Source organism: Gordonia jacobaea (assembly GCF_001186365.1).
GTDB classification, from domain to species: Bacteria; Actinomycetota; Actinomycetes; order Mycobacteriales; family Mycobacteriaceae; genus Gordonia; species Gordonia jacobaea.
In genome coordinates this window covers 227,723-285,393 of record NZ_LDTZ01000014.1, presented here as the reverse complement: position 1 = coordinate 285,393, position 57,671 = coordinate 227,723, and the positions used below count along the sequence as shown (strand labels likewise).

Genomic DNA, 57,671 nt, shown 5'->3' with positions numbered 1-57,671 from the left:
GCGGCACGGCACAGTGATCCGACTCGACGGCGCGGGCGCCAAGCGACACAGCCGAGTGTGGTCGACCTCAGTGAACTACCGCCCGCGCATCGGAGTTAGAATCTAACCGTGGTCATCTTCTTCGAAATCTTGCTGGTCCTCGCGGCCGTCCTGATCACCTGGTTTGCGCTGTACGTGCTCTACCGACTGGTCACAGACGAATCGTGACCTCCCCGGAGGACGCACAGCCCGACGACGCCGTCGCCGCCCGTAGATCAGGCGACGAGGCGATCAGCCAGGCCGATTCGCGCGCTGCCGAGTCAGGCAGCCGCGAACGCAACGTACCCGCGTGGGACGATCTGCCGCTGAAGGCCGATACCGCCAACCTGCGGCTCGGTGCGGACCTCCACCAGGGACTTCTCGCGCTACTACCGCTCGTGGGAGTGTGGCGTGGCGAGGGCGAGGGACACGATCCCGTCACCCACACCGACTACCACTTCGCACAGCAGATCGTCGTCAGTCATGACGGGCAGAACTTCCTGAACTGGGAGTCGCGCTCCTGGGTCATCGACGAGGACGCCAACTTCCTGCGTCCCGACCAGCGTGAGACCGGCTATTGGCGGATCACCGAGGACGACTCCATCGAACTTCTCCTCGCCCATGCCGAGGGATGGGTCGAGCTGTTCTACGGTCGGCCGCTGAATCAGACGTCGTGGAATCTCACCACCGACGCCGTCGTGCGCTCGGAGACCAGCGCCCCCGCCGGCAACGCCAAGCGCCTCTACGGCATCGTTCCCGACGGCGACCTCGCCTACGTCGAAGAGCGCGTCGACTCCGACGGCGACCTCACGCCGCGCCTGTCCGCGAAGCTGCGTCGTTTCGTCGGATAGTCAGCGCACCCCGCGAGCTGTGCCGCGGCTGCCAGCTGATCGTCGAATTGGCTGCCTGATCACCCACGCAGTTGCGGCGGCGGGCCGTCGAAGAAGAACTGGAGCGCGAGCGGGCCGTCGTCGATGATCTCTCCCACCAGCACCGGGCGCCCGCCTCGACGCTCACCCTGCAGGATGTGGAACTCGGTGTCGGGCAGGATGCGCGACGTGCCGCGCGGCAAATAGGTGAATAGCGCATCGGCGGTCCCGCAGACGCCGGGGGCGGAGAGGATCGCCAGGTCGGCGAGGCCGTCATTGTGCAAGACAAGGTGGCCAGATGCGGCACCTGCGATACCGAGTCGGCTGTAGCCGAGGTTCTCCACCGTCCCGATGATCCAATTGGTCGGCCCGTCGTTGGTCCACTCCGGATCCTCGGTGGTGAGATAGCGGCTGCGCACCGCGGCAGTGCGATTCGACGACTCGTGCATGCGCGCGTGGAGAGATCTGACCGCGCTGGTTGTTCTCATCATCGGCCTCCTGGCTGTCACGAATCACGGGTAACGGGTGTGCTACTGACACGAAGTTCACTCCCCGGACTCGGCGGCCGCATGCGTAATGCACTACTCGTTGTCGGAATTGCCCGACAGGCCGAGGCTGCCGCACTACCTCAGGCCGCGAAAGAACCCAGACACGGAACAGCCCGAGACATGGAACGACCCCCGCATCACCCGTCATGCACGGGCACATCGGCCGGACGGCCGGATGCGGGGGTCGGGTGACCATCTGGTATTCGCCAACGGGCGAAACTGCTTAAGTCACAGGCGGTCCGCCGTTAGCGGATGGCCACCTCACGTGTCCGTATGTCATACAACTTCAGACCACCTCCTTTCTCGTGTACGACCGAAAGTACGCCCGCAACAACATGCCCGCAACGCATTTTTCGCTGCGTATGCCGAGGTCGGATCTGCGTTCAGAATTCTTGTCAGACCTCGAATGTATGTTTGGTTCATGTCCTTGGAAACCACTCTCGACGCCGGCGCGGGCGCGCCCGGCGCGTCGTCGGATCCCGAGCGCTTTGGCGCGCCGACGATGCCGCCGATCGTCGAGCAGATGTGCGAGGACGAAGAACTGTCGAAGACCGACCTGGTCGAGATCATCGCGCATTGCGCGTCCGTTCGCGCCAGCGCCGATTATCGAATGCTGCAGGCTATCAGCCTGATTCACGAAGAGCACGAGGAAGACTACGGCTCAGAGATCGGCGAAGCGCACCCCGGCCCCGCTGATTCCCCGGAGGATCTGCACGCGCTGGCGACGCTGGCCAGATCCGGCGGTAATCCGCGCGCCCGGTTCGGCCCGGACGGACTCGAGCGCACCATCGCCGACGTCGGCGCGGTCCTCTCGGTCTCGCCCGCCAAGGCGCGTGAGCTGATTACCGCGGGGCATGCCGTCCGCTATCGCCTACCGCTCACCGGCTCGGTACTGGCGTGCGGACGTCTCGACTTGTCCCAATTCCTCATCGTCCTTTCGCGCACCGCCCTTTGCGGACCCGACACCATCGCCGACGTCGACGCCCGAATCGCCTCGGCACTGCTGGCGCGCAACAAAATGTCGACGACTCGCCTCAAGGCACTCGTCGACAGCGTCGTCGCACAACTCGACCCTCCCGCGGTCAAACGGCAGCGCGAGCTCGTCGAACACGACCGCGACGTGCAGGTACGGCCCGACCGGCACCAGCCGGGACAGTCCCGTATCAGCGGGACGCTTCCCATCGAGTCCGGTGTCATGATCGACGCTCGGCTCAACGCGATGGCCCGTGCTGTTCACGACGCCGACCCGCGCACTCACGCACAACGTCGAGCCGACGCCCTGACCGCCTTCGCGCACGGCGAGAGCCACCTCACGTGTAGGTGCGAGGCCTGCGCGCTGTCTGACGACCTCTCGGAGGCGGTAAGCGAACCAACCGACGACCTGCCCGACCAAGCCGCCGCACCGGCACAGATGATTCCGCCGTCGCCGAGGGCGATCATCCACGTCGTCGTCAACGAGTCGACCATCAATGGCGACGACGACAAGCCGGGATTCATCGACGGACATGGCGTCGTCGATGCGGAGACGATTCGAAAACTACTCACGGCTGCCGGGATCGACTTCCTCGACCCCGCGACGATCAACGAGCGTGCCGCCTCATCGGCACTGCGGTACACGCCGAGCAAGAAGCTCGACGCGCTGATCCGCTCGGGTGAGCTGTGCTGCACATTCCCCGGGTGCAGCAACCCGGTGTGGCGCGCCGACGTCGACCACGGCGAGGCTTTCAACCGCAGCAATCCGCAGGCTGGAGGCGCCACCGTAGCGGCAAACCTCAAGCCGCTGTGCAGGTTTCACCACAGGATCAAGACCTTCGGCAACTGGCGCGACCTGCAGACCGTGATGGGGACAACTCTGTTCGTCTCCCCCACCGGGCACACCTTCGTCGGCAATGCGTTCACCGGCTTCAACCTCTTCCGAGGCCTGCGCAGGCTGAAACCACCCGATCACCCGGCCAATCGACGAATCAACGCCGCACACGACGCCAAACGTCGTCGACTCGAACGTGCCGAAAAGCGCTGGAACGACGAGAACCCGCCGCCCTACTGAGCAATCGCCTACCGAGAATTGCCAACCTACTGGGAGCCGACCGGTTCCCATTCGATCCGCACGAAGTCAGCAGACTCCGCGCGCGGCGGCTGATGCGTCACGACCACCACAGTGCGATCGGGTCCGAACATGCCCCCCACCGGCGTCAGCAGTCGGGCGAGCAACTGCTCGGCGTCTGCGGCGTCGAGGTGTTCGGTCGGCTCGTCGAGCAGCACCACCGGTGCCCGGTGCAGCAGTGCGCGGGCAAGCAATAGTCGACGACGCTGCCCACCGCTGATCGCCTCCGCCCCACCGGTCAGTACCGTGTCGAGGCCATCGGGTAGACCGGCCACCCACTCACCGAGTCCGACGGCGCCCAGCGCCGCGCGCATCTCGTCGTCGGTCACGTCGCCGCGCGCCACGCGCAGGTTCTCACCGAGCGTCGTCGAGAAGATGTGAGCCTCCTCGGCGAAATAGCATGCGGCCGAGCGCAATGCGACAGGAGTACCGTCCTGATCGGTGGCACTCACCGAACCGGCACGCGGCTCGAGCAGACCGGCGATGGTCAGCAGGAGCGTCGACTTCCCGATGCCGCTCGGCCCGACAACGGCAAGTCGCGATCCCGGCGGCAGCACCTGGGAGATGCCCTGTTCAGGGCCGAGCGTCGGCGGTGTGGCGTCGGACGTGGCGGGCCACCCCCACCTCAGCTGATCGAGCTGCATCGTCACCGGCCCAACGTGTACCGGCACGTCGATGTCGTCGGCAGCGTCCCCCGTAACGTCCACGTGAGCACGGTCGACGTCGGCACCTTCAGCGCGGGCACCGTCGACCAGCGCCATCACACGCGCCGCGCTCTGGCGGCTGCGCTCCAGTTGGATGCCCGCCTCGGTCAGCGGTGCCGTCGATTCGAATGCGGAGAGCGGCAACAGAATCAGCACGCCGAGGATCATCGGGGTCAGTCCGTGGCCGCTCGCGACGTCGGCGAGGGAACCGGACGTCGACGACGCCAGGTGGATACCGATCAGGCAGCCAGCCAGCAGCGACACCCCCAGCGCAAGCGGTGTGGCCGCTGCTGCGAGTGATTGCACCCGGACACCACGATCGGCAGCAGCGATGGCATCCTCGTCCGCGGCACGGGCGTCGGCCAACACCGCGTCACGACGCCGCCCGACGATGAGTTCCGGCGCATGCCAGAGTGCGGTGGACGCGGTGTCGGCAGCCCGTGTAGTTGCGGCGGCACTGTCGGCGATGGCCCGCGCCGACCCACGCGCTGCGAGCCACGGCGCCACGACTCCGCTGACGATGAGCGCCACCGCCAACACGACTGCGGCCCAACCGGATACGAACGCCATGATGATGATCGCCGCGAGCGACGTGGTGAATCCGACGCCGATCGGGATCAGCCCACGGATCAGGGCGTTACCCAATTCGTCGATGTCGTCGCCGGTCCGGGTGAGCAGATCACCACGCCGCAACGTGACCGAGTACGCGGGCGAGCCGGTGGCCAGCGCGAGGTAGAGACGTTCCCGCGCCGTCGCCATGCCGCCGAGCGCCAGATCGTGTGTCGCCAGCCGTTCCAGGTAGCGGAACAGACCACGCGAAATACCCAGTGCGCGTACCGCGGTGATCGCGACCGACAGAAACAACACAGGCGGCATCTGCCAGGCACGCGTGATCAGCCACGCAGACAGTGCGGCCAAGCCCAACGCCGACAGCGCACCGGCGACTCCGAGCAGAAGCGACCGCGCAACCGGCTTCCACTTCAGATCCAGGAAACCCAGCGCACGGACAAGCGGATCGCTGCGCCACCCGGTCCTGTTGTCAGCCAACGCCGATCACCTCCGGAAACTCGACGATGCTGTCGGCATAGGCACGAGCAACCGGACGATGCGCGACGACGACCACGGTGTCGCCCGCCCACGCGCGACGAGCGAGCGCACCGAGCACCGATGCCTCCGACGCCGCGTCGAGGTGTGCTGTCGGTTCGTCGAGCAACAGCAGCGGCGCCGGCGACGCCAAAGCACGTGTCAACGCCAGTCGTTGACGCTGGCCGGCCGACAGACCGACACCACCAGCCCCGAGTTCGGTGTCGAGCCCGTTCGGCAAGGAGTCCACGACGACGTCGAATCCTGTTGCCGCGGCAGCCGTCTCGAATGATTCGGGCGGCACCTGCCCGAACAGCGCGAGATTCTCGGCGACCGTGCCGGGCACGATGACCGGCTGCTGGGGCAGCCAGATGACCTGCTCGTGGTACGCGGTCGGTTCGAGTTCTGCGACCGGGATCGAACCGACAAGCACCGATCCGTCGTCGGGTGCGATCAGGCCCAGCATCGTCGCGACGGCCGTCGACTTACCCGCACCGTTAGGACCGGTGAACAACGTGAACTGTCCGGGTTCCACGGTGGTGGTCAGACCGTAGGGCGCCCAGCCATCACGCCCGTGGACGCCGACGTCGAGAAGCCGGATCGGTTCTCCCGCAACAGTGCACGTGCGCGTCCGGCGAGAGGTCGACGGTGCCGTGACATCGCCGGAATCGATCAGCTCGAGCACCTCGTCCGCCGCGGCGACCCCGTCGGCCGAGTTGTGGAACTGCGCACCCACTTGGCGTAGGGGCAGATACGCCTCGGGCGCGAGGATGAGCGCGAAGACACCGGCGTAGAGGCTCATATCGCCGAACACCAGCCGCAATCCGATGCCAACCGCGACCAGAGCGACACACAGCGTCGCCAAGAACTCGAGAACACCACCGGAGAGAAACGCCACCCGCAGCCCGGACATGGTGCTGCGCTTGTGTTCTCGCCCCAACTCGGCAACCCGCGCCGCGGGCGCCTGCGCACGATTGAGCGCACGCAACGTGGGCAGACCCGCGATCAGGTCGAGCACTTGCGAATTCAACGTGCTCATCGTCTTGAGCTTGCGCTCGGTTCGATCCCGCGTCATCAGTCCGATGAGGATCATGAACAACGGAATGAGCGGCAACGTGATGATGATGATCAACGCCGACGGCCAATCGGCAAGTGCGATCACGACCACGACGGTCGGGGTCACCAGCACGGTCACAATCAATGCCGGGACGTAGCCCGACAGGTACGGCCCCAGGGCGTCGAGTCCGCGCAGCAAGACCGTCGTCGCATGCTCCCTGCGCCGCACCAACTCTCGCGTCGGGGTGCGGTCGGGATCGGTCAACACACGCAGTGCACGCGCGCGCAGCTCGGCAATGGTCGACGCCGACGCGCGGTGCGCATACCGGTCATGCGCGTACGACATGATCACGCGAACCGCCAACGCGCAGGCCAGGATCCACAGATGCGTCGATTGCGCCGAGATCGACCTGCGCGCCGGATCGACGATGATCTCCGACAGGATCGACGCCGTCATCGCCGCGGCGACGAGCATCGCGACGGTGGTGATCGACGCCGAGATCGCGGTCACCGCAACGTAGCGGCGGGTCGTCGGCGAATATTTGAGCAGGCGAGGATCGAGAGGCGGACCCCCACGACGCTGTGCGCCCGAGGCCGCTGGGCCACCCCGGCTGTCTGCCGGGGCGCCCACCGGGCTTACTCCCACGCCTTCAGCGACGACAACCCGATCGACTCTGGGATCTGGTCAACCGACAGCCGCTTGCGGAACACCCAGTACGTCCAGGCCTGGTACGCGATCACGATCGGGGTGACGACCACCGCGGCGATCGTCATCACCGTGAGGGTGTAGTCGCTCGACGCCGTGTTCTCGACGGTCAGGTTGAACGCCGAATCGGTCGTCGACGGCAGCACATTCGGGAACAGGCACGCGAAGAGCGAGGCAACCGTACCGGCGATGGCAATCGCGTTGGCGGTGAACGCGATTCCCTCTCTCTCGGCCTGCGTGGCGATCACCATGACAACCGCTGCGACGGCCGCGATCAACACCGGGATCCACGTCCAGCCGTTGCCGTAGGCGAACTGAGTCCACAGCAGGAAGACTGCCGCGACGACCAGCGTCGGAATGGCGAGCACCTTGGCGTACTTCTTCGAATCCTCTTCCAGCACACCACCGGTCTTGAGGCTGAGGAAGATCGCACCGTGGGTGAGGAACACCAGCAGCGTCGTGAGTCCACCCAAGAGACCGTAGGGGTTGAGAAGGTTGAAGAACCCGCCCGTGTACTGATGCGCCTCGTCGATCGGCAGACCACGAACGACATTGGCGAATGCGACGCCCCACAGAATGGCGGGAATCCACGAGCCGAGTCCGATACCGATGTCGCACCACTGCCGCCACTTGGGATTGTTAATCTTGCCGCGCCATTCGATCGAGACGACACGGGCGATCAGGCCGACCAGGATGAGGAACAGCGGCAGGTACAGCGCCGAGAACATGGTCGCGTACCACCCGCCGAACGCGGCGAACAGCGCGCCGCCCGCCGTCAGCAGCCAGACCTCGTTGCCGTCCCACACCGGCCCGATCGTGTTGAGCAGAACGCGACGTCGTTTGTCGTTGTCGGCTGCGTCGTCGTCAGCAGATACCTTGCTGTCGCCGCCGGTATGACTGCGTCCCAGGAACGGCATGAGCATGCCGACACCGAAGTCGAAGCCTTCGAGGACGAAGTATCCGACGAACAGAATGGCGACGATGATGAACCAGAGGTTTCCGAGCATCTCTCCCACTCCTCAGTACGCGAACGACAGTTGCTTGGGACCATCGGCATCGTGGTCGGTGACATCGTTGTCGAGCACCGGCGGGACGTCGTCGTGTGGACCGGGGCCCTCGATGATGTAGCGGCGCTGCAACAGGAACCAGACGACGCCGAGTGCGCCATAGAGGAGCGTGAAGCCGATCAGCGTCACCCAGACGATCGGGGCCGTGTGATTGGAGACGCCGTTCTGCACCAGCATGTGTATTCGCGTCGGGTCGAGGTTGTCCTGCCAGTTCGGCGCCACCACCCACGGCTGGCGTCCCATCTCGGTGAAGATCCAACCGGATGCGTTGGCCAGGAACGGAGTTGGGATCATCCACAGCGCAATCAAACCGAATTTGCGTGAGCTGATCACCTTCTTCTTCCGTGTCAACCACAGTCCGCCGAACGCGACGATGACCGATCCGAGAGCCCACGTGATCATCGCGCGGAATCCCCAGTAGGTGACGAACAGGTTCGGGGCGAAGTTCTGATTCGGTGGGACGCCGGGAGTGCCCGCCAGCTTCTCGGTGTACTCCCGCTGCAACTCGTTGACACCCTGGAGGGTCTGGTTGAAGCGATGAGTAGCCATGAACGACAACATGCCGGGGATCTCGATCACGTGGTCGATGTTGTCGCAGTTGTTCTGCCTACCGATGGAGAGCACGGAGAAGCCCGCATTCGTCTGTGTCTCACACAGTGATTCGGCGGCGGCCATCTTCATCGGCTGCTGTTTGAACATGATCTGCGCCTGGTAGTCGCCGGTGATGATCAGCAGTACTCCCGAGACGATCGCCACCCAGCACGCGAACCGGGTGACCGGGCGCCAGAGACGTCGTGCATCTCGTTCCAGATCCTCTGGCGTGGCGTCGATCTGGCTGGGCGACGTGGTCTTGGGCATGTCGGAGGTGTCGCCGGTCTTGATGGCCTCGCGCAACTTCTTGGCGCGCCACATGTTTCGAGCCATCCACCACGCGCCGATGGCCGCGACGAAGGTTGCCGCGGTCAACCACGCACCCACGATCACGTGTGGGAACGCGGCAAGAGTCGTGCTGTTGGTGATCACAGCCCAGAAGTTGTTCATGGCGGGGCGATTCCGCTCGTCGCTCCACTCGACGCCGACAGGATGCTGCATGAACGAGTTCGCGGCGATGATGAAGTACGCCGACGCGGTCACACCGATCGTGACCAACCAGATCGTCGCGAGGTGAATGGCCCGCGGCAAACGACTCCAGCCGAAGATCCACAATCCGAGGAACGTCGATTCGAGGAAGAAGGCGATCAGCCCCTCGAGTGCCAGCGGCGCACCGAAGACGTCGGCGACGTACCTGCTGTATTCACTCCAGTTCATTCCGAACTGAAACTCCTGCACGATGCCGGTTGCGACACCGAGGGCGAAATTGATCAGGAAGAGCTTCCCGAAGAATTTCGTGGCCCTCAGCCACTGCTCATTCCCGGTCTTGTACCAGACCGTTTGCATGATCGCGATCATCGGCGCAAGACCGATGGTCAGCGGAACAAGAATGAAGTGATAGACAGTCGTGATTCCGAACTGCCATCGTGACAAATCCAGAGCGTTCATCGCGTCTCGAATCTCATAGCCGCGCCCCCGGGCTGGGAGACGCGTCCTGGTACGAAAACACGAGCTTGCTACGACACCACGTAGTAGCTCGTTGTCGACGACGCTACGCTGGGCCGATCCTGGGGACAAGCAGCCAAAGGTCCCGTCGTCAGGATGAAGTTATGAGCCGTGTCTCACAGTGTCGCCGGCGTCTCGACGAGTACATCAACAAGGCAAAGCCGCCGACCTGCCTATTCTGAGTCATCGCAGATGGCACGGTCCACCAAATCGGCGAACTGCTCAGTATTCGACGCCACGGGCGTTACGTATCTATTAAGTGCGGTCACCCGAGCCGCCAACGTGACGCTACTCACGAGCCAAAACGAATCCGCAGCAATCAGGTCCGCGGTCCGCAGAATTCGCGTCTCGGTGCGCCAGCCCTCCTTCTCGGCCAATGCGAACGTGGCCCTCGCCGTGGTCCCGGGAAGAATGCCGACTTCGGTGGGAGGCGTGACCAACGTCTTGTCATAGACGGCGACGACCGTCGAACGCGGACCCTCGAGAACCGCACCCTCCGCGCTCAGGTAGATGACGTCGTCGAATCCCTGTGCCGTCGCGTGGCGCAGTGCCGCCATATTGGTCGCATAACTCAGCGTCTTCGCTCCGAGGAGCTGCCAGGGCGAGCTCGCAGCTGCATCGATCGAATAGCCACGGTCGAGCGTCACAACCGAGACACCGTCGCGTCGGACCGCCGTCACCCGATCGGCGACAGGTCCCACCGTCAGATACGCCGTGGGCGGACCGTCCGCGCCCGCACTCTCCCGGCCTCGCGAATAGACCAGGCGCGCAAGGCCCTCGGCACCCTGTGGCGCATCGGCGGTCCACTGCTTGGCCGCGACGTCGATCAGCTCACGCCACGCGTCGACGTCGGGCTCGGGGAGGTCGAGCATCGCCGCACTGCGCGTGAGGCGCTCGAGGTGCAGTCCGACGCACCGCGCGCGGCCCCCGCGCACGAGCAGCGTCTCGAAGATGCCGTCGCCACGCACCGCGGCGAGGTCGTCGGCGTGCAGGAACGGTTCGTCAGGCTCGTGGCGCTCACCGTCGAGGGTCATCAGGATCGAGTGCGACATAGTCCACGAGGCTAGTGCGTTCGCTGCGTAGAATCAGTGAGGTGGCGCCCTCCCCGATCTTGACCAGGTATTCCACCAAGGGCGCGGTCGCTGACCCGCACTCTCCCGCAGACGATTCGTCGACGACGCTCGCGTGGCATTACGGCGATCCCCTCGGCGAACAGCGAGCCGCCGTGCGCGGTGCCGTCATCATCGACCGCTCCGATCGTGCGGTGATCGAGGTCCCCGGCTCCGATCGCCTCGCCTGGCTGCACAACATCAGCAGCCAGCATGTGAGCCATCTCGCCGATCGACTCAGCGCCGAGTCGCTGTCCCTCGACATCAACGGGCGCATCGAAGACCACTTCGTCGTCACCGACGTCGACGAGGTCACCTGGATCGACACCGAGGGCGATCGCGGAACTCCGCTTCTCGACTTCTTCACCAAGATGATCTTCTGGTCCGACGTCGCACCCGCGGCCCGACCCGACATGAAGGTGCTGACCCTCATCGGCCCCGACGTGCTGCGCGGACCGATCGCCGAAGTCCTCGACATCGACCCCGACGCCGCGCCGTACACCGCGGGCGACCTCCCCGAAGCCCACCACGAAGAAGAGCCGCTCGGTTTCTGGCGCATCATGCCGCCGCTGTCGGAGGGGCCGCACGCATCAGGCGTACTGCCCGTCGTCGACCTCGTCGTCCCCGAGTCACAGATCGTGAGCTGGTGGGACACCGTGATCGAAGCCGGCGCACGTGCCGCCGGGAGCTGGGCATTCGACGCGCTGCGCGTCGCAGGCATGCACCCCCGCCTCGGGATCGACACCGACGAACGAACGATCCCCCACGAGCTGAACTGGATCGGCGGCCCGGAAGAGTTCGGCGCCGTCCATCTCGACAAGGGTTGCTATCGAGGCCAGGAGACCGTGGCACGCGTCCACAATCTCGGCAAGCCACCTCGACGACTCGTCCTGCTACACCTCGACGGCAGCGCCGACGACAAGCCCGAGCCGGGCGCCACCGTGACCGCGGGCGGCCGCACCGTCGGACGCCTCGGAACCGTCATCGACCATTTCGAACTCGGACCGATCGCCCTGGCCCTGGTCAAGAGTGGAATCGGCCCCGACGTCGAGCTCGAGGTCGGGGATGGACTGCCCGCCCGCATCGATCCCGACTCGATCAAGGTCGACGACCGGGTGCAGGCCGGACGGGCCGCGATCGACAAGCTGCGCGGCCGATGAGCGCATCGGCGAACGATCAGCCGCAGGAACTGCTCGGACATGTCCTGGCGGTCTGCGTCGCCGATCGCGACGTCGATCTGGGACGTGTCGGAGTGAGCGCGATCGACAAACGCCCCCAGCAGGGCAGGGTGGCCGTCGGCGACGAAGGCCTCATCACCGATCACGTCTGCGACAAGAAACACCACGGCGGACTCGATCAGGCCGTCTACGCGTACGACCACGCGGAGGCACACGAGTGGGCGACGACCCTCGGGCGTGAACTTCCTTACGGCTGGTTCGGCGAGAACCTCCGGGTCACCGGCCTCCCCGTGACCGACGCCCTGGTCGGCGAACAGTGGGCCGTCGGCGACGACGGGCTGCTCCTCGAAACCACGATTCCCCGTATCCCGTGCCGCACCTTCGCCGCGTGGGCTGACGAACCCCAGTGGATCAAGCGGTTCCTCGACCGCACAGACGTCGGCACCTACCTGCGGGTTCTCCACCCGGGCACGGTCGGCGCCGGCGACGACATCCGCGTCGTCTTCCGCCCCGACCACGGTGTGCGGGTGCGTCATCTGATCACCGGGACCGACGGCGATTCACTGCGTGCGTTGCTGGCCGACGACGACCTCGCACCCAAGGTTCGCCGCGAAGCCACCAAGAAGCTGGCTCGCGCATAGGCAGGGCAATCCACAGAATCCGTTTGGGCGCGCTAGACTGGTCAGCACGACAGATTCACTACCTAGAGAACGGGGCCGCCACTAGTTTGGCCGCCCCGTCATTGTGCGAGGGGGTCCCATATGGGCCGCGGCCGGGCGAAAGCAAAGCAGACGAAGGTTGCTCGTCAGCTCAAGTACTCCACTCCCCACACCGACTTCGACAGCTTGCAACGCGAGCTGTCGGGGTCGGACGATTCGGCGGACCGTCCGAATCCTGTGGACGAGTGGGCCGAAGAGGAGGAGTGGAAGCGCGCCTGACGCGTCCCTTCTCCTGCGGTAACCCGCACGACCTTTTATTCACGTCGGTGATGCGCTCGGCAGTCCCGTGCGCATCACCGACGATGCTTACTCCCAGGCTCTAGAAGCGGGGATGCTCTCCGACGACCGTCACCTTGGGGACGTCGTGGTTCTTCGGTTCCGGTGAACGCTTGATCGAGCCGAGCACCCAGTTGTCGACGTGGCGGGCGGTCAGCACTGCCAGCGCACGGTCGGTGTCCTCGGGCGCCACGATGGCGACCATCCCGACACCCATGTTGAATGTACGTTCCATCTCGGCCTGCTCGACGCGGCCACGCTGCGCGATGAGCGCGAAAATCGGTGCGGGCGTCCAGGTTCCACGTTCGAGCTCGGCGACCAGGCCGTCGGGGATGACGCGTGAGAGGTTCTCGGCGAGTCCTCCGCCGGTGATGTGCGCGAAGATCCGCACGTCGGTCTCCGCAGCCAGTGCGAGGCAGTCGCGCGCGTAGATGCGGGTCGGTTCGAGGAGCTCCTCGCCCAGCGTGCGCCCGAACTCCTCCACGTGGCCACTGAGATCCATATGGCCCCATTCGAGCAGCACCTTGCGCGCGAGTGAGTATCCGTTGGAGTGCAGCCCCGACGCCCCCATCGCGATCACGACGTCGCCCGCGCGGACACGTTCGGGCGACAGCAGTTCGTCGGCCTCGACGATCCCGACAGCGGTTGCCGAGAGGTCGTAATGATCGGGAAGCATCAGTCCCGGGTGCTCGGCCGTCTCGCCGCCGAGCAGCGCACACCCGGCGGCCACACAGCCGTCGGCGATGCCCGCGACGATTTCTGCGACGACCTCCGGGATCACCTTGCCGATGGCGATGTAGTCCTGCAGGAACAGCGGCTCTGCACCGCACACGACGAGGTCGTCGACGCACATGGCGACGAGGTCTTGTCCGACGGTGTCGTGCTTTCCGACCGCCTGCGCGACAGCGAGTTTGGTACCCACACCGTCGCTCGATGCAGCGAGGACCGGCTCACGGTAGTTGCCCTTGAGTGCGAACAAACCGGCAAACCCGCCCAGTCCGCCCATCACCTCGGGTCGCGTGGCGCGCTTTGCGTGCGGAGCAAACAGCTCGACGGCGCGCTCACCTGCGTCGATGTCGACACCAGCAGCCGCGTACGACGCTCCGGCATCCGTCGGCGTCGAGTCGCCCGTACTCGGTTCGTTGGCTACCGAATCCTTCTCGGACATGTAGGCGCGCACCCCTGTTCGCAATCGCTGATGGTCGGATCACACGCTACCGGAGAGCGCGCAAGCAGTCGCCACAGGCAGCAGTTCACACAGAGGGGCTCACGGGGTGAGGTTCACCGCAGCGCGGTCGCAGGAGGATGAGTTCAGGGCCGCAGGACAGCGCTGGCGTTGTCGTTCGGCACTGTCAGCGGATCGACGCGGCCGTCACCTGCGGCGCTGGCGAGCATCTGCTCGAGGACAGCCTTGCCCATCGAGGTCTCCTTGGGGAGTTCGATGGGATAGTTGCCGTCGAAGCAGGCCGCGCACAGCGACGACGCCGGCTGGTCGGTCGCGGCGATCATCTCGTCGATGCTGATGTAGCCGAGCGAATCGGCACCGATTGCCTGGCGCACGCCCTCGACCATGTGCTCCTCGGACTCCATGCCGTTGGCGATCAACTCCGCGGGCGACGCGAAGTCGATGCCGTAGAAGCAGGGCCACCGCACCGGACTCGACGCGATGCGTACGTGGATCTCGGCCGCGCCCGCTTCGCGCAGCATCCGGATCAGCGCGCGCTGGGTGTTGCCGCGGACGATCGAATCGTCGACTACGACGAGCCGCTTGCCCCGGATCACTTCCTTGAGCGGGTTGAGCTTGAGGCGGATACCGAGTTGGCGAATGGTCTGCGATGGCTGGATGAACGTGCGCCCGACGTAGGCGTTCTTCATCAGTCCCTGGCCGTAGGGGATGCCCGATTCCTGGGCGTAGCCGACCGCCGCGGGCGTACCCGACTCCGGCACCGGGATCACCAGGTCGCCGTCGGCAGGGAACTCCCTGGCCAGTCGCCGACCGATCTCCACGCGGGTCGAATGCACCGACCGTCCGTGGATCACGCTGTCCGGACGGGCGAGGTAGACGTACTCGAAGACGCATCCGCGGGGCGTCGGCTCTGCGAAGCGGGTGCTGCGCACACCGTCGGCGTCGATGGCCAGCAGTTCGCCGGGTTCGATGTCGCGGACGAACGACGCGCCGACGATGTCGAGCGCCGCGGTCTCGGATGCGACGACCCATCCCCTGTCGAGTCGGCCGAGCGACAGCGGTCGCACACCGTGTGGATCGCGAGCCGCGTACAGGGTGTGCTCGTCCATGAAGGTCAGGCAGAACGCACCGCGCAGCGTCGGCAGGAGTTCCATCGCGGCCTGTTCGATGCTGCTGTCGGCCGCGCCGTGCGCCAGCAACGCGCCGACGATGTCGGAATCCGACGTCGCGGCTCCGCTGGCGATTCCCAGCTCACGGGCGCGACTTGCCAGATCAGCCGTGTTGACGAGGTTTCCGTTGTGCCCCAGGGCAACTCCGGTGCCTGCGTCTGTGGTGCGGAAGATCGGCTGCGAGTTCTCCCAGGTGGTCGAGCCGGTCGTCGAATAGCGGCAGTGGCCGATGGCGACGTGACCGACCATGGCGCCGAGCGTCTGCTCGTCGAAGACCTGACTGACCAGACCGAGATCCTTGAAGACAAGGACCTGCGAACCGTCGCCGACCGCGATGCCCGCGGCTTCCTGGCCGCGGTGCTGCAGTGCGTACAGGCCGTAGTAGCTGAGTTTGGCGACGTCTTCGCCTGGTGCCCAGACACCAAAAACGCCGCACTCCTCGCGCGGCTCGTTCTCGGGTTCGTCCATTGCGTCCCGTGCGGGACAGGCATGCTGGGTAGGAGCCAGCAGGTTGGCGCTTGTGATCGAAAGATCCGGCATACGACGGGCTCCCTGGGCTGAACGTGGCGGCACGGGCTTCGCGTGACGAAGGTAACCACCGGCAAGTTTACGTGCCGGTAGCTCCTGATTTCCAATTGTGCAGCGGCGTGGCACCTGCGGTTATTCCACGTGTGAGCCAGCGCACGCGCACATCTACACCCGAACGAGCGGCATCCACGTGGCCACCTCGTCGGCCCTGCTACCCGACGAGGCGACCGCGCCGCGCGCGACGAGGTCGCCGAAATCGGCATCCCCGACGGCCAGCAGCAGCCACGACCTCGGATCGGTCTCGACAACGTTGGGCGGTGTCCCTCGCGTGTGGCGCGGCCCCTCGATGCACTGCACCGCCACGAACGGAGGCACCCGCACCTCGACGGAGTTTCCCGGCGCGATGTCTTCGAGGGTGCGCGCGGTCAGCCGCACGGCAGCTGCGAGTTCGGCTCGGCCGGGTGCGGGCAGGGTGTCGTCGCGCAACCAGGGCGCGACAGCGAGGACCGCCGCGCGGGCGGCCGCGGGGTCGATCGGTTTTCGCGCAGGCACCCCGCAATGATGCACCCGCCGCGTCGACGCCGATCCCGGTGCCCTCGGACAGTGTTGACCCGAATGGCCGGTGCGCGAGCACCCGGTTCGGGCACCATTGACCGCATGGGAACCGATGTGCCCGATCAGAAGTTCACCGGAGCCGACCGGGTCCGTTTCCGACGCCAGGTCTCGCGCGGTACCGAGGCGATCGCGCGCATGCTCTCCGAAGGACTGTTCACCGATCACGGCGCACCCCCCGAACCCCTGCTGGGCATGGAGGTCGAGCTCAACCTCGTCGACGCCGAGATGAATCCGGCGATGGCAAACGCCGCGGTCCTCGACGCCATCGCCGACCCCGACTACCAAACCGAACTCGGCCAGTTCAACATCGAGATCAACGTCTCGCCCCGCCCCTTCACCACTGACGACACCATCTCTCTCGAGCAGGCTCTGCGTACCTCGCTCAACCGGGCCGAGAAGCGGGCAGCAGCCACCGACAGCCATCTCGTGATGATCGGCATGCTTCCCACACTGCGCGCCGAACACTTTGCACACCATTGGATTTCGGCCAACCCGCGCTACGACCTGTTGAACCGACAGATCTTCGACGCACGCGGTGAGGACATCGAGCTGGACATCACCGGGGTCGCCCTCGACGAGCACCACGACGCCGAACATCTGCACACCGCAACGGATTCGATTCTCCCCGAGGCCGCCTGCACCTCCCTGCAACTACATCTACGGGTCGCACCTGAGGACTTCGCTGCGCATTGGAATGCCGCACAGGCGATTTCAGGTGTGCAGGTCGCCTTGGCGGGCAATTCCCCGTTCCTGGCCGACACCGCGCTGTGGCACGAGAGCCGCATCCCCGTGTTCGAGCAGGCAACCGACACCCGACCGCTCGAGTTGAAGAACCAGGGCGTACGGCCCCGGGTGTGGTTCGGCGAGCGCTGGATCAACACCATCTTCGACCTCTTCGACGAGAACACCCGCTACTTCCCCGCGCTGCTACCCGTGTCGTCCGACGAGGATCCCCTCGCAACACTCGACGCGGGAGGCATCCCGGCGCTCGACGAACTGCGGCTCCACAACGGAACCGTCTACCGCTGGAACCGTCCCGTCTACGACGTCGTCGACGGCCAGGCACACCTGCGCGTCGAGAACAGGGTGTTGCCCGCAGGACCGACCGTCGTCGACACCATGGCCAACGCGGCCTTCTACTACGGCGTGGTGCGCGGACTCGTCGAACAGGATCTGCCCCTGTGGTCACAGATGTCGTTCGACGCCGCCGCGGAGAACCTCCACGCCGGCGCGCGGTCGGGCTTCGACAGTCAGCTGTACTGGCCGAGCGTCGGGTGGATACGCCCGGACGAACTCACGCTTCGGCGCCTACTGCCGTTGGCCGAGTCGGGTCTTCGCTCGTTCGGGGTGTCGGACAAGGCGCGGTCGCGGTATCTGTCCGTGATCGAGGGGCGCTGCATCACCCGCCAGTCGGGAGCGGTGTGGCAACGTCGCGCGGTGGCCGCACGCGAGGCCGCGGGCGAGAGTCGCGACGCGGCGCTGCACCGCATGCTCGCCGACTACGTCACGTTGATGCACGAGGGCGAACCCGTGCACGCGTGGCCGCTTTCCTGAAGGCTTTTCCACTACGGCTATGCGCCGACTGTGACCGCCTTCGGCTGGCCCGCCACGAGTCCGCGCCCGGTGACGAGCGGCAGATCGAGCGCGGTAGCAAGACCGGCCGACGCCGCGACCACAGCGGGAACCGCGTTGACAAGACGCATAGCCGTCACGATCATGCCCGAGACGTTGTGATCGCCGTTCTCCCCGTGATGGGTGAACTCCACCTGCATCTGCGGTTCGCCGGACACGACGATGCGGTACGAGCCGTCACCCTCCGCGGGCTTCGGCCACTCCGGACACTGATCGGGATGTGTGCGAGTGACGTGCTCGAGCACGATCCGGTCGGTGCCGTCGACCTGTCCCGCGACCTCGAATCGCAGTGCTGCCATCGTGCCCTGCGGAATCTCGACCGACACCGTCGAGTAGTCACGATCAGCAGCCACCCGCTCGACGCGTTCGACGAGCGGTTCGTCGAGCGTGATGCCCAGGCCCGCCGCGAGCTGCCGGACGACACTCCCCCACGCCATCGACAGCACACCCGGCGTCAGCAGCAGCGGCGTGCTGTCCATCGGTTGGCCGAATCCGAACAGGTCGCGCATAACGACGGGTTGGTAGTAGGTCGAGTAGTCGGCGATCTCCATGCACCGGACCTCGTCGATACGCTGCGCGAGGCTCGTCATCGACAGCGGCAGCACGTCGTTGGCGAATCCCGGATCGATACCGTTGACGTGCAGCGTTGCACCTCCGCGGGCTGCCGCGGCCTCGACCTGCTCGACCATCGACGCCGGCAGGATGCCGTGCGGGAATTGCAGCACGACCGGCCCGCTCGACACCACGTTGATCCCCGCGTCGAGAAACCTGGTCAGGTCGTTGATCGACTCGACGACGCGATCGTCTGTCATCGCGGTGTGCACGATGCAGTCGGGAGCGAGAGCCAACAGCTCGTCGACGTCCGACGTCGCGACGACCCCGAGTTCGCGCCCGAGGCCTGCCAACTCACCGGCATCTCGACCGACCTTCGCGGGATCGGATACCCACACTCCGACCAATTCCAGATCGGGGTGGGCGTCGATTCCGGCGATCGCATGCTTTCCGACGGTTCCGGTCGACCACTCGACCACGCGCAGACTCATGCCCACCAAACTAGAACACGTTCCACATCGGCGGACGGTATTCGGGCAATGCCCTGCCGGGCGTAATGTCGGCATCGATGTCGAGCTCCGAATACTCCGCCGCATCCGCCCCGCCACCCATCGCGGTCACGCACGCGGGCCGTCGAACCAGGCTCAAGTGGCATCGGGCACGGAGACGACCATCCGACACCCCGTTCACGGCATCGCGGATCGTCGAGGCGATGCGGGTCGGTGCGAGCGTCGAAGTCGACCTTCTCATCCATGCCGAGCGTGGGTTCGCGGTGCTGCACGATCGCGACCTCGCGCACTCGACGACGGGGCGCGGAGACGTCTCGCACGCTTCTGCGGCGTATCTGCGCGGACTGACGTTGACCGACAATGTCGGCGACCCGACGGACGACAGCGTCGTGCTCCTCGAAGACCTCGCGACCATGCTCGACGGCATCGAGATAGCCGACGACGCAATGCTGCAACTCGATTTCAAGGAAGACGCAGCGGCCCTCGACGACGAGGCGCTCAGCATCTTCGCGCGGGCCGTCGAACCCTTCGCGGACAACGCGATCCTCTCGTGCGGCGACGCCGACGCCGTGACCGCCCTCTGCGACGCCGCGCCCGACATCCACGTGGGCTACGACCCGTGCCACCGCGGCGCGATCGGCCGTGTACTGCACTCGGGGGATTTCCGCGGCTTCGTCTTCACCGCCTGCCGCGACTCATCGCGCGCCGAAATCATCTATCTGGACCAGGAACTCGTACTCCGCGCCGCAGATCTGATCGCGGCATTCCACGCGATGAAGCGTGAGGTCGACGTCTACACCCTCGCGCGCGCCGATGCGTCGTCGATGGCCAGGTTCACGCGGCTCGTCTGGGGCTGCTGCCCGTAGGGCTGCCCACCATATGGAGGCTGGCCACCGTACTGGGGCTGCCCATACTGTTGCTGGCCGTACTGTTGCTGATCGTATTGGGGCTGCCCATATTGCTGGCCACCGTAGGGCGCCTGACCGTATCCGCCATCCTTCTTCAGCGGGTCGCCCTGCGGGTCATACGGGTTGGTCATCGGGATTCCTCTCGAGTTTGGTCGAGTGGAGCGTAACGGACACGGCCAACGGACACCCTATACGGGCCGTCGATTCCATTCGAAGACCCGACAGCAGGAACAACGCCCGGCGAGCAGTCTCAGCCGAACAGCTTCGGCAGCGTGCCCTCGTGCACGGCGCGCAGTTCGTCGAGTGTCACCTCGAACTGGTCCTGCACGGTCACCGAGTCGGAACCCTGATCGACGACACCGATACGCGTCCACGGCATCTGTCGGGCGGTGAGCATCGAGGTGAACCGCGACTCCTCGGTCCGCGGCACCGCGACCAGCACACGTCCCGACGATTCGGAGAACAGCCACACAAACGGATCAGCGTCTTCGGGAAGCAGGATGCGACAACCGGTTTCACCTGCGAGCGCGGATTCGACGACGGCCTGGATCAGCCCGCCCTCGCTGAGATCATGCGCAGCCGAGACCAAGCCGTCGCGTGAGGCAGCAGTCAGAATGTCGGCCAGCAGTTTCTCGTGGTCGAGGTCGACCTCCGGCGGCACACCGCCGAGATGGTCGTAGGCGACCTCCGCCCAGATCGAGCCGTCGAACTCGTCGCGCGTCTCGCCGAGCAGGATGAGCGTCTCGCCGGGCTCGGTACCGAAGTCGGTCGGGAGTCGACGATGCACGTCGTCGATCACACCGAGTACACCGACGACCGGTGTCGGCAGGATCGGCGTCGACCCCGTCTGGTTGTAGAAGCTGACGTTGCCGCCCGTGACCGGAATGCCGAGCTGGCGACACCCGTCGGCCAACCCGTGCACAGCCTGCTGGAACTGCCACATCACCGCCGGGTCCTCCGGCGAACCGAAGTTCAGGCAGTTCGTCACCGCGCGGGGGGTTGCACCCGACGCCGCCACGTTGCGATACGCCTCGGCCAACGCGAGCTGTGCACCCCGGTACGGGTCGAGGAAGGTGTAGCGCCCCGAAGCGTCGGTGGCCAAAGCGATTCCTCGACCGGTCTTTTCGTCGATCCGAATCACTCCGGAGTCGGCATGCTCGGCGAGCACGGTGTTGCCGCGCACGTACCGGTCGTATTGATCGGTGATGAACTTGCGGCTGCAGAGTGCGGGCGACTCGAGCAGGTCGAGGAGTGTCTGACGCAGTTCGTCGGGAGTCGACGGACGTTGCAGGGCCTCCGTGGTCGACTCGACCACACCGTCCTGCCAGTCGGGGCGGGCGACCGGACGCTCGTAGACCGGACCCTCGTGCGCGACGGTCCGCGGCGGGACGTCGACGACGGTCTCACCGTTCCACGTGATCACCAGGTTGTCGCCGTCGGTGACCTCGCCGATCACGGTGGCGAGCACATCCCACTTGCGGCACACGGCGAGGAAGGCGTCGACATTCTCCGGGGTGACGACCGCGCACATGCGTTCCTGCGACTCGCTGGAGAGCACCTCCGCGGGTGTCATCCCCACCGCGCGCATGGGAACCTTCTCGAGTTCGATCTTCATGCCGCCGTCGCCGGCCGATGCCAATTCCGATGTGGCACATGAAAGTCCGGCGCCACCGAGATCCTGGATACCGACGACCAGCCCCGCGTGATAGAGCTCGAGGCAGCACTCGATGAGCACCTTCTCGGTGAACGGGTCGCCCACCTGCACGCTCGGCAGCTTCTTGCGATTGGGGCCGGACTCGCCGGTGTCGTCGAAGGTCTCCGAGGCGAGCACCGACACACCGCCGATGCCGTCGAGTCCGGTGCGAGCACCGAACAGGATGATCTTGTTCCCGGTTCCCGACGCGAAGGCCAGTTGCAGGTCTTCGGTGCGCAGCGCACCCGCACACAGTGCGTTGACCAGGGGGTTGCCCGCGTAACTCGAGTCGAAGACCGTTTCGCCGCCGATGTTGGGCAGTCCGAGCGAGTTGCCGTAGCCGCCGACACCGCGGACCACTCCGTCGAGCACGCGTCGCGTATCGGGGGCGTCGGCCCTGCCGAAGCGGAGCTGGTCCATCACCGCGATCGGGCGGGCACCCATCGCCATGATGTCGCGGACGATGCCACCGACACCGGTCGCTGCGCCCTGATACGGCTCGACGTAGCTGGGATGGTTGTGCGACTCAACCTTGAACGTGACGGCCCAGCCATCGCCGATGTCGACGACACCCGCGTTCTCACCGATGCCCGCGAGCATGCCCGAACGCATCTCCTCGGTGGTGGTCTCACCGAAGTAGCGCAGATGCACCTTCGACGACTTGTAGCTGCAGTGCTCCGACCACATCACCGAGTACATGGCGAGTTCGGAATCGGTCGGGCGGCGACCGAGGATCTGCTTGATCCGCTCGTACTCGTCGTCCTTGAGTCCGAGTTCCTTGTAGGGCTGGGGCTGATCGGGGCTGTCGACTGCCCGTTCGATTGAATCCACAGACGTTGAATCCACAGACACGGTCTCCACAGGATCGCTCACCTGCCAGATTCTACCGCCCGGCCCGCATCGGGCTCGGACTGTGTCGACCGCGACCCGAGCGCACGACACAACGGCTACGGTGATTGATCTACGCGAAGCGGTTCAATCGGACTTTTGGGGGGGATGATGACCGACGTCCGCAAGGCGCGGCAGCTCTTCGAGCTCGGGGTGCTCTCACTTGGGATCCCCGTCGAGGGCACCGACCCGGTCGACAACAAGGCGCAGGCAACAAAGGCATTCACGCGCGCCAGCGAGTGGGACCCGACCATGGCCGACGCCTGGCTCGGTCGCCTGGCCTGCGGCGACGCGTCGAACGAGGTGCTCTTCGCGCTCTATCGACACAGCGACCGCATCGGAGCGGAGCAACGCAGACTCGGACTGCCGCCCCGAACGCTTGTCGGGCGGTGGTACACCGGCATGTTCCTCGACTACCCGCTTACCGACGCCGTCGAGGCTGCGGCCGCCTACGCAGCGACCCTGATCGCGGGCGACGACTTCGCGGGAGCACGTGACGTCGTCGACGCGATTGCCGAGCAGCGTCGAACTCCGATCGTGACGTTCATCGAAGCCGTGCTCTACTTCCGCACCGGGCGATGGCCGGACGTGTTGTCGACGCTCGCGCGCTCAGAACAGTGGCACGACCCCCACATGAGCGCCGTCGCCGACTATCTGACGGGCACCGCCTGCGCGCAGCTCGGAATGAGCGCCGAAGCCATTCGACGCCTCGAACGAGCCATGTCATGCGCCATTCCCGCATGTGCGAGCCGGGCGATGTACACCTACGGGCTCACACTGCGCGGCGAGGGCAAACAGGCGCAGGCCACATCGATGCTCGAGCAGGCCTTCGCCAGCGATCCCTCGTTGACCGCGGCTGCCGACGCACTCCGGTCGCCCGCGACGCGACTGACCGTCACCACCGCCGACGAGATCGCGGCGCGGACCGATCCGTGGGATCCCGCGTCCGCCCCGACGACTCCACCAACACTCACATCACCGGACAAGTCCGACGAGGCGTCGCAGACCGCGGAAGATCTGGTGAGTGCCGCACAGGCAGAGCTCGACGCCCAGATCGGACTGACATCGGTCAAGGAGCAGGTCGCCAAACTGCAGTCGGCGGCGACGGTCGCCAGAATCCGCGCCGACCGGGGTCTCTCGACGTCGGCGCGCAGCCTGCACCTGGCGTTCACCGGGCCGCCCGGCACCGGCAAGACAACTGTCGCGCGCGTGATCGCCAAGATGTACTGCGGGCTCGGATTCATCAAGTCCGACAAGGTCATCGAGGCCACCAGACGCGATATGGTCGGCGAACACCTGGGCAGCACAGCCATCAAGACGTCGGCGCTGATCGACTCGGCCATGGACGGCGTCTTGTTCATCGACGAGGCGTACACCCTTGTCCAGCAAGGACTCTCCGGTGGCGACGCCTTCGGACGCGAGGCCGTCGACACCCTGCTGGCTCGCATGGAGGACAACCGCGACCGGCTCGTGGTGATCATCGCGGGCTACGACGCAGAGATCGACAGGTTCCTCGCCTCCAACGACGGCCTCGCGTCACGATTCGCCCGACGCATCCGCTTCGAGTCGTACACCCCGCGGGAGTTGGCCAGCATCGGCGACTACCTCGCGCGGCGCCGTGATTCGATACTTACCCCCGAAGCTGCGGCCGAGATCGAGCAGGCGTGTGCACCGCTCTATGAGGATGTACGCGAAGCCGGTGCGGGAACGCGGCGGGGAATCGACCTCGCGGGTAACGGCCGCTTTGTGCGGAACATCGTCGAATCTGCCGAGGAAGAGCGCGAATATCGGCTCACCGCAGGCGATCTGGGCTCGCTGTCAGCCGAAGACCTGATGCGGATCGAAGCAAGCGACGTGCGCGCCGCTATCGCGACTCTGATGTCGGGGTTGGCTCTGAACTCGTGACCTCGATGATCGCGTCGCGCAACTCCGGCAGGCAGATCACGAGGTCGGGCAGATAGGTGTCGTCCTGGTTGTAGACCAGCGGCGAGCCATCGATTCGACTGCACCACAGACCTTTTGCCTGAGCGACGGCAACCGGTGCCGCGGAATCCCACTCGTACTGCCCACCCGCGTGCACGTAGGCGTCGGCCTCACCGCGCACCACGGCCATCGCCTTCGCGCCCGCTGAACCCATCTGCACGACCTCGCCGCCGATCGCGTCGGCGACGGCCTGCGAGAAAGCGGGCGGACGAGAGCCACTGACGACGACGCGCGGGGCGTCACCGCGCGGAACCTCGGCGAGACCCTCGGTCGGCGCCACGGGCGTCTCGTCGTCGACATAGGTGATCCCGAGCGCGGGCAGCGCGACGGCACCGGCGATGAGCGTGCCGCCGCCGGTCGACGACCAGAGCGCGACGTGCACAGCCCAGTCCTTCCGGCCCTCACCGGATTCGTCGACGGCCCCGTATTCCCGTGTGCCGTCGACGGGGTCGACGATCCAGACGCGCGGCGAGATCAGCCGGGCTTTGTCGTCCGTCGACTCCTCCGAGAGGACAGCGTCGTCGGGGCGATCGGTGGCGAGGCGGGCGAGCAGGAAGTCGTTGGAGCGTCGATCTCCCTCGTCGCCGAGCGCGCGGCCGGTCAGGCCGCTGTTCGCGCGGATCTCGAGAAGCAGTTTACCTGCTGCGGTCGCCAGTTCTCCGGCAAGGCTGCGGTCGTCCACTCGTTGCCCCTTCCACCCTCTCGCCCAGGCGCCGGGATGCGCCTGCGCGCGCCGGCCACGCCGACGCCTGCTGATCGTAGACCGAGAGCTCGGCGCTCATAGCCCGAGAAGTTCGAGAACAGCGGCAGCCGTCTCCGCTGGCAGCCCGTCGGTCGGCCGGATCACGACATCTGGTTTCTCGGGCCGCTCGTAGGGCGAGTCGATCCCGGTGAAGTGACTGATCTCACCGCGCCGTGCACGGGCGTACAGGCCCTTGGGGTCGCGGCGTTCGCACTCCTGCAACGACGTGTCGAGGAAGATCTCGTAGAACGGCAGTGCGCGTTCGTCGTGAATCTCGCGGGCACGCTGACGCTCCGCCGCGAACGGCGAGATCAGCGAGACAATCGCGACGGAGCCGGAATCGGCGAACAGTGCCGCGACTTCTGCTGTGCGCCTGATGTTCTCGCGCCGATCGTCGTCGCCGAAACCGAGGTCGGAGTTGAGGCCGTGTCGGAGATTGTCTCCGTCCATCAGATACGCAGGTCGCCCCTGCGTGACCAGTCGACGCTCGAGTTCGATTGCCACAGAAGACTTTCCAGAGCCCGACAATCCGGTGATCCACAGGGTCCCACCACGGTGGGGGCGCTGCTCCCGCGACACTTTGCTGGCCTGCCACACGACGTTCGGGTTCAGATCGCGCTCATTGCCCGCCGACTGCCCGCCGTCGCCCCCGTCTGCGTTCATTCTGTCGTCATCCCCGTCGCGCCCACCTTCATCTCGCTGCTGACGCCGAATGGTCTCAGCTTGCCACGTCACGGTCGTGTCACAGCTCACAATTCCAGCTAACGATTCGGCCGTATTGCCCGAATTAACCGTCGTGCATCGCCGCACATCCCGACGCGGCGGCGTTCCCGCCAACGTTTCGCATCCGGAACCCGATCGAGGACTACACCATGCATCATCGACACACAATCCGCACCCGCGTCGCAACTGCACTTGCAGCCGCCGGGGTCGCCGCGTCGTCACTCGCCGCCCTCAGCGTCGGCTCGGGTACCGCCCATGCCGAAACGGTCGCGCCCCTCGAACGGTGTTGGGGCATCAGCCCGAACATCGTCGACCAGCCCTACAGCACCGCGCGACTGTTCGTCTCCCAGACGGGACCGGGCACAGTCACCGCCGCTGTCCGCGACATCTCGTCCTTCTGGACATTCAGCGGAGGATACGAATCCGCCGGGCGGCTCGACTGGCACAACTTGAACAACAACCGAAAAGGGACTGCCTTCAACACGGCAAAGATCGCCCTCTTCGTCGGTGGACCCACCTTCGCGCTCAACACCGGCCCGGGCAAGGTCCGGGTCACGCTCAGCGCGGTCAACCGCAACGCGCTGTGGGCAATCCCCACCACCGCCTGCAGCGGAACAATCACCGTGCGCTAAACCCCTGGCGCTACCCACCACTGCACACTGCAGGAACCGCACGCGAGACTACCAACCAAGCATTTGCTAGGTTAAGCTCGTGAGCATGAGCGACGCCGTGATCCCCGCCCCGCTTGGTCCCGACGACCTCGGCCCGGACACCTCGCCGGTCGCCTACGAGGTCGGCGGTCCGGGTGGCGCGGTCGCCTACGTGACGCTGAACCGGCCCGAGTACCGCAATGCCCAGAACTCGGTGATGACGTACTCGCTCGACGCCGCGTTCCGCAAGGCAGTCGACGACCCCGACGTCAAGGCGATCGTGCTTCGCGCGAACGGCAAGCACTTCTCGGCGGGCCACGACATCGGCACCCCGGAGCGTGACTTCGACACGTACTACGACAACGTCGCCGCCCTGCACTGGGACCACACAGACAAGTCGGGAGCCGATCAACGTCTCGCCCGCGAGACCGAGGTCTACCTCGGGATGTGCCGACGGTGGCGGGAGATCCCGAAGCCGATGATCGCGGCCGTGCACGGCGCATGCATCGCGGGCGGCCTGATGCTCGCGTGGGTATGCGACTTCATCGTCGCCTCCGACGACGCGTTCTTCTCCGATCCCGTTGCACGTATGGGTATTCCGGGCGTCGAGTACTTCGCACACGCCTACGTGCTGGGTCCACGTCGCGCCAAGGAGATCCTCTTCACCGGCGAACGCTTCACCGCGACACAGGCAGAACAGTGGGGCATGGTCAACCACGTCGTCGAGCGGGATGGCCTGGGCGCCAAGGTCGATGCGATCTGCGAGAACATCGTCGCGATGCCGATGCAGGGACTGTTCTTGTCCAAGAAGGCGGTGAACATCTGCGAGGACCAGATGGGCATGCGCACCGCGATGGACTCGGTATTCGGCTGGCACCATTTCGCGCATTCGGCCAATGCCGAATCCTCCGGTGGGGATTCGCTCGGTGGCATGGATGCCAAGTCGATGAAGGCGTCCGCGGGTTCGACGTCGAACGGACGCTGACCGATGGACCTGACGTTCGACGCCGCCGCTGACGAGTTCCGCTTCGAGGTGCGCACCTGGCTCGCAGATCATGTTCCCGCACAACCACTTCCCTCGATGGACACCGCCGAGGGCTTCGAGGCGCACCGGGAGTGGGAGCGCACAATGGCCGCCGACCGCATGTCGGTGGTGAGTTGGCCGGAGGAGTTCGGTGGCCGCGACGCCCCGCTCCTGCACTGGATCATCTTCGAGGAGGAGTACTACCGTGCCGGCGCACCCGGCCGAGTGAGCCAGAACGGCATCTTCCTCTTGGCACCAACACTTTTCGAGCACGCACATCCAGAACAACTGGCCCGAATCATGCCTCGTATAGCACGTGCCGACGACATCTGGGGCCAGGCCTGGAGCGAACCCGAAGCCGGCAGCGACCTGGCCTCGCTGCGCTCCACGGCCACCCGAACCGACGGTGGCTGGCTCCTCAACGGCCAGAAGACGTGGAGTTCCCGATCGAGCTTCGCCGACTGGGCATTCGGCCTGTTCCGCACCGACAAAGAGGCGCAACGCCACCGGGGACTCACCTACTTCATGTTCGACCTCCACAGCCCGGGCGTCACGGTGCGGCCGATCCCTCAACTCGACGGCGAGCCGGGATTCGCAGAAGTCTTCTGCGAGAACGTCTTCGTCCCCGACGACCCCGCCGACCCGGCGAACTCCGGCGTCATCGGCGACGTCGACAACGGGTGGCGGGTCGCGATGAGCACCGCCGCCAACGAGCGGGGGCTGTCGTTGCGTTCGCCAGGTCGCTTCCTCGCCACCACGGATCGCCTCGTCGACCTGTGGAAAGCGCAGCGGGACAACGTACCCACCGCCTCCGGCGTCGATACACGCGTCGCCGACGCCTGGATCGGCTCGCGGGCCTACGAGCTGTCGACATACGCGACGGTCAGCCGACTCGCGGCAGGCGGGCAGTTGGGCATGGAGTCGTCGATCAACAAGGTCTTCTGGTCGCAGTGGGACATCGCGGCCCACGAGACAGCGCTGGAACTACAGGGCACCGACGCCGAGATCGACGACGCATGGATTGACGGCTACCTCTTCTCGCTGTCCGGGCCGATCTACGCAGGCACCAACGAGATTCAGCGCAATGTGATCGCGGAGCGCCTCCTCGGCCTCCCGCGCGGGGACAGGTGAACGATGGACTTCCTGCTGTCCGACATCCACGACGACCTCGCATCGAGCGTCGACACGCTCCTCACGAAAGCGGATGCGCCTGCCGTTGCCCGTGCATGGGCCGACGGTGATCGCTCTCCCGCGGCAGGTGTCTTCCGCCAGCTCGCCGACATCGGCGTCTTCGGCCTGCTCGTCGACGAGGAGCACGGTGGCGCCGGAGCAGGCGCCGTCGAGATGGTCGTCGCACTCGAACAGATCGGCCGCCACGCGCTCCCCGGGCCGATCGTCGAATCCGTTGCGGTGGTGCCGATCCTGCTGCGGTCGGCCACGGAGTCAGATGCGCTCGACGCTGCGGCATCGGGGCGGCTGAGTTCGGCGGCAATCGCGCCCCTTTCTCCGCGTGCAGCCGACACCGATGCTGCCGAGCACGTGTATGTCGTCGACAACGGCACATTGTCGCTCGCGACGGTCGACGACACAGCACAGTCGGTCGATCCCACGCGAACGGTGTCCACGGTGCGCGCGGCCGAGGTGATCGCAGACGGTGTCGATGGCGACCGAGCCGCACAGTTCGGAGCACTGTCCACCGCGGCTCAACTACTCGGTCTCGGCTCGACGATGCTCCGACTCGCATCCGACTACGCGTTGTCACGCAAGCAATTCGGGCGCCAGATCGGATCGTTCCAGGCGGTCAAGCATCACCTCGCCGACGTCGCGATCGCCCTCGAGATGGCCCGCCCGCTCGTCCACGGCGCAGCAGTCGGCATCGACGGCGGAGTTCCCGAGGGCGTCGACGTGAGCCGTGACATCTCCGCGGCCAAGGTTGCAGCGGCCGACGCCGCGTACCTGGCATCCCGGCGAGCTCTTCAGGTTGTCGGTGCGATCGGATACACCTCCGAACACGATCTGTCGTTGTACATCACCAAGACTCGCGCGCTGGTGAGCGCGTGGGGGACGCCGGCACAGCATCGCGCGCGGATTCTGGAGTCGCTGTGAGCACGACGACACACAACACGGCAACACACAGCACGGTATCCACCGAGGACCGGGATGCGTTGCGGCAGTCCGTCGCCGATCTTCTGGCCAAGCGATCCGACTCCACAGCGGTGCGCGCGGCGATGCGCACACCCCGCCGGTTCGACAGCGACCTGTGGCGCACATTGTGCGATGAGATCGGCGTGGCAGCTCTCGCGGTCCCGGAGGAGTTCGGCGGTGCGGGAGCATCGTTCGTCGAAACCGCAACGGTGCTCGAGGAACTCGGCGCGACGCTGAGTCCCGTGCCTGTCTTCTCGACGGCACTCGCGTCCGGCGCCCTGCTGCTCAGCGGCGATACCGACGCGTGCGCGCGGCTGCTTCCCGACATCGCATCCGGAGAACGCATCGCTAGTCTGTGCTGGGCGGGCGCGACGGGGTGGGACATCCCCGGTGTCTCCAGTGAAGCCGGATTGCTCACCGGCACAGCAGAGTTCGTCATCGACGGCGAGTCAGCCGACCTGCTGCTCGTCCTCGCCGGCACACCGTCCGGCATCACACTGCACGTCGTCGATGCCGACGCCGACGGTATCGAGGTGACCGCACTCCCCACCGTCGACCCGACGCGGCCGTTGGCCCGCATCACATTCGACGACACCGCGGCCACCGCTGTCACCGCAGCGGGCAACGTGGTGTCGCGACTGCGCACGCTTGCCTGGGCACTCCTCGCAGCTGAACAGGTCGGCGGCGCCGACCGCGCGCTCCGACTCGCCGTGGAGCACGCATCGTCGAGGACTCAGTTCGGCCGGATCATCGGGTCATTCCAGGCGCTCAAACATCGCATGGCCGACATGTACACGCTCGTCGAGTCGTCGCGATCGCTCGCACGCGCGGCCATCGAGACCGTCGTCGCCGACGACCCGAATGCCGCCGACCTCGCGGCCTCGGCCCACGTGTACTGCTCGGAAGCGTTCGCCACCGTCGCGGGCGAGGCGATCCAGATCCACGGCGGCATCGGGATCACCGCCGAACACGACATCGGGCTGTACTTCAAACGCGCCCACGGCAGCGCCCAGCTCTTCGGCCAACCACACGACATCGTCGCCGAGATGGTCGACGCCCTGCGCGGCTAGCCGAGCCGCCCGAGCGCTGGTCGAGCCGCCGCACCGCTGGTCGAGCCGCACCGCTGGTCGAGCCGCACCGCTGGTCGAGCTTGTCGAGACCACCCCACCGCTGGTCGAGCCCTACCGCTGGTCGAGCCTGTCGAGACCACCGAGCGGGCGGAAAGTGGTCTCGACTCGGGTGCTCGCTCCGCTCGCGCCCGCTCGACCAGCGGGGAAATCTCGCCTGTCGAGACCCGCTGGTCGAGCTCCCCACCGCTGATCGAGCCGCCCCTCCGCTGGTCGAGCTTGTCGAGACCACCAGTCGCAGCGGGAAGTGGTCTCGACTCGGGTGCTCGCTACGCTCGCGCCCGCTCGACCAGCGGAGAAGGCTTCGCTGCTCGGGCCGCGCCCCCCGCTGGTCGAGCCTGTCGCGACCTACCGCCTGCGCGGGGCCACGGCCGCGACGATCTTGTCAGCGGGACCCGCCAGGAAGAGCACCACCAGCCACCAGCTCCCCCACTGCGGCACCAGCAGCGACCCGACGAGCGCCACGACGAGCGCAATCACCGTGCCGACATCGGGAGCACTCGCCACCCACTCGTCGACGTCTTCGCCAATCGCCAACAGCTCCCGATGCCTCCTACCCCACTCGCTTATCGCCACCAGGCTCGACACCGACACCAGGAGCACCGCGATGTAGAACGCCGTACCCCACTTCAACGTCGGACCACTGATAAGCGAGGTGGCGAAGGGCAGCACGACGATCGTGAACAGCCACACCATGTGCAGGTTGAACAGCACCTTGTCGTAGGCGTCGAAGTACTCGATCATGCGATGGTGATTGCGCCACAGCACCCAGATCACGAAAAAGCTGATGAGAAATCCGAGTAGCTCACTGGAGTGGTCACGAAAAACCGCGACCACCGTCGTATCGCTCCCGATCTCCTTACCGATCTCGGCGAGAGGCAAGACCAACAGCGTGAGCGCAATGGCAACCACCGCATCGGCGAACGAGATCAATCGTCGAAAACCCTCAGCGGTACGTCGCCCTTCGGGTGCTGCCATGCCCCGACTCTAGAACGCCGCGGCGACCTCCGCCTCCGTGAATCCGTAATCCGAGAGGGCATACCGATGTTGGGGCCGACGTGCGCCCGACGCGCTCTCGGCATCAAGGGCGACCATCGCGGCGCGCGCCGGTTCCGAGATGTCGGTGCCCAGCGCCGCATACACGCGTTCGACGGTCCCGAGCGGGTCTGCCCGCAGGTCGTCGAAGTCGACGTCGAGGAACTGCGCCTCGTCGTATTGCGCACGCGCCTGCGAGAATTGGTGCAATCCACGTGACCAGAGGTCGAGTTGTGTACGTCCGATCGTGTCGCCGACGAAGACAGTCGACCACCCCGGAGTGGCGTGTTCGGCGAGACTGCACATCGACGCGATGCTCGTCTCCGGCGCGCGATGCGTCTGGATCACCAGCGCGTCGGGATACACCGCCATCAGCGCGTCGAGGGCGAAGAGATGACTCGGGTTCTTCAGCACCCATCGTTTCCCGCGATCGTTCGAGCCGATCATCTGAAGATTTCGACGATGCCGCGCGTAGGCCGGTGTCCAGTCCTGCTCAGCGAGCCACCTCGAGTACGTCGGCACGTAGGCGAGCGATTCGTACGAGATCGACATGATGCTCTGCCGCAACAACTGCCAGCACTCCTCGACCTCACTGGCGTCGAGATAGTGCAGACCCATGAATTCCGGATTCTCGACGTGGTGTTGCGCGATACCCGCGTCGATCTGCTGATAGACCGGATTGGACGCCCACTGCTCGCGCGGCGGCCGCGGCTGCGGAAACTCGGTCAGCCACATCTCGAGTCCCTGGTGCGCGGGGTCGGCGGCGAGCAGTCGATGCAGGGCGGTGGTCCCGGTGCGGGGCAGCCCGGTCACGAAGATCGGACGGGTGATCTCGACGTCGGCGTACGACGGGGTGGCCCGCCACGACGCTTCGCTCATCAGTCGAGCGATCAACGCCCCCTTGAGGAAGATCGAAACATCTTGCTACCGAGCTCGGTGAGGCCCGCTTCGTTCGCGTACGAATCGAGTAGCACGCCGAGCGGCTCGAGGTATGCGTCGTCGCCGAAGTCATCGAGACCCGTTGTCCGCATAGCCGATTCGTGCAGATCGTCGATCGTACCGACGTTGCGCCTGCCGACTGACTCAGTCATGGTATTCCCCACAGTTCACGTCGAGGGTGTGACCGGTGATCGCACTGGCCGCATCGGAGGCGAGAAATACGACGGCGTCAGCGATCTCGTCCGGCTCCGGCAGACGCTTGAGGTCGGAGCGCGCGGCGGTCTGCGCGTAGACGTCGTCCTCGCTGATGCCGTACTTCTTGGCGACCTCGCCGAAGTACCACTTCAGCTGATCGTCCCAGATATAGCCTGGCGCAACGGAGTTCACCCGTATCCGCTTGTCACCCAATTCCGTGGCCAACGTCTGCGACATGGCGAGCAGCGCCGCCTTCGCCAACTTGTAACTGCCATAGCGCGGTTCGGAGTGTCGGATGACCATCGAGTTGATGTTGACTATCGCGCTCGTCGCTCGCGGCGAAGGAGATTCCGACGCCGCGTCGGCAAGCGCGGCGGTGAAGGCTTTCACGACGCGCAGCGTCCCGAGTACGGTCAGCTCGATACTCGCGTTGATCTGCTCGAAGTCAGTGCGGGCCAACGGCTTCATAGACGGAACCGCGAAGGCATTGTTCACGACGACGTCGACCCGTCCGAACTCGGCAAGAGTGGCAGCGACCAACTGGTCGACCGCGTCGTCGTCGGTGATGTCGGTGGGGACGACAAGCGAGCGACCGCCGGCAGCGTCTACCTCCGCGGAGATCTCCTTGAGCCGCGACTCGGTTCGCGCGGCGAGCACCACGCGAGCGCCGTGTGCTGCCGCGCGCAGACAGATTGATCGGCCGAGTCCCGGCCCAACCCCGGACACGACGACCACCTTGTCGTCGAGCAGCCCCGCACGCGCCATCTCGGTCATCCCAGCATTCTCTCTGCAAAGCCGCGCTGGCGGAGGGCAATTCGCGCAGCCCAGCCCGCGGGGTCGAGCCTGTTGTCGTCGAGGTAGGGCAGATGATCGGCGATGTCGCCCGCGTCGACGACCTGTGCCGTCGGCCCCTGTTCCGGCGGGATCGGCACATCTGTTCGCTGCCATCGGAATTGCATGATCCCGACCTCGTGACCGGTGGTCTCGATCCAGTTGGCGACGCCGGGATTGTCGTGTGCGAGCACCAATCGGATCATGCCGTCGCGGTCGACCTGCGCCTGCGCGGAGTTCAGGCTGGTCTGGTGGTTGACGTAGTCGAGCGAGATGTACCACATGCTGCCGAGCTGAAAACCCTGATACGGCGCAGCAGATTTCGGAACCGTGATGATCATGGCCTCACCGGGCAGCAGTCTGAAATGCCCGACGGAAGAATACTGCGTCGACAATCCACCGGGGGTGAGCCGCGGCGGCGTGAAGGTGTTGACCGGCTCGTCGAGGTAGAACCACTTCGGAAAGTTGAACCAGGTATTCAGCCGTGCCAGGAGCATCTTGCCCGCGGTGGCGTACCGTCGCTGCACCCGCGCGAGGTCGAGGTCGGCGGGGGCGCTGCCCACCGTGTCGACCCGCTCGATGGCGATCTCTCCCCTACGCTGCGACCAGTCGGAATACACCTCACGCACCGCGAGCATCGACGCTCCGTCGCCGAGGGCGAAGTAGTCGTCGCGCGCAGATGCAGCGGACAGATCCGGCCCGAAGGTGATCTCGAACGTCCCGTGGGAGTTGATCGGAATCCGCCGGTCGTCGAAGGCGTCGTCACCGCCGGGCACTTCGCTTGGTGTGTAGTCGCCGCGGAGTACCTGGAAGCTCAGATCCGTTGTGCTGCCGCGTCGTCCCCAGACCCGATACGTTGCGTTCGGCTCGATGTCTGCGTGGAGGTAGAGGGTGTCCGGGTTGTCGAGGCCAATCTTGGTGGTCGGTCCCGTTGAGGTCACGAACCCGGGATGGGTTCGACTGCGCGCTCGCGCCAATTGCAGTGTCGCCGCGATGCTTCCGGCCAGGTAGTCGAATCCCTCTGCGAGATCGGCCTCCGTGAGTGCGAAGTCGGCATTGGCGATCAATGTCTGCGCCTGTGTGATGGCGTCGGTGAAGGGACCGGTGACGTCGACTGTTCGCGAGATGGGGGTCGTCGTCACAGCCACGTGTCTCCTCCGGTCCATGTCAGGAAGTTGTCTAGCTCGGCCTGCGCTGGGGTGACCCGCGGATGCTCGGTCGAGAGATAGCCACCCCGGTAGAAGAGAAGCGGCTTGTCCTGCAACACTTCTCCGAGTGTCAGCACCCGACCGATCACGATGTGGTGGTCGCCGCCGTCGTCGACGCGTTCGACGGAACACTCGACCCACGTCAAACCGTGTCTGATGACGGGGAGTCCTGCAGGCGACGGGTCCCAGGCGATTCCCGCGAACTTGTCGTCGCCCGGTGCACCGAACGCCGCACTGACATCCTGCTGCCGGTTGGAGAGGATGTTGACGCAGAAGCTCCCGTTCTCCTCGATCACCCGCCAGGTCCGCGACGTCTTCTGCGGGCAGAAGAGCACGAGCGGCGGATCGAGCGAGAGCGCCGCGAACGACTGACAGGCGAACCCCGACGGCGCCCCGTCAGCGGTGAGCGTGGTGATGACCGTGACGCCGGTACAGAACTGCCCCATCGCGGTGCGGAACTGACGTGTGTCGAAATCACTTGACCCGTACGGTGTCGCAGCCATCTGGGCGCTCGCCCTCCCGTTCACTGGTTCTTGAATCCGACGGTGAAGTCGTGTCCCCACAAGCTCACCGCGGTACTCTCCCTCGCCACCCACTCGCCGTCGTCGACCTGCCGTCCCTCACAGCCGAATTCGACGTCGAATCCGCCGGGCGTCTTCATGTAGAACGAGAGCATCAGGTCGTTGACGTGGCGTCCGAGAGATGCCGACATCGGCACCTTTCGACGCAGCGCCCTGTCGAGGCAGAGCCCGACGTCGTCGGACTCACCGACCTCGACCATGAGGTGCACGATGCCCGTCGCGTTCGGCATGGGCAGGAACGCGAGCGAATGGTGTCTCGGGTTGCATCCGAGGAAGCGCAGCCACGGAACCTCGTCGCCCTCTTCGCGACCCACCGCCTGCGGTGGGAGTCGCATCGAGTCACGCAGCTTGAAGCCGAGGACATCGCGATAGAAGGCCAGTGCTGCTTTGTCGTCGTCGCAGGTGAGTACGACGTGGCCGAGTCCCTGGTCGCCGGTGACGAACGAGTGCCCGTACGGGCTGACGACGCGCCGATGTTCCAGTGCCGCACCGTGAAATACCTCGAGGGTATTGCCCGCCGGGTCGTCGAAGATGATCATCTCGTCGACCCGACGGTCGAGGCGTTCCTCGTCCTTGCCCTCGCGGAAGATCACGCCCGCGGATGCGAGACGGTCCCGAACATCCTGCAGCGCTTGCGCATTCGGACATTCCCAGCCGGTGCTGCCGAGATGGTCGCGGTCGGACGGCACGATGACTAGTCGCGCGGGAAAATCGTCCATGCGCAGATAGAGGGCATCGGGCGTTGCACCCTTGCCCTCGATCATGCCGAGGACCTTGAGTCCGTATTCGCGCCACGCGGCCATGTCGGTGGCCTCGATGCGCATGTAGCCGAGGGAACTGATGGGGCTGTCGCTCATCGTTTCAGGTGCTCCACTCAGACCATCGTGTCGCCGACGGGAATCCCGAACTCCCCGTTGCCGAATGCGACGTAGGCCCGCTCGGGGTCGTTGGCGGCGTGGACGCGACCCGCGTGGGCATCGCGCCAGAATCGCTGGATGGGCGTGCCGTTCTCAAGGGCGTGTGCACCCGAGTTCTCGAACAGCGTGTCGATCGAGGCGATCGCCCGCCCGGTGGCCCGTACCTGGTCGCGACGTGCGGCGAGCCGCAGTTCCATCGGCACTTCCTCGCCGCGCAAGATGTAGTTGTATTCGTCGGCGAGATTGCCCGACAACTGTCGCCACGCCGCGTCGATATCGCTTGCCGCACCGGCGATCCGGACCTTCGCGAACGGATCGTCCTTGGCCTTCTCTCCCGCATAGGCCGCACGTACACGCTTGCCCTGATGTTCGACATGCGCGGCGTACGCCCCGTATGCCATACCGACGATCGGCGTCGAGATGGTGCTGGGATGAATTGTGCCCCAGGGCATCTTGTACACCGGAGCGGTGTTGCGCTCGAGCCCTGGCGCCTGACCCATCCCCATCGTGCGGTAACTGAGCATGCGATGCCGTGGCACGAAGACGTCCTTGACCTCGATCGTGTTCGAGCCGGTGCCCCGCAGCCCCACCACGTTCCAGACGTCCTTGATGTTGTAGTCCTCGCGCGGAATCAGGAAGCTGACGAAGTCGACGGGCTTGCCGTCCTTGATGACCGGACCACCGACGAACACCCAGTCGGCGATGCCACTACCCGACGACCACGCCCACGACCCGTTCACGACGTACCCGCCGTCGACAACCTGGCCGGCACCCATCGGGGCATACGACGACGAGATGCGCACCGACGGATCGGAGCCCCAGACGTCTTCCTGCGCCTGCTGATCGAACAGTGCGAGGTGCCAGTTGTGGACGCCGATGATGCCCGAGACCCACCCGGTCGATCCACATGCACTGCCGATCCTGCGCACTGCCTCGTAGAACGTGACCGGGTCGGCCTCGTATCCACCCCACTGCGACGGCTGCAGGAGCTTGAAGAAGCCCGCGTCGTCGAGGCTGGACACCGTTTCGTCGGGGATCTGGCGGAGGTCCTCGGTCTGCTGCGCCCGCTGCTCGATCTCGGGCAGCAGCGCGTTGATCTTCTCGAGCACCTGTGCAGCTGCGTCTGCCCGGTCGGCGCTCGTCTGCGCGTCCGGCGCCACCGATTGAAGTGCTGACGGCTCATGTGCTGGCATCTGGCCCGGCTCCTACCTGTCGATTCGCGTTCGTGAGACACTGGTTTCAAATCTGAGATTAGAACAGGTTCTAGTTTTTGTCGAGATATTGGGAAACACAGGACCTTGGCCCCATGTACTGCTGCGATCGAGCGGCGCAGAGTCGATGTGGACACGAATACTGGAACCTGTTCTAGTATTCGATGAAGAGCGAACCGCACAGCACAGCCCCGAGATCAAGGAGCGCCCGAGATGACCGTCACCCCACGACCCGCTGCACACACCGGAGCATCCGGTGCGGCACGCGACAGTGACGTGCGCGAGATCGACACCGGGGTACCCCCGACGCGGTTCGCGCGCGGCTGGCACTGCCTGGGTCTGCTGTCCGAGTTCGACGACGGCGAGCCACACTCGATCACCGTGTTCGGCACCAAACTTGCGCTGTGGATACACGACGGCGAGGTCAACATCCTCGACGCGTACTGCAGGCACATGGGCGGCGATCTCAGCCAGGGCTCGATCCGCGACGGCAACGTCGCATGCCCGTTCCACGGCTGGATGTGGAAGGGCAACGGGCGTTGCGCAGGCGTGCCGTACGCGAAGCGCAATCCCAAACTCGCCAAGACTCGTTCGTGGCCGACGATGATCCGCAACGGACAGGTTTTCGTCTACAACGACCCGGAGGGCAACCCGCCACCGGATGACTGCGTCGTCCCGGAACTCGACGAGGTCGGTAGCGACGCCTGGACCGGATGGACCTGGAACCGCCTGGTGATCGAGGGTTCCAACTGCCGCGAGATCATCGACAACGTCGTCGACATGGCGCACTTCTTCTACGTCCACTACGCGCTGCCCGACTACTTCAAGAACGTCTTCGAGGGCGAGACCGTCGCGCAGTACATGAACTCCCACGGCCGACCCGACATCGACTTCGGCAGCGGATACGCCGAGAGCCGACTCGAATCGATGGCCGCCTATTACGGGCCGTCGTACATGCTGAACCCGATGGTCCAGTTCTACGGCGACTTCAAGATCGAGACCATCCTGACCAACTGCCACTACCCCATCGACGCCAATTCGTTCGTCCTGATGTACGGCGTGATGGCCAAGGTGCCCGAGGGCATGACGGGTGAGCAGGCGTCGCGGATGGCCCACAAGATCTCCAAGGGCGTCGAGGTCGGGTTCCTGCAGGACGTCGAGATCTGGAAGAACAAGACGCGCATCGACAACCCACTCCTCGTCGAAGAAGACGGTCCGGTCTACCAGCTTCGACGCTGGTACGAGCAGTTCTACGTCGACAAGGCCGACGTCACGGACGAGATGACCCAGCGCTTCGAGTACGAGATCGACACCACCAAGGCCGTCGAGAACTGGAGCATCGAGGTGGCCGAGAACCTGCGCCGCAAGCAGGAACGCGAGGCGGCAGAGGCTGCGGCTCCTGAAGATTCCTCCGCGGACAACTCGTCCGACACCGACACGCGCGTCTGAGCATGACCAGGGCCGCCGATCGCATCGAGGAGGGCGAGACCCCACGGGGCGCCTCACCCGCCCTCGCCGGGTGGTCGAAGGCACCCGACTTCGGCGACGACCCGCAGCGTCGGGCCGCGGTCCACGAGTCGACGGCACGCGACCGCGAACACTACCTTCGCGGCGGCATGACCGAGATCGAGTGCCGCGGATGCCATGCGTGCGTGCTGGTCAAGAAGACCAGCTCGCACCACACCAGCGTGCAGTGGAACGCCGACGCCCGGGAGCGGTGCAACGAACTCGCCCGCATACGTGCCGAGGGCGGGAATCCGGCGCTCGTCCCGACCTGCTCACGACTGTCGGCGAGCATCGATCACGGTGTCGCAGAAGGGATCATCCCGGCGGAGTCGCCGGAGTCCGATCCCGACGGGTACTGGTGAGCACTGCTGTGGCGCTGACAAACACCACGCCGACGGCCACCAGGATCGCGACGACGAGCACCGCGATCACGCCGTAGCCCGGTTGGAGGATCTGTTCGCCCGGCGCGAGGTCGAGGGTGCTGGTCACCGCGTCGTCGAGCAGTCGTCCGGACGGGTCAGCAACCACGAATCCCGCGGCCACCGCGGCTCCGACCGCGGCGAGCCCGATCACTGAAAGTGCGATCGGACGCAGCCGACGACGCCACCAGCCCACTGCCGCGACGGCAGCGATCACCGCACCCAGGATGATGGTGACCAGCCCCGGGCGTTGCGTGTGCGCTTCCAGAAATGCGACGTCTTCCGGCGCCGCACCCGGCACCGATACGCGCCCGACACCGGAGATCTTGGAGTTGAGCCCCTGGCTGGAGTCGCCCCACGACACCAGACTGAACGCGACGATCAGCAGGCCGGACACCGCGAAAAGCGGCCATGCGAGTGCGCGCGCACGTTCTGTCATGGGGTCAAGCGTGCCACCCCGGGTCTCGCTCGCGTACCGACCTCCGGTGTTCGCCGACGCCGCCGATGACTTTTCGCGAGGATGGAGGTCAGTACCAGCGTCCGAGACCAGCGACCACAGAGAAGAGCCACTGCCATGACCGAATACACCGCTCCCCCCGGCGCACCTGTCTGGTTCGACCTGATGAGCAGCAACACCGCCAAGGCGATCGACTTCTACAGCGACCTGTTCGGGTGGAAGGTCGAGGATCCGAACCCCGACTTCGGCGGATACCAGAACTTCACTCTCAACGGTCACCGCGTCGCCGGCCTGATGCCCGCCATGGGCGAAGGGTCGGTGCCCAACGTCTGGTCGTCGTACCTTCGCACCGACGACCCCGAGGCCACTCTCGAGCTGGTCAAGGCAGCGGGCGGATCGGTCATGCTGCCTCCGATGGAGGTCGGCGAGGAGGGCACGATGGCCGTGGCGGTCGACGCCGCGGGCGCGGTGATCGGCTTCTGGAAAGCCAACAAGCACAAGGGCTTTGCCGAGTGGGGCGTCCACGGCGCCCCGTACTGGTTCGAGTGTGTGAGCCAGGACTACACCAAATCGGTGGTGTTCTACCCCGAGGTCGTCGGCGCGCGCGTCGAGTCTGTCATCGACAACAGCGCCGTCGAGATCGTCGAGCCGGGCAGCCCGCTGCGGTACGCGCAGGTCTTCTTCGGCGACATGGCCTACGCCGGAATCATGGACGCAGCCAACCTGTTTCCGCCGGAACTGCCCTCCTTCTGGCAGATCTACATCTGCGTCGACGACGTACCCGCGACCGTCAAGCGCGCCGAGGAGCTCGGCGGCTCGGTCATCATGCCCGCCACGGACACGCCGTACGGCACCCTCGCCACGGTGCACGACCCCAACGGCGCACTGATCTCGCTGGGGCACCCGCCGGCCGGGATGTAACCGCGCTCCAGACGCGGCTCGAACTTGCAGACGCTGTCGGTGTACCAGCCGCGTCTGCAGGTTCGGGCCGCGTTTGGGCATTAGGGGAACCGCCGGGCGGTCGTGCGCGTCGGAGCTGTCATGACCCCGTTCATCGCAGACGACCACGGCATCATCTACCGCAAGAAGGCACTGGCCGACGGCTTCACCGACGACGATCTGCGCCGAGCGTGCCGACGCGGCGAGATCGTCCGTGTCGGCCGCGGCGCCTTCGCGCCCGCCGAGAAACGCACACCCGACGACGCGCACCGGCTCACCGTGATCGCGTCGGCCACGCTCGGCATCGTCGCGGGAGTGGTGACCCACCAGTCGGCCGCCGCAATGCACAGGCTGCCGATGCTCAAACCCAACTTCGCGCGCCTGCACGTGACCACCGGCGACGCCAACCACGGCGGACGTACGGCCACCAGGCACACGCACGTCGGAGTGGTCGCGCCCAGCGAGACAGTCGACGTCGACGGTGTGCTGGTCAGCTCGCTCGAACGAACAGCCGTCGACATCGCATGCACGAGCCCGATGGGCTTCGCCGGCGCACTCGCAGTGCTCGACGCCGCGCTGCGCCTCGGCGCCGACCGCAAGGTCATGCGCAAGATGCTGCGGGCCACGCGTCGGGGCGTCGGACAGGCGCGCCGTGCGCTCGCACACGCCACCGCCGACGCGGAGAGTCCCGGCGAGTCGTGGTGTCGGGCGCAGATCATCGAGGCGGGCCTTCCGATTCCGCGTCTGCAACACGAGTTCCGCGATCAGGACGGGTTCGTCGCGCGCAGCGACTTCGACTGGTCGGGGCTGCTCGTCGGGGAGTTCGACGGAAAGGTGAAGTACCAGAAGTACTTACGGGACGGCGAAGACGCCACCGACGCCGTGGTCCGGGAGAAGAAGCGCGAGGACCGACTGCGCCGACTCGGCGTCATGGTGATCCGCTGGACCTGGGCCGACCTCGAGCGGGGCACCGTCGCCGCGTCGGTCCGGCAGTGGCTGACCAAACTGCAGCTCGACGTGGCGTGAGCGGATCGTCGAACTCCAGACGCGGCTCGAACCTGCAAACGCGGCTGGTGTACCAGCCGCGTCTACACGTTCGGGCCGCGTTTGGGCGAACGCGGAACCCCTCAGACGCCGGCGTTCGCGTCGGCCTTCTTGCGCAGCTCGAGGGCGATGTCGATGAGCTGATCCTCCTGCCCGCCAACGAGTTTGCGGTTGCCGGCCTCGAGCAGGATGTCCGCCGCGGAGACGCCGTACCGTTCGGCGTGCCCCTCGGCGTGCTTGAGGAACGAGCTGTAGCAGCCTGCGTAGCCCATCATCATCGACGAGCGGTCGACCAGGCACTCCGACGGCATGGCGGGCCGCACGACGTCTTGCGCGGCGTCGGCGATCTTCATGAAGTCGACGCCCGTGGTGATCCCGAGCTTGTCGCACACTCCGACGAAGGCCTCCGTCGGCGTGTTTCCCGCGCCCGCACCGAAACGTCGGATCGAACCGTCGATCTGCTGTGCACCCGCCCGAATGGCGTTGATGGAGTTGGCAACCGCGATGTCGAGGTTCTCGTGGCCGTGGAAGCCGACCTGGGCGTCGTCGCCGAGTTCGGCCACCAGTGCCTGCACGCGAACGGTGACGTCCTCGAGCACGAGCGCACCGGCGGAGTCGACGACGTACACGCACTGGCAGCCGGCGTCGGCCATGATGCGCGCCTGCGCGGCAAGCACTTCCGGCGGCTGACTGTGACTCATCATCAGGAAGCCGACGGTTTCCAAACCCAGCTCGCGAGCCAGCCCGAAGTGCTGAATCGACACGTCGGCCTCGGTGCAGTGCGTCGCGATGCGGCAGATCTGGCCGCCGTTGTCCTGCGCGGCCCGAATGTCGTCCTTGGTACCCAGCCCCGGCAGCATGAGGAACGCGATCTTGGCGCGCTGCGCGGTTTCGGCGGCCGCCTTGATCAGTTCCTGCTCAGGGGTTTTGGAGAAGCCGTAGTTGAACGACGACCCGCCGAGTCCGTCGCCGTGGGTCACCTCGATCACCGGGACTCCGGCGTCATCGAGCGCGCCGACGATGGACCGCACCTCGTCGACCGTGAACTGGTGGCGCTTGTGGTGGCTGCCGTCGCGCAGCGACGAGTCTGTGATCCGGATGTCGAGCGTGTCGGAGTACTTGCGCGCGTGCGCCATGAGATCTGTTGTCGCCGTGGTCATGCCGACACCCCCAGCTTCTGCTTCGCGATTTCTTCGCCGACCTTGGTGGCGGCGGCCGTCATGATGTCGAGGTTTCCCGCGTACGGCGGTAGAAAGTCGCCTGCACCCTCGACCTCGACGAAGATCGAGACGCGCGCGTGCCCGCCGTTGAGCACACTGGGCGGATCGAACTGCGGGTCCTGCAGCAGCCGATAGCCGGGAACGTATGCCTGGATGTCCTTTTCGCGCTGATGGATCGACGCGGCGATCGCGTCGGTGTCGGCATCCTCGGGAATCGCGCAGAAGATGGTGTCGCGCATGATCATCGGAGGGTCGGCCGGGTTGAGGATGATGATCGCCTTGCCGCGCTGCGCACCCCCGATCGTCTCGATCCCCTTCGACGTCGTGCGCGTGAACTCGTCGATGTTGGCGCGCGTGCCCGGCCCCGCCGAGACGGATGCCACCGACGCGACGATCTCCGCATACGGCACCGGCACAACCGAACTCACCGCGTGCACCATCGGGATGGTCGCCTGCCCACCGCAGGTGATCATGTTGGTGTTCGGGGCGTCGAGATGCTCACGCAGGTTGGCGGGCGGCACCACCGCGGGCCCGACTGCCGCGGGTGTGAGGTCGACGGCGATGATGCCTGCCTCCTCGTAGCGGGGCGCGTACTCGCGGTGCACGTAGGCCGACGTCGCCTCGAAGATCAGATCGGGCTTCTCCGACGACGCGAGCAACTCGTCGGCGCCGCCGCTCATGGTGATCAGCCCGTGGTCGGCGGCACGTTTCATGCCCTCGGAGTCGGCGTCGATACCGACCATCCAGCGCGGGTCGATGACCTGACTGCGTTCGAGTTTGTACATGAGGTCGGTGCCGATGTTGCCCGACCCGATGATGGCTGCGGTCAGCGTTGCCGCCACGGTGCCTCCTGTGGGTGTGTGGTCGTGGTCTTGACGAAAACTGTTGGGACTCAGTCGAAGTCCAGTGTGACGGTGCCGAGCCCCGCGAACTCTGCGACGACGTGGTCGCCCGGCGCGACGTCGAAGGCCCGTGTCGCGGTCCCGGGAAGTATCAGGTCGCCCTTGCGCAGCCGCACCCCGAAGCCCTCGACCTTGCGCGCGAGCCACGACACCGCGTTGAGCGGATGCCCGAGCACCGCAGACGAATTGCCCTTCGCGACAACCTCACCGTTGCGGTGCAGCACCGCGTCGACGTCGCCGGTGTCGATATCGCCGATGGCCACCCGCTGCTCGCCGAGAATCCATCCGCACGACGACGCGTTGTCGGCGATGGTGTCGCAGAGTGTGATCTTCCAGTCCGTGATCCGCGAGTCGATGAGTTCGATAGACGGCACCACCCACTCGACGGCGGCGATGACGTCGTCGTTTGTGCACCCCTCGCCCGGCAGGTCCTTGCCGAGGATGAACCCGACCTCCACCTCGACCCGCGGGAAGCAGAGCCGAGCCGTGTCGATGGGGGTCGACTCGTAGTACTGCATGGTGTCGAGCAGATGCCCATAGTCGGGTTCGTCGACGCCCATCATCTTCTGCATGGCTTCCGACGCAAGGCCGACCTTGTGCCCCGCGACCTTCGCGCCCGCATCGAGACGCTTGCGGATATTGATCAGCTGGATCTCGTAGGCGTCGACGACGTCGAGGTCGGGATGGGTGTCGGTTGGCCGCTCGATGGCGGTTGCGGTCTGTTCTGCTGTCCACAGATCCGCCGCGATCTGCTCGCGAGTTGCCTTGTCGACGGCCACTTCTGCTCACTTCCGGGGTCGGTACGGCTCACATCTACCGCGGCGAGCACACAGGCCACCACGGCATGAACACGTTCTAGTTTAGAACATGTTCCAGTTTTGCGGCAGTCCCTTCGGCGCCCCACCCGCGCTTCCGTCCACGCCTCAGTCGATGACGGCCGTGCTGAACGTCGGCGGGTCGCCGAGCATCGCGCGATGCGACGGCGGCTGTCGGCCGTCGGCGTCGACGACGCCGTACTCGGCGGCGAGTTCCGCCGCGATGAGCACGCGCCCGCTCCGCGACATCAGATCGGGATCGTCGGCGAGCGCGGCGATGACCCGCCCGACGAACTCCGGCGATTCGGCGTTGGCGGCGAGACCGGCATACGCATCCGGGTGATCGGCGAATGCCGCGCGGGTGCGCTCGGTCAGCAGCAGGCCCATCCACAGCGAGATCACGGCGACGTCATGCGGCCGGAAGTCGACGGCCATGTCGTGAGCCAGTTTGTCGACGGCAGCCTTGCCCGCGCCGTACGCGGGTCCGTGCATGTAGCACGCGCCACCGAAGGACGAGGTGTTGACGATCAAGCCCGAGCCGCGGTGCACCAGAAGCGGTGCGGCGTAATAGCTTGCGACATACGTCGACCGCATTCCGACGTCGAACAGGTCGGTCAGCGAGAGCGGCTTGCTCCAGAACGGGCCCTTCGTCGTCAATGCGTCCGGAAGGGTCAGCGCGTTGTTGACCAGGATGTCGAGGCAGCCGCCGTTCTCGTCGCCGACCCGCTCGAACAGTGCGGCGACGGCGGCGTCGTCGGCGTGGTCGAGCACCATCGGGACACCGACGCCGCCACGAGCGCTCACCTCGGCAGCGGTCGAGTTCACCGAACCGGGCAGTGCACTGTCGCCGTCGTTCTCGGTCCGCCCGGTCACGTATACCGTGGCCCCGGTCGCACCCAGCGCGAGCGCGATTCCCCTGCCCGCACCCCGGCTCGCCCCGGTCACGACAGCCACTCGACGTTGCTCCATGCGCACCGACTCTCCCACACCCTGGCGCCACATTTCTGAAACGTGTTCTAATTCGTATAGAGAACACGTTCCACCACGGAGCACGAAGGGAACCCGATGGCAGGCGAGCGCGAGCAAGAACAACCAGAGACCTACGACGTCGTCGTCGTGGGTGCGGGCGCGGCAGGGCTCAGTGCCGCGATCACCGCTGCGGCGCAGGGCCTCACGACGGTGATCATCGAGAAGTCGCCGTACTGGGGAGGCTCGACGTCGCGCTCGGGTGGCGGCGTCTGGATCCCCAACAACTCCGTATTGAAGCGCGACGGCGTCGACGACACACCCGACCGGGCCCGCGAGTACGTCAAGGCCATCATCGGCGAGCACGCACGCGAGGACCGCATCGACGCCTACATCGACCGTGGCCCCGAGGCGCTGGACTTCCTCATGAAGCACGCCCCTCTCGACCTCGAGTGGGTGAAGAACTACTCCGACTACTACCCGGAGGCGCCGGGCGGCCGTATCGGCGGGCGCAGCGTCGAACCTCGCCCCTTCGATGCACGAGCACTCGGCGACGACCTCGACACCCTGCACCCGCAGTACACCAAGGCGCCGCTGAACATGGTTGTGCTGCAATCGGATTACCGCTGGCTCAACACCGGCATACGCCATTGGCGCGGCCCGGCGCGGATGGCCAAGGTCGGCGGCCGATTCTTCTGGGCACGCTCGCGCGGTAAGAAACTCATCGCGATGGGCGCAGCGCTCGCCGCCGAGCTGCTGCTCGGAGTTCGGCAGGCCGGCGTTCCCCTGCGACTGAACACCGGCCTCGTCGACCTTCTCACCGACGACGGCCGCATCGTCGGGGTCAGAGCGGAATCCGACGGCAAGCAGTTCGACATCCGCGCCGAGAAAGGCGTGATCCTCGCGTGTGGCGGATTCGAGCACAACGTCGAGATGCGCCGCAAATACCAGCGCGAACCGATCGGGTCCGACTGGACGACGGGCGCGCCGTCGAACACCGGTGACGGCATCAACGCGGGCATCAAGATCGGCGCCGCGGTGTCGCTGATGGACGACGCCTGGTGGGGACCGACCATTCCCCTGCCGCGCGGGCCGTGGTTCGCACTCTCCGAACGCTCGGTCCCCGGCACGTTCATCGTCAACATGCGCGGCGAACGATTCATGAACGAATCGCTGCCCTACGTGGAGGCCGTGCACCAGATGTACGGCGGCGAGTTCGGCCAGGGCGAGGGCCCGGGAGAGAACGTGCCCGGTTGGCTGATCTTCGACCAGACGTGCCGCAACCGGTATCTCTTCGCGGGGATCAACGCGCGACAACCGTTGCCCAAGAAGTGGTTTGACTCCGGGGTCGTCGTCAAGGCCGACACGATCGCCGAGCTCGCCGACAAGATCGGCGTTCCCGCCGACGCACTGACCGCGACAACCGAACGCTTCAACGGATTCGCGAAGTCCGGCGTCGACGCCGACTTCCATCGCGGCGAGAGCGGCTACGACCACTACTACGGCGACATCACCAACAAGCCCAACCCGAGCCTCGGGCTGGTCCGCAAGGCGCCGTTCTACGCGGTCAAGATGGTGCCGGGAGACCTCGGCACCAAGGGCGGCATCGACACCGACGCGACCGGCCGCGCGCTGCGACCGGACGGCTCGGTCATCGAGGGCCTCTACGCCGCGGGCAACACCAGCGCACCGGTCATGGGCCACACCTATGCCGGCCCCGGCGCCACCATCGGCCCCGCGCTCGTCTTCGGGTACCTCGCCGCGCTCGACGCCGCCGCACGCACCGGGCAGGCAACCCCGACGTCGACGACGGCAGGAGCGTAAGCCGTGCCCATCGATCCATCGGTCGCAGTCGGGGCGGAGTTGCCCGAGGTCACCTTCTCGTGGACGGCATCCGACGTCGCGCTCTATCACCTCGCCGTCGGAGCAGCCCGTGATCCGCTCGACGTCGATGGCCTGCGCTACGTCGACGACGCCGCTCCCAAGGTGTTGCCGACCTTCGCGACGGTCGCCGCGACGTTCCACGCTACGCAGGCTCCCACGGCCTCCTTCCCCGGTATCGACATCGATTTGGCGAAGGTCGTCCACGGCAGCCAGCAGACCACCGCGCATCGACCACTGCCGCCGGAGGGCAAGGCGACGACGCGCAAGCGGATCGTCGAGGTCCAGGACAAAGGGTCTGCGGCGGTCATCATCTCCGAGGGCATCACCGTCGACGAGACGGGCGAACCGCTGTGGACCGAGCGGTCGTCGATCTTCGCCAAGGGTGAGGGCGGTTTCGGAGGTGAGCGCGGGGCGTCGAGCAAGGTCGCCTATCCCGACCGAGCACCCGACGCGATCCTGCAGGTCCCCACGCTGCCGAATCAGGCGCTGCTCTACCGGTTGTGCGGCGACCGCAACCCACTGCACTCCGACCCGGCATTCGCCGCGGCCGCCGGATTTCCGCGGCCCATCCTGCACGGCCTGTGCACGTATGGATCGGTGTGTCGGGCCGTCGTCGACGGACTCCTCGGCGGTGAAGTCGTTGCGGTAGCCGACTTCTCGGCAACCTTCGCGGGCGTGGTGTTCCCGGGTGAGACGCTCGACGTTGCCGTGTGGGACGAGGCCGACAGGCTCCTGGTGACGGCCTCGGTGATCGAACGCGACAATGCCCCGGCGCTGGCGAACGTGGTTGTCGAGAAACGCCGCTGAGCGTCCGATGGGAGTAGCGGACGCGACGTCGTAGGTGGATGCCGCCAGCGCGCACCATCACAGTCGGAACCGATAAGGTCACTGACGGTCATTCCCGCTACCTCCCGTGGCTGCGCCACGGGCCATGAAGGAGATTCGATGAGCGATTCGCTGCAGTCACTGCTCGGAGCCAACCGTCCGGCAGTGGTCAACGATTTCGTCGGCGTCATCGACGCCGAGGTGTCGGAGCAGAAGGGTCTCAGCGGCGCCGCCGTCAAAGCGGCTTACGGCGCTGTCCAAAAGATCAAGCCGGACATCGTGACTCGGGCTACCGACCAGTTGCTGCCCGACTTTCTCAGCGCGCTGCAACCGTTCTGGGACAGCAAGCCTGCCGGCGTCGCGTTCGGTGATCACCTCGCGGCGAATTCCGACGCGGCATCCGAAGCGCTGCTCCAGGTGACCGACGACCAGGTGTCGAACGCCAAGCCTGCGCTCGCGAAGGCGTACAACTCGCTGCGCGGCAAGGCGAAAGGCTATGTGGCCGCGGCACTTCCACGAGTCGGCGCAGTCATCGAGAAGTACGCGGGCTGAGTCCGACGTGTCGGCTGGTCGCGCTAGGCCGCGGAGGTGATGATGAGAACCAACACCACACCGACCGCGATCAGCGCGGCCAGCATCGACAACACCCGCCAGATGTGCAGGCGGACCGGCGTCGTGTCGGTTGCTCGTGAAGATGCGACCTGGGATGAGGCCATGATCTCTCACTTTCGATCGTCCGGGATACCCGCCAGCTACCTGATCGAATACTCCCAGTGTGTTACTACAGTGATAAATGTGTCACATGGTGCAGGAGTTTGTGGCGTTTCCCGGCAGCGTGTCGTGAATAACCTCGACTCGATAGCGACGGGGACTACATGGCCAGGCTGACACGCACGCGACTGACGCGCGAGAACACGCGCGCGGCGTGGCTGATCCTGATCGCCTGCGCTGCGGTCAGCATGGTGGTCGCCGCCATGGCCGCGCTGAACACCGCACTCGCCGACATCGCCATCGACATCGGCGCCGACTCGAGCCAGATGACATGGATCGTCGACGGCTACACGTTAGCCCTTGCGGCACTGCTGCTTCCGGCAGGCGCCATCGGTGACCGCTTCGGGCGACGCGAGGTCCTGATCGTCGGTCTCGTCGTCTTCTCTGTCGCCTCACTGCTGGCGATCTGGACGACCGATCCCACCCAGTTGATCTGCACCCGAATCCTGGCAGGCGTCGCAGCGGCACTCATCATGCCCACCACGCTGTCGCTGATCACCTCCGGTGTACCTGCGGACAAGCGCAGTATCGCGGTGAGCATTTGGGCGGCGGTGGCTGGAGCGGGAGCGATCGCGGGATTCTTCGTCACCGGCGTCCTGCTCGAATTCTTCTCGTGGCACTCGATTTTCATCACTTTCGCGGCGTCGGCTCTGGTGACTGCTCTGCTGTGCCTGACGATCGGAACCTCCCGCGACAGCAATCCTGGACGCTTCGACTTCGGCGGTACCGCCCTATCGGTCTTCGGCGTGACCGGAATCGTCTTCGGTCTTCTCGAAGCACCACACCGCGGGTGGGGCGACGCCCTCGTTCTGGTCGCGCTGATCGGCGGACTGGTGTTGTTGGTCGCGTTCTGCATGGTCGAATTGCGCATCACCGACCCGCTGCTGGACGTGCGCCTCTTCACCAACCGCGCATTCGGTTCCGGCGCACTCTCGGTGGCATTGCAGTTCTTCGCGTCGTTCGGCGCCTTCTATCTGCTGTTGCAACGACTGCAACTGGTGATGGGCTACTCCCCGCTGCAATCGGCTTTCGCACTGATGCCGATGGTCATCGGTGTCAGCGCTTTCGCCCTCGTCGGCAATTGGGTCGCCGTGCGGTTCCACTCGCTGCGTTTCGTCCTCGCCGGCGGAATCCTCGTCGCAGGCATCGGGATGCTGCTCCTCGGGCTCATCGACTACGACAGCTACCCGATGTTCGCGGCGATGACCGGTGTCATCGCGGTCGGTATCGGACTCGCGACCGCACCGTCGACCACGGCCATCATGTCGAACACACCGCTGGACAACCAGGGCGTCGGATCAGCGGTCAACGACACCGCGCGCGAACTCGGTGCCGCCATCGGGATCGCTATCGCAGGGTCACTGCTCGCGGCCGGATACTCGGCCCGAATCGGGGCGACCAGCACGCTCGCACACGACCAACTCGACGCCGCCGGACGCCAACGCATCGCCGCGGGAGACACCGCGGGCGGCCAGGCGCTGCTCGCCCAAGCCGACGAGGCGTCGACTCGCATCGGCAAATCACTCGCGGAGGCCACCGAGGTGGCACACCGGCTTCCCGAGCAGGCGAGCGGTCTGGCGCGGGCCATCCTCGACGGCGCGCAAGACGCGTTCATCACGCCGATGAATCAGGCGTGCGTCGTCCTCGGAGCGGTCCTCCTCGCCGGCTCCGCCGTGTTGCTGTGGCTCGCGCCTCGTCGTGTCGTCGCCGTCACCTACCCCGACAACAAGACCGACCCCGATATGGGGGAACCCGTGACGAAGACCAACGAGTTCGGCTGGGCGGACGACGACAGGCAACGCTCGACGGACAGGTGAGCAGCGTAGGCTCGCTCCGGTGATCGAGGCGAGCAGCGCGTTCGGCACCGTGGTCGCGGTCGTCGTGTTGGTCGTGACCATCGTCGCCACCGTATCGGTCACACGCGTCCCACCCGCTGTTGTCGCCGTGCCGGCAGCCTTGCTCGTCGCCGCGCTGGGTCTCGTCGACTGGCACACCGCCGCGGCAGAGGTTCGGTTCATGCTGCCGACAATCGGGTTTCTCGCGGCCATGCTCGTCGTCGCCGAGATCTGTGCACGCGCAGGTGTTTTCACCTGGGTCGGGGTGGTATTGGCCAGGTGGAGTCGCGGTTCGGCGATCGGATTGCTGCGCATCGTATTCGTGGTCGCTGCCGTGACGACCGCTGTATTGTCCCTCGACACCACGATCGTGCTGCTGACCCCGGTTGCCGTGTTGACCACACGACACATCGGCGCGCGAGTCACACCCATCGCCTACGCGAGCAACCATCTCGCCAACAGCGCGTCGACGCTCCTGCCCGTCTCCAACCTGACCAATCTGCTCGCCTTCGGCGCGGCCGGGCTGTCGTTCACGCGCTTCGCCGCGATCATGGCGTGGCCGTGGGTCGCGGCGATCGTCGTCGAATATCTCGTCTTTCGGTGGTTCTTCGCGGCGGACCTGAGATCGCCCCGCGGGCACGGTGAGGTCGACGATTCTCCCGAGCTCGTCGTATCCGATGCGGCGCAGGATCATTCGGAGGACGTCGAGACGCCACGAGCGCCGCTGCTGACGTTGGGCGCACTCGGCGGGCTTCTCGTGGGATTCGTCGTCGCAGAGCCTCTCGGCGTCCCGCTGGCGGCCGTGGCCGGGATCGGGGCGCTGGCGATGGCGCTGCCGTGGCTGTGGCGAACACCCCGCGCGACCTGCGTCGACGCCGTCCGCGCGGCAGGAGTCCCGTTCCTGATCTTCGTCGCCGCACTGGGCGTGATCATCCTGCCCGTGCGCAACGGCCCCGTGGGTGACCTCTTCTCGACGCTGATGCCGTCCGGGGCAGGCCTTCTCGCGCTGCTGGGAGCCGCGGTGATCGCAGCGGTCGCCGCCAACCTGTTCAACAATCTCCCGGCGACCCTGCTGCTCGTCCCGCTCTTGGCGGGTCAGCCCGCGCTGGTGCTCGCGGTACTGCTCGGCGTGAACATCGGCCCCAACCTGGCCGTGTTCGGTTCGCTGGCCAATCTGCTGTGGCGCGACGTCATGCGTCGACACTCGGCGTCGACGTCGTCTCGTCTCTATCTGTCGCTCGGGCTGGTGTCGGTGCCGCTGACACTCGTCGCCGCAGTACTCGCGCTGTGGGTCGGGCTGCGGGCTTTCGGGTGAGCCCCGGCAGAACTCTCGGCCGTATGGGTCAGCGGAAGAGCTTGTCCACGAACGGGATCGAGTCGACCTTCGACGCGTTGACCGTGCCGCTGTGGTCCTTGTCCGGGTAGAACCGGAACGTCACGGGCTGGTTGTTCGCCTTGAGTCGCGACACCAGGAGCAAGACTCCGGGGGTGTTGACGTCGGTGTCGAGGCCGCCCTGCCCGATGAAGAACGGTTTGTCGTAGCCGGATTCGGGGATACCCATGTAATCGGTGAGTTTCGCCTGGAATCCGGGGATATCGGACAGCGGGCGGCTGAGCAGTTTTCCGGGATCGACCTTCTGCGATCGAACCAGGGCGCCGAGCTCGTTGTCGGAGTCGCACTGGGTCTCGGCTTTGTCGACCCAGTACCGGCCGTACGGGGTCAGGAACGAATTGATGTTCCATTCCGGGAACGACGTACGGAGTCCGGAGAGGATGTACATCACGTAGATCGTCGTGTTGGGCGAGAACCCTCCGAGTCGGACCGGCGACGGACGACCAAGCGCCGCAACGAGATTCTCGATATACGCCGGAACGCCGGTCCCCACAGCACCTCGGTAGTCCAGATCCTTGCCACCGAACTGCGTCGCGTAGCGGGCCGTCGTGATGGCGGCGCCGCCACCCTGCGACTGCCCGACGACCGCCCACTTGCGTGACAACTGCGGATACACCTGCCGTGCAGCCTTCACGCTGTCGACGATGCTGTGCGCCTCGACGCGACCGTTCAGATACGGATGGTTACCCGGCGTGCCGAGCCCGACATAGTCCGAGGCGACCACCGCGTATCCGCGAGACATCCACGAGCCGAGGTACTCCCAGTCACGCTCGACGGCGACCGGACCGCCGATGGAGTACGCGCAGTGATCGGCGAGGCCGGTTGTGCCGTGCGCCCACGCGATCACCGGCCAGCCGCCCTTGGGCGGCGTACCCGGCGGCAGATAGACCGCACCGCTCGACAACGCAGCCGCATCGCGAACACCCTTGGTCCAGTACGTGATCCGCTTCGCGTTGACAGCACCGGGCACCGTGATCCGCGCGGGCAGCGGCTCGGTCGACACCACCGTGCCCGACGGCCCGCTCGGCGCGGCGCTCGCGGGCGGCGCCCCGATCACCGCCGACATCGTCGCGGCGACCACCGCCACCGCCGACACCATCACACCGACCCGACGCCCGACCCTGCTTCGCTTACTCACGATGAACACCGTATACATTGAGCGCCGCCCTCGCTCGGCGACTGCACACTCGGCCGTCTCGAGCGCCCAGTCGACGGTCTCGAGCGCCCAGTCGACGGGTTTTCCCGTCGAGTGGGCGTCTCATCGCGCCGAGTGGGCGTCATACGCCTGCCGACTCCGGGGCAGCTGGCGCTGTGGCCGCGGCGGCTTTCGCCCACTTGTAGTCGGCTTTGCCCGCGGGCGTCCGCTTCACCTCGTCGACGAATACGACGGTCCGTGGGACCTTGTAGCCGGCCAGCGACTCGCGGCAATGGGTCTGCAGGTCTTCGAGAGTCGGCTCCGATTCGCCCTGTGCCACCGCGACCACCGCGCCGACCCGCTGCCCGTACTTGGGATCGGGAATCGGAACGACGAGAGCGTCGGCGACGGCGGGGTGCGCGTGCAGTGTCGCCTCGACCTCCTCGGCGTACACCTTCTCGCCGCCGGTGTTGATGCATTGCGAGCCGCGACCGAGGAACACGATGGTGCCGTCGGCCTCGACTGTCCCCATGTCGCCGAGCACCGAGATGCGTCGACCGTCGGGAAGCGTCGGAAAGGTCTTGGCAGACTTGGCCTCGTCCTTGTAGTAGCCGAGGGGCACATTGCCGATTCGCGCGATGTACCCGACATCGCCTGAGCCCGGGGTGATCTCGTTGAGCGATTCGTCGACCACCATCATCTTGTCGGTCGGCGGCACCCGAAGGTTGCCGTTGTCGTCCATCATGATCTCGCCGTCGTTGCCCGACTCCGACGCTCCGAAGTTGTCACGCAGCACCAGGTCTGGCTTCACCGCGGCCATGCGCTCACGCACGTGTTGCGACCAGATCGCCCCGCCCGAGGTGATCGAGAACAGCGAGGACAGGTCGACGTCGCCTGTGCGGCGCTCGAGTTCGTCGACGAGCGGCATTCCCATCGCGTCGCCGACGATGAGGATGATCTGGATCTGCTCGTCCTCGATGCCCGACACGATTGCGGCCGGATCGAAGTCGCGCATCAGCACCAACCGACCGCCGAGCGTGAGGAAGGTGAACAACGAATACGACGCCGCGCCGTGCATCAGCGGCGCCGCGATGTTGAAGGCGATCGAAGGGAAATCCTTCACCGCCGCACCGACTTCTGCGAGATCCTTGCGCGCCTCGCCATACGGATTGCCACCGGAGATCGGCTTGCGGAAGAAGTCGTCGTGTCGCCAGATCACGCCCTTGGGGTAGCCGGTGGTGCCGCCCGTGTACAGGAGGTAATGCTCGTCGCCGGTTCTCGTCTCGAAATCTCGCGCGTCCGAGAGCTTCTCCGAATCGGAGAACTGTACGACCTGCACAGTGCGTCCGTCCGGCAGATCGTCGGCCGCCGCGCGCAGTTCGTCGACGATCTCCCCGATGACGAATACCGTTCGCACGAGCGGCAGTTCGGGCAGCAACGTGGCAACGCTGCGCTGATGCTCAGGTTCTTCGACGACGATTCCCCGCGAGTCGGAGTTGTCGAAGATGTAGCTCAACTCGGCATTGGTGTAGCGATAGTTGACGTTGACAGGTACTGCGCGCACCTTCAGCAGGCCGAGCAGACTGGTGACGTGTTCGACGCTGTTCTTGAGGAACAGTGACACGTTGTCGTCGAGTCCGATGCCCTGCGCGGCGAACATGTGCGCGACCTGGCTGGAGAGTCGATCGAGCTCTGCATAGCTGATCTGGCGTCCGCCGTAACTGAGGGCTATGCGGTCGGGTACCGAATCGGCGACTGTCTCGAAGACGTCGGCGAGGTTGAATTTCATTGCTGCTGGCTCCTCTTGCTGCACTGCTTGTGACCCGTCATCTCTATCCGCGCTGCGCGGCACTCACGCCGCCGTCAACACCAAACCGCTTGTCGGAACTCCTGTTCCGGCCGTCACCACCACCCGCTCTGCGCCGGGCACCTGATTCACCGACGTGCCACGTAACTGCCGGACGGCTTCGGCTATGCCGTTCATTCCGTGGATGTATGCCTCCCCCAACTGACCTCCGTGTGTATTCAACGGGAGCCGACCGCCGACTTCCAACGCACCCGGCTCCCGCACGAAATCCTTTGCCTCGCCGCGCCCACAGAACCCCAACTCCTCCAACTGCAACAGGGTGTACGGCGTGAAGTGGTCGTAGAGGATCGCGGCGTCCATATCGTCGGGCCGCAATCCCGACTGCTCCCACAGTTGCCGACCGACAAGGCCCATCTCGGGCAATGCGGCGAGTTCGTCACGGTAGTAGCTGGTCATGATGAACTGGTCGACGCCGCTGCCCGACGCCGCCGCCGAGATCACGGCAGGCGGATTCGGTAGGTCGCGCGCGCGTTCGGCCGACACGACGACGATCGCGACACCGCCATCGGACTCCTGACAGCAATCGAGCAGATGCAACGGCTCCGCGATGTATCGCGACTGCTGGTGGTCGGCCAACGTGATGGGCTTGCCGTAGAAGAACGCCTCGGGATTGTTGGCAGCGTGCTTGCGGTCGACGACGGCGATGCGTCCGAAATCCTCACTCGTAGCGCCGAACTCGTGCAGGTACCGCTGCGCGACCATGGCGACGAACGCTGCCGGAGTCGACAACCCATGCGGATAGCTGAACGCGTTGTCGGTGCCCGACGAGTTCTCCTGGTTGGCCACAGCCGAATTCACCTGTCCGAAGCGCAAACCCGACCGCTCGTTGAACGCCCGGTACGCAACGACCACGTCGGCCACGCCCGTGGCCACAGCCATCGCTGCCTGCTGCACCGTCGAACAGGCCGCACCTCCGCCGTAGTGAATACGCGAGAAGTACGTGAGCTCGGGAATTCCCACAGCGCGGGCGACCGCGATCTCCGAGTTGGTGTCCATGGTGAAACTGACGAGACCGTCGACATCGGCGGGGGTCAGGCCGGCATCCGCGAGCGCAGTCTGCACCGCCTCGGTCGCCAACCGAAGTTCGCTGCGCCCGGAGTTCTTGGAGAACTCGGTGGCCCCGATCCCGGCGATCGCGGCTGCGCCCGACAACTGCCCCATCAGCGACCTCCCCTCATGAGCGTGACGGTCGAGATCACATGCTTACCAAGAGCATTCGTTCCCGTAACGGCCACGGTGACCAGATCGTCGTCGACGTCGGTCACCTCGCCGGTGAAGGTCAACGAGTCGTAGGCATACCACGGCACACCGAGTTTGAGCTTGATCGAACGAATCCTCGCAGACGGACCGGCCCAGTCGGTGACGAATCGTTCGACGAGTCCGGTGTCGGTGAGAATGTTGACGAAGATGTCCTTGGACCCCTTGGCCTGAGCGAGGTCGCGGTCGTGATGGACATCCTGGAAGTCACGGGTTGCCAGCGCTGTCGATACGATGAACGTCGGCGTCGCGTCGATTGTCAATGGCGGCAACGTTGTTCCTACTTCGACAGTGGGGATCGCACTGGTCGTCACTGCGCCTCCTGTGTGGTCTGGCGCCACGCGTGCAGCGTCCAGGCGTCGGTGCCCGACTCCTCGTCGGCGGGAAAGTCGAGGAACATCGCCTCGACGCG

The 57,671-nt window shown here is 65.8% G+C and carries 51 protein-coding genes and 2 pseudogenes (1 of these 53 cut by a window edge); 22 read left to right on the top strand and 31 right to left on the bottom strand.

The window, feature by feature from the left end; translation table 11 throughout:
• The first annotated feature begins 203 nt into the window (after nt 1-203).
• Entirely contained in the window at nt 204-869 is a 666-nt protein-coding gene (locus ABW18_RS04290; RefSeq protein ID WP_049697750.1) for a heme-binding beta-barrel domain-containing protein, read from the top strand.
• 59 nt (nt 870-928) lie between these two features.
• Here ABW18_RS04290 and ABW18_RS04285 read toward each other — a convergent pair whose 3' ends face one another.
• Nucleotides 929-1,378, bottom strand: coding sequence for a hypothetical protein (locus ABW18_RS04285; protein WP_231894252.1), 450 nt, complete (start codon nt 1,376-1,378; stop codon nt 929-931).
• A gap of 478 nt (nt 1,379-1,856) precedes the next feature.
• On the opposite strand from ABW18_RS04285, the gene ABW18_RS04280 reads away from it, so the two are divergent.
• Nucleotides 1,857-3,482, top strand: coding sequence for an HNH endonuclease signature motif containing protein (locus ABW18_RS04280; protein WP_200903208.1), 1,626 nt, complete (start codon nt 1,857-1,859; stop codon nt 3,480-3,482).
• A 26-nt stretch (nt 3,483-3,508) separates the two neighbouring features.
• Here the strand turns inward: ABW18_RS04280 and cydC are convergent, their stop codons facing one another.
• The 5 genes from cydC to ABW18_RS04255 form a co-directional block, all read right to left on the bottom strand.
• Nucleotides 3,509-5,290, bottom strand: a complete 1,782-nt coding sequence (cydC, locus tag ABW18_RS04275) for a thiol reductant ABC exporter subunit CydC (RefSeq protein WP_049697749.1) — start codon at nt 5,288-5,290, stop codon at nt 3,509-3,511.
• Nucleotides 5,283-7,013: a thiol reductant ABC exporter subunit CydD gene (cydD, locus tag ABW18_RS04270; protein WP_197494558.1), complete on the bottom strand. Its 1,731-nt coding sequence runs from the start codon at nt 7,011-7,013 to the stop codon at nt 5,283-5,285. The genes cydC and cydD overlap by 8 nt, the downstream gene beginning before the upstream one ends.
• Before the next feature lie 5 nt (nt 7,014-7,018).
• Nucleotides 7,019-8,095: a cytochrome d ubiquinol oxidase subunit II gene (gene cydB / locus ABW18_RS04265; protein ID WP_049698049.1), complete on the bottom strand. Its 1,077-nt coding sequence runs from the start codon at nt 8,093-8,095 to the stop codon at nt 7,019-7,021.
• A gap of 12 nt (nt 8,096-8,107) precedes the next feature.
• The gene (locus ABW18_RS04260) at nt 8,108-9,694 is read right to left on the bottom strand and encodes a cytochrome ubiquinol oxidase subunit I (RefSeq protein ID WP_049697748.1); all 1,587 of its coding nucleotides are present in this window, start codon (nt 9,692-9,694) and stop codon (nt 8,108-8,110) included.
• Nucleotides 9,695-9,924: 230 nt separating this feature from the next.
• Nucleotides 9,925-10,803: an aminodeoxychorismate lyase gene (locus ABW18_RS04255; RefSeq protein WP_049697747.1), complete on the bottom strand. Its 879-nt coding sequence runs from the start codon at nt 10,801-10,803 to the stop codon at nt 9,925-9,927.
• A 41-nt stretch (nt 10,804-10,844) separates the two neighbouring features.
• On the opposite strand from ABW18_RS04255, the gene ygfZ reads away from it, so the two are divergent.
• The 3 genes from ygfZ to ABW18_RS22320 all read left to right on the top strand — a co-directional run bounded on the left by ygfZ (nt 10,845) and on the right by ABW18_RS22320 (nt 12,976).
• Nucleotides 10,845-12,020: a CAF17-like 4Fe-4S cluster assembly/insertion protein YgfZ gene (gene ygfZ / locus ABW18_RS04250; RefSeq protein WP_049698048.1), complete on the top strand. Its 1,176-nt coding sequence runs from the start codon at nt 10,845-10,847 to the stop codon at nt 12,018-12,020.
• Nucleotides 12,017-12,679 carry an MOSC domain-containing protein gene (locus tag ABW18_RS04245; RefSeq protein WP_049697746.1) on the top strand — a complete coding sequence of 221 codons (663 nt, stop codon included), beginning with the start codon at nt 12,017-12,019 and terminating at the stop codon, nt 12,677-12,679. The genes ygfZ and ABW18_RS04245 overlap by 4 nt, the downstream gene beginning before the upstream one ends.
• A gap of 120 nt (nt 12,680-12,799) precedes the next feature.
• Entirely contained in the window at nt 12,800-12,976 is a 177-nt protein-coding gene (locus ABW18_RS22320) for a DUF3073 domain-containing protein (protein WP_005204191.1), read from the top strand.
• Nucleotides 12,977-13,076: 100 nt separating this feature from the next.
• Here the strand turns inward: ABW18_RS22320 and purM are convergent, their stop codons facing one another.
• The 3 genes from purM to ABW18_RS04230 form a co-directional block, all read right to left on the bottom strand.
• Entirely contained in the window at nt 13,077-14,201 is a 1,125-nt protein-coding gene (gene purM / locus ABW18_RS04240) for a phosphoribosylformylglycinamidine cyclo-ligase (RefSeq protein WP_049698047.1), read from the bottom strand.
• 143 nt (nt 14,202-14,344) lie between these two features.
• Entirely contained in the window at nt 14,345-15,928 is a 1,584-nt protein-coding gene (gene purF / locus ABW18_RS04235) for an amidophosphoribosyltransferase (protein WP_005204188.1), read from the bottom strand.
• Nucleotides 15,929-16,081: 153 nt separating this feature from the next.
• Nucleotides 16,082-16,468 (bottom strand): sterol carrier family protein, encoded by a 387-nt coding sequence (locus tag ABW18_RS04230; protein ID WP_049697745.1) that lies wholly within the window; start codon nt 16,466-16,468, stop codon nt 16,082-16,084.
• A gap of 105 nt (nt 16,469-16,573) precedes the next feature.
• Here ABW18_RS04230 and ABW18_RS04225 point away from each other — a divergent pair, with 105 nt between their 5' ends.
• Nucleotides 16,574-18,085: a glutamate-cysteine ligase family protein gene (locus ABW18_RS04225; RefSeq protein WP_049698046.1), complete on the top strand. Its 1,512-nt coding sequence runs from the start codon at nt 16,574-16,576 to the stop codon at nt 18,083-18,085.
• Nucleotides 18,086-18,102: 17 nt separating this feature from the next.
• Here the strand turns inward: ABW18_RS04225 and ABW18_RS04220 are convergent, their stop codons facing one another.
• Nucleotides 18,103-19,206: an NAD(P)H-dependent amine dehydrogenase family protein gene (locus ABW18_RS04220; protein WP_049697744.1), complete on the bottom strand. Its 1,104-nt coding sequence runs from the start codon at nt 19,204-19,206 to the stop codon at nt 18,103-18,105.
• 77 nt (nt 19,207-19,283) lie between these two features.
• On the opposite strand from ABW18_RS04220, the gene ABW18_RS04215 reads away from it, so the two are divergent.
• Nucleotides 19,284-20,090 carry a glycerophosphodiester phosphodiesterase gene (locus ABW18_RS04215; RefSeq protein ID WP_049698045.1) on the top strand — a complete coding sequence of 269 codons (807 nt, stop codon included), beginning with the start codon at nt 19,284-19,286 and terminating at the stop codon, nt 20,088-20,090.
• A 292-nt stretch (nt 20,091-20,382) separates the two neighbouring features.
• On the opposite strand, the gene purL is transcribed toward ABW18_RS04215, so the two are convergent.
• Nucleotides 20,383-22,686: a phosphoribosylformylglycinamidine synthase subunit PurL gene (purL, locus tag ABW18_RS04210; RefSeq protein ID WP_049698044.1), complete on the bottom strand. Its 2,304-nt coding sequence runs from the start codon at nt 22,684-22,686 to the stop codon at nt 20,383-20,385.
• A gap of 138 nt (nt 22,687-22,824) precedes the next feature.
• Between purL and eccA the strand changes: the two genes are divergently transcribed.
• Nucleotides 22,825-24,618, top strand: a complete 1,794-nt coding sequence (gene eccA, locus ABW18_RS04205) for a type VII secretion AAA-ATPase EccA (protein WP_049698043.1) — start codon at nt 22,825-22,827, stop codon at nt 24,616-24,618.
• Here eccA and ABW18_RS04200 read toward each other — a convergent pair.
• Nucleotides 24,578-25,378 carry a 3'(2'),5'-bisphosphate nucleotidase CysQ gene (locus ABW18_RS04200; RefSeq protein ID WP_049697743.1) on the bottom strand — a complete coding sequence of 267 codons (801 nt, stop codon included), beginning with the start codon at nt 25,376-25,378 and terminating at the stop codon, nt 24,578-24,580. The two genes, eccA and ABW18_RS04200, sit on opposite strands and share 41 nt — an antisense overlap.
• Nucleotides 25,379-25,474: 96 nt before the next feature.
• Nucleotides 25,475-26,044: pseudogene (gene cysC, locus ABW18_RS04195) on the bottom strand (adenylyl-sulfate kinase); the annotation flags it as partial.
• A gap of 266 nt (nt 26,045-26,310) precedes the next feature.
• On the opposite strand from cysC, the gene ABW18_RS04190 reads away from it, so the two are divergent.
• The 5 genes from ABW18_RS04190 (at nt 26,311) to ABW18_RS04170 (ending at nt 31,050) form a co-directional block, all read left to right on the top strand.
• The gene (locus ABW18_RS04190; protein ID WP_049697741.1) at nt 26,311-26,793 is read left to right on the top strand and encodes a hypothetical protein; all 483 of its coding nucleotides are present in this window, start codon (nt 26,311-26,313) and stop codon (nt 26,791-26,793) included.
• Nucleotides 26,794-26,878: 85 nt separating this feature from the next.
• A complete protein-coding gene (locus ABW18_RS04185) occupies nt 26,879-27,796 on the top strand; it encodes an enoyl-CoA hydratase (protein ID WP_049697740.1) in 918 nt (305 codons plus the stop codon).
• Nucleotides 27,797-27,799: 3 nt separating this feature from the next.
• Nucleotides 27,800-28,966: an acyl-CoA dehydrogenase family protein gene (locus tag ABW18_RS04180; protein WP_049697739.1), complete on the top strand. Its 1,167-nt coding sequence runs from the start codon at nt 27,800-27,802 to the stop codon at nt 28,964-28,966.
• Between the two features lie 3 nt (nt 28,967-28,969).
• Nucleotides 28,970-29,941 (top strand): acyl-CoA dehydrogenase family protein, encoded by a 972-nt coding sequence (locus tag ABW18_RS04175; protein WP_049697738.1) that lies wholly within the window; start codon nt 28,970-28,972, stop codon nt 29,939-29,941.
• Nucleotides 29,938-31,050 carry an acyl-CoA dehydrogenase family protein gene (locus tag ABW18_RS04170; RefSeq protein WP_049698042.1) on the top strand — a complete coding sequence of 371 codons (1,113 nt, stop codon included), beginning with the start codon at nt 29,938-29,940 and terminating at the stop codon, nt 31,048-31,050. Before ABW18_RS04175 ends, ABW18_RS04170 begins: the two co-directional genes overlap by 4 nt.
• 405 nt (nt 31,051-31,455) lie before the next feature.
• Here ABW18_RS04170 and ABW18_RS04165 read toward each other — a convergent pair whose 3' ends face one another.
• From ABW18_RS04165 to hsaA, 7 genes and pseudogenes are all read right to left on the bottom strand, one after another.
• The gene (locus tag ABW18_RS04165; RefSeq protein ID WP_049697737.1) at nt 31,456-32,085 is read right to left on the bottom strand and encodes a TMEM175 family protein; all 630 of its coding nucleotides are present in this window, start codon (nt 32,083-32,085) and stop codon (nt 31,456-31,458) included.
• A gap of 9 nt (nt 32,086-32,094) precedes the next feature.
• Nucleotides 32,095-33,233 (bottom strand): annotated as a pseudogene (locus tag ABW18_RS04160) (sulfotransferase family protein).
• A complete protein-coding gene (locus ABW18_RS04155) occupies nt 33,226-34,050 on the bottom strand; it encodes an SDR family oxidoreductase (RefSeq protein WP_049697736.1) in 825 nt (274 codons plus the stop codon). The pseudogene ABW18_RS04160 and the gene ABW18_RS04155 overlap by 8 nt, the downstream one beginning before the upstream one ends.
• The gene (locus ABW18_RS04150) at nt 34,047-35,273 is read right to left on the bottom strand and encodes a hypothetical protein (RefSeq protein ID WP_082938030.1); all 1,227 of its coding nucleotides are present in this window, start codon (nt 35,271-35,273) and stop codon (nt 34,047-34,049) included. The genes ABW18_RS04155 and ABW18_RS04150 overlap by 4 nt, the downstream gene beginning before the upstream one ends.
• Nucleotides 35,246-35,818, bottom strand: a complete 573-nt coding sequence (hsaB, locus tag ABW18_RS04145; protein WP_049697734.1) for a 3-hydroxy-9,10-secoandrosta-1,3,5(10)-triene-9,17-dione monooxygenase reductase subunit — start codon at nt 35,816-35,818, stop codon at nt 35,246-35,248. The genes ABW18_RS04150 and hsaB overlap by 28 nt, the downstream gene beginning before the upstream one ends.
• Nucleotides 35,819-35,838: 20 nt before the next feature.
• Entirely contained in the window at nt 35,839-36,753 is a 915-nt protein-coding gene (gene hsaC / locus ABW18_RS04140; protein ID WP_049697733.1) for an iron-dependent extradiol dioxygenase HsaC, read from the bottom strand.
• Between the two features lie 17 nt (nt 36,754-36,770).
• Entirely contained in the window at nt 36,771-38,006 is a 1,236-nt protein-coding gene (hsaA, locus tag ABW18_RS04135; protein WP_049697732.1) for a 3-hydroxy-9,10-secoandrosta-1,3,5(10)-triene-9,17-dione monooxygenase oxygenase subunit, read from the bottom strand.
• Nucleotides 38,007-38,237: 231 nt separating this feature from the next.
• Between hsaA and ABW18_RS04130 the strand changes: the two genes are divergently transcribed.
• Both ABW18_RS04130 and ABW18_RS04125 read left to right on the top strand, forming a co-directional pair.
• Entirely contained in the window at nt 38,238-39,473 is a 1,236-nt protein-coding gene (locus ABW18_RS04130; protein WP_049697731.1) for a 3-ketosteroid-9-alpha-monooxygenase, oxygenase component, read from the top strand.
• Between the two features lie 2 nt (nt 39,474-39,475).
• Nucleotides 39,476-39,892 (top strand): hypothetical protein, encoded by a 417-nt coding sequence (locus ABW18_RS04125; RefSeq protein WP_049697730.1) that lies wholly within the window; start codon nt 39,476-39,478, stop codon nt 39,890-39,892.
• On the opposite strand, the gene ABW18_RS04120 is transcribed toward ABW18_RS04125, so the two are convergent.
• Nucleotides 39,846-40,388, bottom strand: coding sequence for a hypothetical protein (locus ABW18_RS04120; RefSeq protein WP_152929999.1), 543 nt, complete (start codon nt 40,386-40,388; stop codon nt 39,846-39,848). The two genes, ABW18_RS04125 and ABW18_RS04120, sit on opposite strands and share 47 nt — an antisense overlap.
• A 135-nt stretch (nt 40,389-40,523) precedes the next feature.
• On the opposite strand from ABW18_RS04120, the gene ABW18_RS04115 reads away from it, so the two are divergent.
• Together ABW18_RS04115 and ABW18_RS04110 are read left to right on the top strand one after the other, a co-directional pair.
• Nucleotides 40,524-41,327 carry a VOC family protein gene (locus ABW18_RS04115; protein ID WP_049697729.1) on the top strand — a complete coding sequence of 268 codons (804 nt, stop codon included), beginning with the start codon at nt 40,524-40,526 and terminating at the stop codon, nt 41,325-41,327.
• Nucleotides 41,328-41,447: 120 nt separating this feature from the next.
• On the top strand, nt 41,448-42,371 hold the full coding sequence (locus ABW18_RS04110; protein ID WP_049697728.1) for a type IV toxin-antitoxin system AbiEi family antitoxin domain-containing protein: 924 nt from the start codon (nt 41,448-41,450) through the stop codon (nt 42,369-42,371).
• Nucleotides 42,372-42,472: 101 nt separating this feature from the next.
• On the opposite strand, the gene dmpG is transcribed toward ABW18_RS04110, so the two are convergent.
• The 4 genes from dmpG to ABW18_RS04090 form a co-directional block, all read right to left on the bottom strand.
• Complete coding sequence (gene dmpG, locus ABW18_RS04105) at nt 42,473-43,549, bottom strand: 4-hydroxy-2-oxovalerate aldolase (protein ID WP_049697727.1); 1,077 nt, start codon at nt 43,547-43,549, stop codon at nt 42,473-42,475.
• Nucleotides 43,546-44,451, bottom strand: a complete 906-nt coding sequence (locus tag ABW18_RS04100; RefSeq protein WP_005204120.1) for an acetaldehyde dehydrogenase (acetylating) — start codon at nt 44,449-44,451, stop codon at nt 43,546-43,548. Before ABW18_RS04100 ends, dmpG begins: the two co-directional genes overlap by 4 nt.
• A 50-nt stretch (nt 44,452-44,501) precedes the next feature.
• Nucleotides 44,502-45,290, bottom strand: a complete 789-nt coding sequence (locus ABW18_RS04095; protein ID WP_049697726.1) for a 2-keto-4-pentenoate hydratase — start codon at nt 45,288-45,290, stop codon at nt 44,502-44,504.
• Between the two features lie 144 nt (nt 45,291-45,434).
• Nucleotides 45,435-46,295: an SDR family NAD(P)-dependent oxidoreductase gene (locus tag ABW18_RS04090; protein WP_231894254.1), complete on the bottom strand. Its 861-nt coding sequence runs from the start codon at nt 46,293-46,295 to the stop codon at nt 45,435-45,437.
• A gap of 96 nt (nt 46,296-46,391) precedes the next feature.
• Here ABW18_RS04090 and kstD point away from each other — a divergent pair, with 96 nt between their 5' ends.
• From kstD to ABW18_RS04075, 3 genes are all read left to right on the top strand, one after another.
• Nucleotides 46,392-48,116 (top strand): 3-oxosteroid 1-dehydrogenase, encoded by a 1,725-nt coding sequence (gene kstD, locus ABW18_RS04085; RefSeq protein ID WP_049697724.1) that lies wholly within the window; start codon nt 46,392-46,394, stop codon nt 48,114-48,116.
• 3 nt (nt 48,117-48,119) lie between these two features.
• A complete protein-coding gene (locus ABW18_RS04080; RefSeq protein WP_049697723.1) occupies nt 48,120-48,983 on the top strand; it encodes a MaoC/PaaZ C-terminal domain-containing protein in 864 nt (287 codons plus the stop codon).
• Nucleotides 48,984-49,121: 138 nt separating this feature from the next.
• Nucleotides 49,122-49,553: a DUF6918 family protein gene (locus ABW18_RS04075; protein WP_049697722.1), complete on the top strand. Its 432-nt coding sequence runs from the start codon at nt 49,122-49,124 to the stop codon at nt 49,551-49,553.
• A gap of 23 nt (nt 49,554-49,576) precedes the next feature.
• Here the strand turns inward: ABW18_RS04075 and ABW18_RS22965 are convergent, their stop codons facing one another.
• Entirely contained in the window at nt 49,577-49,717 is a 141-nt protein-coding gene (locus ABW18_RS22965; RefSeq protein WP_197494559.1) for a hypothetical protein, read from the bottom strand.
• Between the two features lie 159 nt (nt 49,718-49,876).
• On the opposite strand from ABW18_RS22965, the gene ABW18_RS04070 reads away from it, so the two are divergent.
• Both ABW18_RS04070 and ABW18_RS04065 read left to right on the top strand, forming a co-directional pair.
• Nucleotides 49,877-51,589 (top strand): MFS transporter, encoded by a 1,713-nt coding sequence (locus ABW18_RS04070; protein ID WP_049697721.1) that lies wholly within the window; start codon nt 49,877-49,879, stop codon nt 51,587-51,589.
• A gap of 19 nt (nt 51,590-51,608) precedes the next feature.
• On the top strand, nt 51,609-52,922 hold the full coding sequence (locus ABW18_RS04065; RefSeq protein ID WP_049697720.1) for an SLC13 family permease: 1,314 nt from the start codon (nt 51,609-51,611) through the stop codon (nt 52,920-52,922).
• Nucleotides 52,923-52,950: 28 nt separating this feature from the next.
• On the opposite strand, the gene ABW18_RS04060 is transcribed toward ABW18_RS04065, so the two are convergent.
• The 5 genes from ABW18_RS04060 to ABW18_RS04040 all read right to left on the bottom strand — a co-directional run.
• On the bottom strand, nt 52,951-54,156 hold the full coding sequence (locus ABW18_RS04060; protein ID WP_049697719.1) for an alpha/beta hydrolase family protein: 1,206 nt from the start codon (nt 54,154-54,156) through the stop codon (nt 52,951-52,953).
• A gap of 121 nt (nt 54,157-54,277) precedes the next feature.
• Entirely contained in the window at nt 54,278-55,924 is a 1,647-nt protein-coding gene (locus tag ABW18_RS04055; RefSeq protein ID WP_049698041.1) for an AMP-binding protein, read from the bottom strand.
• Between the two features lie 63 nt (nt 55,925-55,987).
• Nucleotides 55,988-57,163, bottom strand: a complete 1,176-nt coding sequence (locus tag ABW18_RS04050) for a lipid-transfer protein (RefSeq protein ID WP_049697718.1) — start codon at nt 57,161-57,163, stop codon at nt 55,988-55,990.
• Entirely contained in the window at nt 57,163-57,573 is a 411-nt protein-coding gene (locus ABW18_RS04045; protein ID WP_049698040.1) for a MaoC family dehydratase, read from the bottom strand. The genes ABW18_RS04050 and ABW18_RS04045 overlap by 1 nt, the downstream gene beginning before the upstream one ends.
• Nucleotides 57,570-57,671, bottom strand: partial view of a bifunctional MaoC family dehydratase N-terminal/OB-fold nucleic acid binding domain-containing protein gene (locus tag ABW18_RS04040; protein WP_049697717.1) — the final stretch only. It continues 954 nt past the right edge of the window; the window shows 102 of its 1,056 coding nt (coding positions 955-1,056); the start codon falls outside the window, past its right edge; it ends in the stop codon at nt 57,570-57,572. Before ABW18_RS04040 ends, ABW18_RS04045 begins: the two co-directional genes overlap by 4 nt.

Excerpts from the sequence above, each read along its gene's own strand:
- ABW18_RS04285 (WP_231894252.1), bottom strand. The coding sequence starts at position 1,378 with ATGATGAGAACAACCAGCGCGGTCAGATCTCTCCACGCGCGCATGCAC.
- ABW18_RS04280 (WP_200903208.1), top strand. The coding sequence starts at position 1,857 with ATGTCCTTGGAAACCACTCTCGACGCCGGCGCGGGCGCGCCCGGCGCG.
- cydB (WP_049698049.1), bottom strand. The coding sequence starts at position 8,095 with ATGCTCGGAAACCTCTGGTTCATCATCGTCGCCATTCTGTTCGTCGGA.
- ABW18_RS04260 (WP_049697748.1), bottom strand. The coding sequence starts at position 9,694 with ATGAACGCTCTGGATTTGTCACGATGGCAGTTCGGAATCACGACTGTC.
- ABW18_RS04255 (WP_049697747.1), bottom strand. The coding sequence starts at position 10,803 with ATGTCGCACTCGATCCTGATGACCCTCGACGGTGAGCGCCACGAGCCT.
- ABW18_RS04245 (WP_049697746.1), top strand. The coding sequence starts at position 12,017 with ATGAGCGCATCGGCGAACGATCAGCCGCAGGAACTGCTCGGACATGTC.
- ABW18_RS22320 (WP_005204191.1), top strand. The coding sequence starts at position 12,800 with ATGGGCCGCGGCCGGGCGAAAGCAAAGCAGACGAAGGTTGCTCGTCAG.
- purM (WP_049698047.1), bottom strand. The coding sequence starts at position 14,201 with ATGTCCGAGAAGGATTCGGTAGCCAACGAACCGAGTACGGGCGACTCG.
- purF (WP_005204188.1), bottom strand. The coding sequence starts at position 15,928 with ATGCCGGATCTTTCGATCACAAGCGCCAACCTGCTGGCTCCTACCCAG.
- ABW18_RS04225 (WP_049698046.1), top strand. The coding sequence starts at position 16,574 with ATGGGAACCGATGTGCCCGATCAGAAGTTCACCGGAGCCGACCGGGTC.
- ABW18_RS04220 (WP_049697744.1), bottom strand. The coding sequence starts at position 19,206 with ATGAGTCTGCGCGTGGTCGAGTGGTCGACCGGAACCGTCGGAAAGCAT.
- ABW18_RS04215 (WP_049698045.1), top strand. The coding sequence starts at position 19,284 with ATGTCGAGCTCCGAATACTCCGCCGCATCCGCCCCGCCACCCATCGCG.
- eccA (WP_049698043.1), top strand. The coding sequence starts at position 22,825 with ATGACCGACGTCCGCAAGGCGCGGCAGCTCTTCGAGCTCGGGGTGCTC.
- ABW18_RS04190 (WP_049697741.1), top strand. The coding sequence starts at position 26,311 with ATGCATCATCGACACACAATCCGCACCCGCGTCGCAACTGCACTTGCA.
- ABW18_RS04185 (WP_049697740.1), top strand. The coding sequence starts at position 26,879 with ATGAGCGACGCCGTGATCCCCGCCCCGCTTGGTCCCGACGACCTCGGC.
- ABW18_RS04180 (WP_049697739.1), top strand. The coding sequence starts at position 27,800 with ATGGACCTGACGTTCGACGCCGCCGCTGACGAGTTCCGCTTCGAGGTG.
- ABW18_RS04175 (WP_049697738.1), top strand. The coding sequence starts at position 28,970 with ATGGACTTCCTGCTGTCCGACATCCACGACGACCTCGCATCGAGCGTC.
- ABW18_RS04165 (WP_049697737.1), bottom strand. The coding sequence starts at position 32,085 with ATGGCAGCACCCGAAGGGCGACGTACCGCTGAGGGTTTTCGACGATTG.
- ABW18_RS04155 (WP_049697736.1), bottom strand. The coding sequence starts at position 34,050 with ATGACCGAGATGGCGCGTGCGGGGCTGCTCGACGACAAGGTGGTCGTC.
- ABW18_RS04150 (WP_082938030.1), bottom strand. The coding sequence starts at position 35,273 with ATGGACCGGAGGAGACACGTGGCTGTGACGACGACCCCCATCTCGCGA.
- hsaB (WP_049697734.1), bottom strand. The coding sequence starts at position 35,818 with ATGGCTGCGACACCGTACGGGTCAAGTGATTTCGACACACGTCAGTTC.
- hsaC (WP_049697733.1), bottom strand. The coding sequence starts at position 36,753 with ATGAGCGACAGCCCCATCAGTTCCCTCGGCTACATGCGCATCGAGGCC.
- hsaA (WP_049697732.1), bottom strand. The coding sequence starts at position 38,006 with ATGCCAGCACATGAGCCGTCAGCACTTCAATCGGTGGCGCCGGACGCG.
- ABW18_RS04130 (WP_049697731.1), top strand. The coding sequence starts at position 38,238 with ATGACCGTCACCCCACGACCCGCTGCACACACCGGAGCATCCGGTGCG.
- ABW18_RS04125 (WP_049697730.1), top strand. The coding sequence starts at position 39,476 with ATGACCAGGGCCGCCGATCGCATCGAGGAGGGCGAGACCCCACGGGGC.
- ABW18_RS04120 (WP_152929999.1), bottom strand. The coding sequence starts at position 40,388 with ATGACAGAACGTGCGCGCGCACTCGCATGGCCGCTTTTCGCGGTGTCC.
- ABW18_RS04115 (WP_049697729.1), top strand. The coding sequence starts at position 40,524 with ATGACCGAATACACCGCTCCCCCCGGCGCACCTGTCTGGTTCGACCTG.
- ABW18_RS04110 (WP_049697728.1), top strand. The coding sequence starts at position 41,448 with ATGACCCCGTTCATCGCAGACGACCACGGCATCATCTACCGCAAGAAG.
- dmpG (WP_049697727.1), bottom strand. The coding sequence starts at position 43,549 with ATGACCACGGCGACAACAGATCTCATGGCGCACGCGCGCAAGTACTCC.
- ABW18_RS04090 (WP_231894254.1), bottom strand. The coding sequence starts at position 46,295 with ATGGAGCAACGTCGAGTGGCTGTCGTGACCGGGGCGAGCCGGGGTGCG.
- kstD (WP_049697724.1), top strand. The coding sequence starts at position 46,392 with ATGGCAGGCGAGCGCGAGCAAGAACAACCAGAGACCTACGACGTCGTC.
- ABW18_RS04075 (WP_049697722.1), top strand. The coding sequence starts at position 49,122 with ATGAGCGATTCGCTGCAGTCACTGCTCGGAGCCAACCGTCCGGCAGTG.
- ABW18_RS22965 (WP_197494559.1), bottom strand. The coding sequence starts at position 49,717 with ATGGCCTCATCCCAGGTCGCATCTTCACGAGCAACCGACACGACGCCG.
- ABW18_RS04070 (WP_049697721.1), top strand. The coding sequence starts at position 49,877 with ATGGCCAGGCTGACACGCACGCGACTGACGCGCGAGAACACGCGCGCG.
- ABW18_RS04060 (WP_049697719.1), bottom strand. The coding sequence starts at position 54,156 with ATGTATACGGTGTTCATCGTGAGTAAGCGAAGCAGGGTCGGGCGTCGG.
- ABW18_RS04055 (WP_049698041.1), bottom strand. The coding sequence starts at position 55,924 with ATGAAATTCAACCTCGCCGACGTCTTCGAGACAGTCGCCGATTCGGTA.
- ABW18_RS04050 (WP_049697718.1), bottom strand. The coding sequence starts at position 57,163 with ATGGGGCAGTTGTCGGGCGCAGCCGCGATCGCCGGGATCGGGGCCACC.